The organism is Paraburkholderia eburnea (assembly GCF_002917095.1).
Classification (GTDB): Bacteria; Pseudomonadota; Gammaproteobacteria; order Burkholderiales; family Burkholderiaceae; genus Paraburkholderia; species Paraburkholderia eburnea.
In genome coordinates, this window is record NZ_PQGA01000027.1 from 1 (window position 1) to 56,755 (window position 56,755).

Annotated in this window: 52 protein-coding genes (1 of these 52 cut by a window edge); 36 read left to right on the forward strand and 16 right to left on the reverse strand. The window is 66.3% G+C overall.

The genetic code is table 11. The features are described 5' to 3' along the window. The 5 genes from B0G62_RS28140 to B0G62_RS28160 all read left to right on the forward strand — a co-directional run. Window positions 1-582: radical SAM protein (locus B0G62_RS28140; protein ID WP_146055375.1), on the forward strand; the 582-nt coding region annotated here is incomplete at its 5' end. Next, entirely contained in the window at window positions 579-1,472 is an 894-nt protein-coding gene (hpnK, locus tag B0G62_RS28145; protein ID WP_103707458.1) for a hopanoid biosynthesis-associated protein HpnK, read from the forward strand. The genes B0G62_RS28140 and hpnK, both read left to right, overlap by 4 nt. Continuing rightward, a complete protein-coding gene (locus B0G62_RS28150; protein WP_103707459.1) occupies window positions 1,469-2,560 on the forward strand; it encodes a lysylphosphatidylglycerol synthase domain-containing protein in 1,092 nt (363 codons plus the stop codon). The genes hpnK and B0G62_RS28150 overlap by 4 nt, the downstream gene beginning before the upstream one ends. 120 nt (window positions 2,561-2,680) lie before the next feature. Beyond that, window positions 2,681-3,241, forward strand: coding sequence for a hypothetical protein (locus tag B0G62_RS28155; protein ID WP_103707515.1), 561 nt, complete (start codon window positions 2,681-2,683; stop codon window positions 3,239-3,241). A 60-nt stretch (window positions 3,242-3,301) separates the two neighbouring features. Continuing rightward, on the forward strand, window positions 3,302-4,342 hold the full coding sequence (locus tag B0G62_RS28160; RefSeq protein ID WP_103707516.1) for a patatin-like phospholipase family protein: 1,041 nt from the start codon (window positions 3,302-3,304) through the stop codon (window positions 4,340-4,342). Window positions 4,343-4,345: 3 nt separating this feature from the next. Here B0G62_RS28160 and B0G62_RS28165 read toward each other — a convergent pair whose 3' ends face one another. From B0G62_RS28165 to B0G62_RS28175, 3 genes are all read right to left on the reverse strand, one after another. Beyond that, window positions 4,346-4,684 (reverse strand): type II toxin-antitoxin system PemK/MazF family toxin, encoded by a 339-nt coding sequence (locus B0G62_RS28165; protein ID WP_103707460.1) that lies wholly within the window; start codon window positions 4,682-4,684, stop codon window positions 4,346-4,348. 6 nt (window positions 4,685-4,690) lie between these two features. Next, window positions 4,691-4,993: an AbrB/MazE/SpoVT family DNA-binding domain-containing protein gene (locus B0G62_RS28170; RefSeq protein ID WP_244193407.1), complete on the reverse strand. Its 303-nt coding sequence runs from the start codon at window positions 4,991-4,993 to the stop codon at window positions 4,691-4,693. Window positions 4,994-5,121: 128 nt separating this feature from the next. Continuing rightward, on the reverse strand, window positions 5,122-5,730 hold the full coding sequence (locus B0G62_RS28175; RefSeq protein ID WP_103707461.1) for a histidine phosphatase family protein: 609 nt from the start codon (window positions 5,728-5,730) through the stop codon (window positions 5,122-5,124). Window positions 5,731-6,001: 271 nt separating this feature from the next. Between B0G62_RS28175 and B0G62_RS28180 the strand changes: the two genes are divergently transcribed. The 14 genes from B0G62_RS28180 to B0G62_RS28245 all read left to right on the forward strand — a co-directional run bounded on the left by B0G62_RS28180 (window position 6,002) and on the right by B0G62_RS28245 (window position 21,046). Further along, window positions 6,002-6,223, forward strand: a complete 222-nt coding sequence (locus B0G62_RS28180) for a CbtB domain-containing protein (RefSeq protein WP_103707462.1) — start codon at window positions 6,002-6,004, stop codon at window positions 6,221-6,223. 12 nt (window positions 6,224-6,235) lie between these two features. After that, window positions 6,236-6,979: a CbtA family protein gene (locus B0G62_RS28185; protein ID WP_103707463.1), complete on the forward strand. Its 744-nt coding sequence runs from the start codon at window positions 6,236-6,238 to the stop codon at window positions 6,977-6,979. 350 nt (window positions 6,980-7,329) lie between these two features. Further along, the gene (locus tag B0G62_RS28190) at window positions 7,330-8,019 is read left to right on the forward strand and encodes an ABC transporter permease (RefSeq protein ID WP_103707464.1); all 690 of its coding nucleotides are present in this window, start codon (window positions 7,330-7,332) and stop codon (window positions 8,017-8,019) included. A 24-nt stretch (window positions 8,020-8,043) separates the two neighbouring features. Beyond that, window positions 8,044-8,757, forward strand: coding sequence for an ABC transporter permease (locus B0G62_RS28195; RefSeq protein ID WP_103707465.1), 714 nt, complete (start codon window positions 8,044-8,046; stop codon window positions 8,755-8,757). A gap of 48 nt (window positions 8,758-8,805) precedes the next feature. After that, a complete protein-coding gene (locus tag B0G62_RS28200; protein ID WP_103707466.1) occupies window positions 8,806-9,600 on the forward strand; it encodes an ABC transporter ATP-binding protein in 795 nt (264 codons plus the stop codon). A 235-nt stretch (window positions 9,601-9,835) separates the two neighbouring features. Continuing rightward, the gene (locus B0G62_RS28205; RefSeq protein WP_103707518.1) at window positions 9,836-10,822 is read left to right on the forward strand and encodes a GlxA family transcriptional regulator; all 987 of its coding nucleotides are present in this window, start codon (window positions 9,836-9,838) and stop codon (window positions 10,820-10,822) included. A 207-nt stretch (window positions 10,823-11,029) separates the two neighbouring features. Further along, a complete protein-coding gene (locus B0G62_RS28210) occupies window positions 11,030-12,247 on the forward strand; it encodes an aspartate aminotransferase family protein (RefSeq protein WP_103707467.1) in 1,218 nt (405 codons plus the stop codon). Window positions 12,248-12,281: 34 nt separating this feature from the next. Next, entirely contained in the window at window positions 12,282-13,391 is a 1,110-nt protein-coding gene (gene aruF / locus B0G62_RS28215; RefSeq protein ID WP_103707468.1) for an arginine/ornithine succinyltransferase subunit alpha, read from the forward strand. Further along, window positions 13,388-14,440 carry an arginine N-succinyltransferase gene (gene astA / locus B0G62_RS28220; protein ID WP_103707469.1) on the forward strand — a complete coding sequence of 351 codons (1,053 nt, stop codon included), beginning with the start codon at window positions 13,388-13,390 and terminating at the stop codon, window positions 14,438-14,440. Before aruF ends, astA begins: the two co-directional genes overlap by 4 nt. 31 nt (window positions 14,441-14,471) lie before the next feature. Beyond that, window positions 14,472-15,935 (forward strand): succinylglutamate-semialdehyde dehydrogenase, encoded by a 1,464-nt coding sequence (astD, locus tag B0G62_RS28225; protein ID WP_103707470.1) that lies wholly within the window; start codon window positions 14,472-14,474, stop codon window positions 15,933-15,935. Window positions 15,936-15,944: 9 nt separating this feature from the next. Then, complete coding sequence (gene astB / locus B0G62_RS28230) at window positions 15,945-17,309, forward strand: N-succinylarginine dihydrolase (RefSeq protein WP_103707471.1); 1,365 nt, start codon at window positions 15,945-15,947, stop codon at window positions 17,307-17,309. Further along, window positions 17,293-18,336: a succinylglutamate desuccinylase gene (gene astE / locus B0G62_RS28235; RefSeq protein ID WP_103707472.1), complete on the forward strand. Its 1,044-nt coding sequence runs from the start codon at window positions 17,293-17,295 to the stop codon at window positions 18,334-18,336. The genes astB and astE overlap by 17 nt, the downstream gene beginning before the upstream one ends. 219 nt (window positions 18,337-18,555) lie before the next feature. Further along, window positions 18,556-19,356 carry an ABC transporter substrate-binding protein gene (locus B0G62_RS28240; RefSeq protein WP_103707473.1) on the forward strand — a complete coding sequence of 267 codons (801 nt, stop codon included), beginning with the start codon at window positions 18,556-18,558 and terminating at the stop codon, window positions 19,354-19,356. 382 nt (window positions 19,357-19,738) lie between these two features. Next, window positions 19,739-21,046: an EAL and HDOD domain-containing protein gene (locus tag B0G62_RS28245; RefSeq protein WP_103707474.1), complete on the forward strand. Its 1,308-nt coding sequence runs from the start codon at window positions 19,739-19,741 to the stop codon at window positions 21,044-21,046. A gap of 55 nt (window positions 21,047-21,101) precedes the next feature. Here B0G62_RS28245 and B0G62_RS28250 read toward each other — a convergent pair whose 3' ends face one another. Then, on the reverse strand, window positions 21,102-22,544 hold the full coding sequence (locus B0G62_RS28250; RefSeq protein WP_103707519.1) for an HDOD domain-containing protein: 1,443 nt from the start codon (window positions 22,542-22,544) through the stop codon (window positions 21,102-21,104). Window positions 22,545-22,592: 48 nt separating this feature from the next. Next, window positions 22,593-24,581 (reverse strand): putative bifunctional diguanylate cyclase/phosphodiesterase, encoded by a 1,989-nt coding sequence (locus B0G62_RS28255; protein WP_103707475.1) that lies wholly within the window; start codon window positions 24,579-24,581, stop codon window positions 22,593-22,595. A 443-nt stretch (window positions 24,582-25,024) separates the two neighbouring features. Between B0G62_RS28255 and B0G62_RS28260 the strand changes: the two genes are divergently transcribed. The 5 genes from B0G62_RS28260 (at window position 25,025) to B0G62_RS32765 (ending at window position 28,810) form a co-directional block, all read left to right on the forward strand. Further along, window positions 25,025-26,395, forward strand: coding sequence for an EAL and HDOD domain-containing protein (locus tag B0G62_RS28260; RefSeq protein ID WP_103707476.1), 1,371 nt, complete (start codon window positions 25,025-25,027; stop codon window positions 26,393-26,395). Between the two features lie 130 nt (window positions 26,396-26,525). Then, a complete protein-coding gene (locus B0G62_RS28265) occupies window positions 26,526-27,089 on the forward strand; it encodes a peroxiredoxin (protein ID WP_103707477.1) in 564 nt (187 codons plus the stop codon). Between the two features lie 240 nt (window positions 27,090-27,329). Further along, window positions 27,330-27,797, forward strand: coding sequence for a hypothetical protein (locus B0G62_RS28270; protein WP_103707478.1), 468 nt, complete (start codon window positions 27,330-27,332; stop codon window positions 27,795-27,797). 66 nt (window positions 27,798-27,863) lie between these two features. After that, window positions 27,864-28,403, forward strand: coding sequence for a hypothetical protein (locus B0G62_RS28275; protein ID WP_103707479.1), 540 nt, complete (start codon window positions 27,864-27,866; stop codon window positions 28,401-28,403). Window positions 28,404-28,441: 38 nt separating this feature from the next. Further along, window positions 28,442-28,810 (forward strand): hypothetical protein, encoded by a 369-nt coding sequence (locus B0G62_RS32765; protein ID WP_407671251.1) that lies wholly within the window; start codon window positions 28,442-28,444, stop codon window positions 28,808-28,810. Here B0G62_RS32765 and B0G62_RS28285 read toward each other — a convergent pair. Beyond that, a complete protein-coding gene (locus B0G62_RS28285; protein ID WP_103707480.1) occupies window positions 28,725-29,372 on the reverse strand; it encodes a LysE family translocator in 648 nt (215 codons plus the stop codon). The two genes, B0G62_RS32765 and B0G62_RS28285, sit on opposite strands and share 86 nt — an antisense overlap. A 150-nt stretch (window positions 29,373-29,522) precedes the next feature. Here B0G62_RS28285 and B0G62_RS28290 point away from each other — a divergent pair, with 150 nt between their 5' ends. Continuing rightward, complete coding sequence (locus B0G62_RS28290; RefSeq protein ID WP_103707481.1) at window positions 29,523-29,975, forward strand: Lrp/AsnC family transcriptional regulator; 453 nt, start codon at window positions 29,523-29,525, stop codon at window positions 29,973-29,975. Between the two features lie 78 nt (window positions 29,976-30,053). Here B0G62_RS28290 and B0G62_RS28295 read toward each other — a convergent pair whose 3' ends face one another. The 4 genes from B0G62_RS28295 to B0G62_RS28310 form a co-directional block, all read right to left on the reverse strand. Continuing rightward, complete coding sequence (locus B0G62_RS28295) at window positions 30,054-33,368, reverse strand: efflux RND transporter permease subunit (protein ID WP_103707482.1); 3,315 nt, start codon at window positions 33,366-33,368, stop codon at window positions 30,054-30,056. A 4-nt stretch (window positions 33,369-33,372) separates the two neighbouring features. Beyond that, window positions 33,373-36,534, reverse strand: a complete 3,162-nt coding sequence (locus tag B0G62_RS28300) for an MdtB/MuxB family multidrug efflux RND transporter permease subunit (protein ID WP_244193408.1) — start codon at window positions 36,532-36,534, stop codon at window positions 33,373-33,375. Window positions 36,535-36,539: 5 nt separating this feature from the next. After that, window positions 36,540-37,916, reverse strand: a complete 1,377-nt coding sequence (locus B0G62_RS28305; protein WP_103707483.1) for an MdtA/MuxA family multidrug efflux RND transporter periplasmic adaptor subunit — start codon at window positions 37,914-37,916, stop codon at window positions 36,540-36,542. Between the two features lie 537 nt (window positions 37,917-38,453). Beyond that, window positions 38,454-39,308, reverse strand: coding sequence for an IclR family transcriptional regulator (locus tag B0G62_RS28310; protein WP_103707484.1), 855 nt, complete (start codon window positions 39,306-39,308; stop codon window positions 38,454-38,456). Between the two features lie 733 nt (window positions 39,309-40,041). On the opposite strand from B0G62_RS28310, the gene B0G62_RS28315 reads away from it, so the two are divergent. Then, a complete protein-coding gene (locus B0G62_RS28315) occupies window positions 40,042-40,959 on the forward strand; it encodes a LysR family transcriptional regulator (RefSeq protein ID WP_103707485.1) in 918 nt (305 codons plus the stop codon). Window positions 40,960-41,092: 133 nt separating this feature from the next. After that, entirely contained in the window at window positions 41,093-41,830 is a 738-nt protein-coding gene (locus B0G62_RS28320; RefSeq protein WP_103707486.1) for an SDR family oxidoreductase, read from the forward strand. An 84-nt stretch (window positions 41,831-41,914) separates the two neighbouring features. Here the strand turns inward: B0G62_RS28320 and B0G62_RS28325 are convergent, their stop codons facing one another. After that, on the reverse strand, window positions 41,915-43,117 hold the full coding sequence (locus B0G62_RS28325) for an ammonium transporter (RefSeq protein ID WP_103707487.1): 1,203 nt from the start codon (window positions 43,115-43,117) through the stop codon (window positions 41,915-41,917). A 488-nt stretch (window positions 43,118-43,605) separates the two neighbouring features. On the opposite strand from B0G62_RS28325, the gene B0G62_RS28330 reads away from it, so the two are divergent. After that, window positions 43,606-45,321: a sensor histidine kinase gene (locus tag B0G62_RS28330; RefSeq protein ID WP_103707488.1), complete on the forward strand. Its 1,716-nt coding sequence runs from the start codon at window positions 43,606-43,608 to the stop codon at window positions 45,319-45,321. Window positions 45,322-45,392: 71 nt separating this feature from the next. Here B0G62_RS28330 and B0G62_RS28335 read toward each other — a convergent pair whose 3' ends face one another. Further along, on the reverse strand, window positions 45,393-45,719 hold the full coding sequence (locus B0G62_RS28335) for a hypothetical protein (protein ID WP_103707489.1): 327 nt from the start codon (window positions 45,717-45,719) through the stop codon (window positions 45,393-45,395). A 159-nt stretch (window positions 45,720-45,878) separates the two neighbouring features. Further along, on the reverse strand, window positions 45,879-46,460 hold the full coding sequence (locus tag B0G62_RS28340) for a DJ-1/PfpI family protein (protein ID WP_103707490.1): 582 nt from the start codon (window positions 46,458-46,460) through the stop codon (window positions 45,879-45,881). A gap of 59 nt (window positions 46,461-46,519) precedes the next feature. Between B0G62_RS28340 and B0G62_RS28345 the strand changes: the two genes are divergently transcribed. The 5 genes from B0G62_RS28345 to B0G62_RS28365 all read left to right on the forward strand — a co-directional run bounded on the left by B0G62_RS28345 (window position 46,520) and on the right by B0G62_RS28365 (window position 51,630). After that, entirely contained in the window at window positions 46,520-47,080 is a 561-nt protein-coding gene (locus B0G62_RS28345; protein ID WP_103707491.1) for a GNAT family N-acetyltransferase, read from the forward strand. A gap of 2 nt (window positions 47,081-47,082) precedes the next feature. Then, on the forward strand, window positions 47,083-47,601 hold the full coding sequence (locus tag B0G62_RS28350) for a BCAL1086 family glycoprotein (protein WP_103707492.1): 519 nt from the start codon (window positions 47,083-47,085) through the stop codon (window positions 47,599-47,601). Window positions 47,602-47,710: 109 nt separating this feature from the next. Then, entirely contained in the window at window positions 47,711-48,181 is a 471-nt protein-coding gene (locus B0G62_RS28355) for an Rrf2 family transcriptional regulator (protein WP_103707493.1), read from the forward strand. 83 nt (window positions 48,182-48,264) lie between these two features. Beyond that, entirely contained in the window at window positions 48,265-48,909 is a 645-nt protein-coding gene (locus B0G62_RS28360; RefSeq protein ID WP_103707494.1) for an NAD(P)-dependent oxidoreductase, read from the forward strand. 171 nt (window positions 48,910-49,080) lie between these two features. Then, a complete protein-coding gene (locus B0G62_RS28365) occupies window positions 49,081-51,630 on the forward strand; it encodes a mechanosensitive ion channel family protein (RefSeq protein ID WP_103707495.1) in 2,550 nt (849 codons plus the stop codon). Between the two features lie 40 nt (window positions 51,631-51,670). On the opposite strand, the gene B0G62_RS28370 is transcribed toward B0G62_RS28365, so the two are convergent. After that, the gene (locus B0G62_RS28370) at window positions 51,671-52,216 is read right to left on the reverse strand and encodes a cysteine dioxygenase family protein (RefSeq protein WP_244193409.1); all 546 of its coding nucleotides are present in this window, start codon (window positions 52,214-52,216) and stop codon (window positions 51,671-51,673) included. Between the two features lie 186 nt (window positions 52,217-52,402). Here B0G62_RS28370 and B0G62_RS28375 point away from each other — a divergent pair, with 186 nt between their 5' ends. Both B0G62_RS28375 and B0G62_RS28380 read left to right on the forward strand, forming a co-directional pair. Beyond that, window positions 52,403-52,861, forward strand: coding sequence for an Lrp/AsnC family transcriptional regulator (locus B0G62_RS28375; RefSeq protein ID WP_103707497.1), 459 nt, complete (start codon window positions 52,403-52,405; stop codon window positions 52,859-52,861). Window positions 52,862-52,986: 125 nt separating this feature from the next. Beyond that, window positions 52,987-53,175, forward strand: coding sequence for a hypothetical protein (locus tag B0G62_RS28380; RefSeq protein WP_103707498.1), 189 nt, complete (start codon window positions 52,987-52,989; stop codon window positions 53,173-53,175). A gap of 23 nt (window positions 53,176-53,198) precedes the next feature. Here B0G62_RS28380 and B0G62_RS28385 read toward each other — a convergent pair whose 3' ends face one another. Next, window positions 53,199-55,670, reverse strand: a complete 2,472-nt coding sequence (locus B0G62_RS28385; protein ID WP_103707499.1) for an FUSC family protein — start codon at window positions 55,668-55,670, stop codon at window positions 53,199-53,201. A gap of 144 nt (window positions 55,671-55,814) precedes the next feature. Then, on the reverse strand, window positions 55,815-56,492 hold the full coding sequence (locus B0G62_RS28390; RefSeq protein WP_227473032.1) for a VC0807 family protein: 678 nt from the start codon (window positions 56,490-56,492) through the stop codon (window positions 55,815-55,817). A gap of 240 nt (window positions 56,493-56,732) precedes the next feature. On the opposite strand from B0G62_RS28390, the gene arfB reads away from it, so the two are divergent. After that, window positions 56,733-56,755 carry the start of an alternative ribosome rescue aminoacyl-tRNA hydrolase ArfB gene (arfB, locus tag B0G62_RS28395; RefSeq protein WP_103707500.1) on the forward strand. It continues 382 nt past the right edge of the window, so the window shows 23 of its 405 coding nt (coding positions 1-23); it begins with the start codon at window positions 56,733-56,735; its stop codon lies off the right edge, out of view.

The window sequence follows — 56,755 nt, forward strand, 5'->3', positions numbered from 1 at the left end:
GCGAAGGCCAACGTGCCGTACAGGACGCTCAAGGTGATGAAGGAAAACGGCCTGCGTCTGCTGCTGGTGGGCTTCGAGAGTGGCGACGACCAGATTCTCGTGAACATCAAGAAGGGCGTGCGTACCGATTTCGCCCGCCGCTTCAGCGCGGATTGCAAGAAGCTCGGCATCAAGATTCACGGCACGTTCATTCTGGGTCTGCCGGGCGAGACGCAGGAGACCATCGCGAAGACGATCGAATACGCGAAGGAAATCAATCCGCACACGATTCAGGTGTCGCTGGCGGCGCCGTATCCGGGCACGACGCTGTACAACCAGGCGGTGGAAAACGGCTGGATGGAAGAGAACAAGGTCATCAACCTGGTGAGCAAGGAAGGGGTGCAACTGGCCGCGATCGGCTATCCGCATCTGTCGCGCGAGGAGATCTATCACCACCTCGAACAGTTCTATCGGCAGTTCTATTTCCGACCGTCGAAGATCTGGGAAATCGTGCGCGAAATGCTCACCAGCTGGGACATGATGAAACGCCGTCTGCGCGAAGGCGTGGAGTTCTTCCGCTTCCTGCGCGCGCACGAGGCATGATGCGGCCCGGGTCCGCACGCGCGCTCATCTTCACCGCCGACGATTTCGGTCTGCACGAGCGCGTGAATGCGGCAGTCGAGCGCGCGCATCGAGACGGCGTGCTCAATGCCGCGAGCCTGATGGTGGCCGCGCCCGCCGCCGCCGATGCGGTGGCGCGCGCGCGGCGGCTGCCGACGCTGCGCGTGGGCCTGCATCTGGTCCTCGCCGACGGCGCGGCGATGCTGCCGCGCGCGCGCATTCCCGCGCTCGTCGACGCCGAAGGCCGTTTCGGCGACAGCATGGTGCGCGACGGCTTTCGCTTCTTCTTTTTGCCGCACGTGCGCGCGCAACTCGCACAGGAGATCCGCGCGCAATTCGAGGCGTTTGCGGCAACGGGGCTCGCGCTCGATCACGTGAATACGCACAAGCATTTCCATCTGCATCCCACGGTGCTTGCGCTGATTCTTTCGATTGGCCGCGAGTATGGCCTGCGCGCGATGCGTCTGCCGCTGGAGGCGGGCGCGCCGTTCGCGTTGCGGCCGTGGCTCGCGCTGGTGCGCGCGCGCCTCGCGCGGGCGGGCGTCGCGCATAACGACTACGTGGTCGGCATCGCCGATACCGGCGCGATGGACGAGGCGGTGCTGCTTGAGGCGATCGCGAATCTGCCGGCCCAGGGTGTCGGCGAGATCTACTGCCATCCGGCCCAGGCGCCGATGGAGGGAGAAGGCCCGATCACGGCGTCGATGCAGGCTTACCGCCACGCCGACGAACTCGACGCGCTGCTGTCGCCGCGCGTGGCCGCCGCGCTCGAACGCAGCGGTGTGCGTCACGGCGGCTTCACCGACGTGTTCTTCACGGCGCAGTCGCCCACGCCTGCGCCAGGCGGGCGCGAGGCGCGGGCTTCGTCATGAAGTGGCTTCAATGGCTGGGCCTGCCGGTCGGGGTCGCGATTCTCATCGGCCTGGTCTTGCATGACGGCGCGCATGATGTGATGCGCGTGATCGGCACGGCGGGGCCGGTGCTGCTCTGGCTCGTGCCGTTCCATGCGCTGCCGCTGCTGCTCGATGCCTACGCGTGGCATCTGCTGCTCGACAGGCGCGCGCCGCTGCGCTTTCTCTGGTGGATCGCGACCGTGCGCGAAGCGATCAGCCGCCTGCTGCCCGCCGCGGGCGTGGGCGGCGAGATCGCCGGCGTGCGCCTCGCGCGCTGGAAGGTGCGGGGCCACGGCCACGACAAGGAAAGCGACGCGCGCGCCACGAGCGAGGTGACGGCCTCGGTGATCGTCGAGGTGTTCGTGACCATCGCGGTGCAATACGCGTTCTCGGCGCTCGGCGTCGTGCTGATCGTCGCGGCGACGGGGCAATCGGGCTCCCTGCGCATCATCGTGACGATCGTGCTCGCGCTGTTGCTCACCGCGCCGCTGCCCGTGCTCGCCGTCGTTCTGCTGCGCCGGGGCGGCGTCTTCCAGGCGATCGAGCGCTGGGCCGGGCGACTGCTTGGCGCGGATCATCCTGTCATGCAGGGCATCGACGGCCAGCGGCTCGACGCGGATCTCGACCGCCTGATGTCGCGCACGGGCCTGATGTTCCGCGCGTTCTTCTGGCAACTGGGCGGCTATATGCTCGGCGCGTTCGAGACCTGGTGGGCGCTTTTTCTGCTCGGTCATCCGGTCACGGCGGGCGGCGCGCTCGCCATCGAGGCCATCACCCAGGCCGTGCGGCACGCGGCCTTCATGGTGCCGGGGGGCCTCGGCGTGCAGGAAGTGGCGGTGGTGCTGCTGGCGCAACTCTTCGGCGTGAGTCAGGAGGTTGCGTTCTCGCTGGCGCTCGTCAAGCGCATGCGCGAAGTCGTGTTCGGCGTGCTGGCGCTGCTGTCGTGGCAGGCCGCCGAGATCGTTCGCACGCGCCGTTCGCTGCGCGATGCGCGGCAAGCTCACGCCGCCGGTGGAGCGCCAGGCCGCGTATCGACGCGAGCGGCACGCCACGACCGGACCCTTTGAAGGTACATTGTGGGAAGTAAGCGTACGCTGACCGTTGCGGCTGGCGTGCGCTCCACACACAACCCGACGCGGTAGCCGATCCTTCACGCGATGTCGCCCACGCGCCTTTTCATGCGGTTCATGCGGTCATTGACCGCCGGAATCGCCCTGGCTGGGGTGCTCGCGCTTGCCGGCTGCGACGCCCAGCGGCTCGATTCGATGCTCGATACCCTGCGCCAGGCCTTCAAGGGCTTTTTCGATTCGGTGAAGCCCGACGTCCTGCTGCTCAAGGGCCTGACGCCCGGCGTCTCCACGCTCGAGCAGGTGCGCGCGCAGATGGGCAAGCCCGAAACCGAGCGCGTGTTCGACGACGGCTCGCGCCGCCTCGAATATCCGCGCGGCCCGCAGGGACTCAAGACCTGGATGGTCGATATCGGCCCGAATGGGCGGCTCGTGGCGATCACGCAGGCGCTCACGGCGCAGAACTTTGCGAAGGTGCGCGTCGGCATGAGCCAGGACGAGGTGCGCGCACTGCTGGGCAAGCCCGGCCAGGTGGCCGCCTACCGGCTCAAGCAGGAGACGGTGTGGAGCTGGAAGTGGCTCGAAGGGGGCGTGACGCCCGAAGCGTATTTCAACGTGCATTTCGGCCCGGACGGGCGTGTGTCGACGACGTCGCGCTCGGACGTGATGCGCGGGCATTGAGCACGTCATCGATCACATCGACGACTGGAATATGGACACTGGACGCAGGAGGCGTACATGGTGATGCATCGGCGACGTCCCCCGCGCGTGGGGCTCGTGCTCGGCGGCGGGGCGGCGCGCGGCTGGGCGCATATCGGCGCGATCCGCGCGCTGGAGGAGGCCGGCATCAAGCCGGACGTGGTCTGCGGCACGTCGATCGGCGCGCTGGTGGGCGCGGTCTACGCAAACGGCGATCTCGACTGGCTCGAGGACTGGGTGGGCAAGCTCACCTGGCAGACCGTGGTGCGGCTGCTCGATCTGCGCTTTTCGGGCGGGCTGCTGGGCGGGCGCAAAGTCATCGACGTGTTCGCACAGCAGTTCAACGGACGTGCGATCGACGACCTCAAGATGCCGTTTACGGCGGTCGCCACCGAACTCGATACGGGCCGCGAAGTCTGGTTGCGCGAGGGCGGCGTGGTGGATGCGGTGCGGGCCTCGATTGCGATTCCCGGTATCTTCACGCCGATCTGGCATGACGGCGTCTGGCTTGTCGACGGTGGGCTGAGCAATCCGGTGCCGGTCTCGGCGGCGCGCGCGATGCGTGCGGATACCGTGATCGCCATTGATCTCAATCACGACATTCTGAATGGCCGCGATCTCGGCGGCGCAATCGACACGGTGCCGCGCGAGACGCCCGTGGAAGCGCCGCGTGCCGGTGCGGAGGCGGTCGATCCCGCCGGCCCTGCCGCCGATGCTGCCGGTGCTGTCGGTGGCGTTGCGGCAGACCCCGCGCCGCTGCTGCGCCGCAACGGCAAGCGCTTCCCGAGCTGGCTGCAGCCGTCGGGGGCGGCCACGTCCGGCAGCCCGGACGTGCGCGTGGCGCCGCCGCCCAGCACGCGCGTGCCGTCGCTGCTGAGTTCGATTGCGCAGAGCATCGACATCATGCAGGTGCGTATCACGCGCAGCCGCCTGGCGGGCGAGCCCGCCGACGTGCTGATCCAGCCGCGCCTGGGCGGCATGGGGATCTTCGACTTTCATCGCGCGGGACCGGCTATCGCGGAAGGGCGCGCGGCGGTGCAGTACATGCTGCCGGCGATCAGGGCGCAGTTGGGGCTGGAGTGAGGGCTAGAGGTTGAGGATTCCGGCGACGGCAAACTGCGCCGCGCTGAATTCGTCGGCGGTCGCGGCTTCACCCCGGTAACGCCAGGCCCTGGCCGAGAGCGACAGCGTAGTGATCTGATCGGCCATCGCGACGCAGGACTTCGACAGGCCGCTAATCGGGATTTCGGATTCCCAGCCATGAATGGCGCTGGTGATGGGCAGGCCGATGAAGCGCTTCGTCAGCCTGTTGAATTCCACGTCGGTGAGCACGAGAGCGGGGCGGTAACCGTCCTGCTCATTGCCCGCGCCCGGCCCCACGTCGAGCCATATGATGTCGCCTGCGTCCGGAATGCCGTTTTTCATGCGCCTTTACCATTGGTCAAAACGCGTCGGGTCGTCAGGGCCGCCGATTTCCGAGCCCTTGGGTTCGCCAAAATCAACCAGCGAATGTTGCTCGCGCTGCGGCTCTTGCTGCTGATCGCGCAACTGCTGCAAGTAGCGCTCGCGCGAGAAACGCCGGATGGCGGTGTGAGGCCGTACGGTGAGCGTGCCGTCCTCGACTTCCACTTCGACGTCCTGGCCTTCCGAAAGCGCCAATTTGGCTGCCGCACTCGCGGGGATGCGCACCGCAAGACTGTTTCCCCAACGCTTCAAGGTTTGAACAGGCATCATCGCCGACTCCTCTGGTTAGCAAACCTCATCCAAAAGATGTATCAACACGTCGATACGTTGCCGATGCTAGGTCGGGCGCCGGGCTGTGTCAACACGTCGATACGTGGAGTTTGCGGCAAGCCGGTATTTCAGGGCGTCGCCGCGATCCACATCCAGCCTTGCGCCGACCGCCGCAACGCCGTGACCGAAAGCGGTGCGATTTCAAGCTGGCGGAACGCGGCCGAAGGGGCGCCCAACGCGTGCAGCACCGCCGCGCGGATCACGCTGGCATGGGTGAAGGCAATGAGGGGGTCGTCGGCATCGGGCAGGGCGTCCAGCCATGCACTCACGCGCTTGCGCACGTCGTCGAACGATTCGCCGCCGCCGGGCGGCTGGAACGCCGGATCGCGTGTCCAGGCGGCCAGCGCGTCGGGCACATCCCGCGCGATGTCGGTGAGGCGGCACCCCGCCCACGCGCCATAAGCCGTCTCCGCGAGCGCCGGCTCGATCCGCGATTCGAATCCCGCTGCCGCCGCGCTCGCCTGCGCGATCGGCGCGGGACTCGTCAGCACGCGCGCGGCGGCGCCGCTGCCGACGATGGCCGCGTACCAGCGCGAGCGCCACGTCTGAATGGCCTCGAACGCACGCGCATCAAGCGTCTCGGCAAACCCTTCATCGCCCGCGCCCGATGCCGCGAATATCCCGGCCCGCAAAGCCGCGTTCGCCGCATGACTGACCAGCCAGACCTTCGTTGCCATCGCTTTTCCTTACTCGCCGTTTCATCGCCGACTACCTGCGCGTCGCGCCACGCCACGCAGCGCGTAGAATACAGGCTCCACGTCACGCGGAAGCCGGTGCAAACCCGGCACGGTCGCGCCACTGTGACCGGTTGTTTTTGCCAGATTGTTTTCGCAATCCGAGTCCCGCAACAAGCAAACGGAAGTCAGACCCGCATGACGTGCGCACACTCAAGTTCTCTGAACGATCGATCAACGACTAACGGGGCGCGTAACCCCAGGAGAAGTCACTATGTCCGAAGCCGTCCTGAACACGGCCCACGTGCCGGCCGCCACGCCGGCCCCCATCCCGCTGCGCGAAATCCTGCCCTGGGCGATTTTTGCCGGTCTGATCCTCCTGCTCGCGCTGTACTTCGTTGGCGCGGAAGAAGGCGCGACCTCGCTGATTCCGGGCATGTACGTTCACGAATTCGTTCACGATGGCCGGCACCTGCTCGGCTTCCCGTGCCACTGACCGGGAGCTGACATGGTAGGCAAGCTGTTGGTACGCGGCATGCTCGCAGGCATCGCCGCGGGTCTGCTCACGTTCTCGTTCGCGAAAATCGCGGGCGAGCCGCAGGTTGATCGGGCCATCTCGTTCGAGGCAAAAGCCGACGCCGCCAAGGGCGAGGCGCCCGAGCCGGAAATCGTCAGCCGCGAGGTGCAGGCGAGCTACGGACTTTTCACGGGCGTGATGGTCTATAGCGCGTCGATCGGCGGCCTGTTCGCGCTGGTGTTCGCCTATGTGCGCGGGCGCACCGGCCCGATCTCGGCGCGCTCGCTGTCGGCGTGGCTCGCGCTCGCGGCCTTCGTCGCCATTTACATGGTGCCGAACATCAAATATCCGGCGAATCCGCCCTCGGTCGGCGACCCCGACACGATCGGCTATCGCACCGGCCTGTTCTTCCTGATGATCGCGATCTCCCTCGCCGTGACGGTGTTCTCGCTCAAGCTGCGCGGCGCGCTCGCCGCGAAGTGGGGCGGCTGGAATGCGTCGATTGCGGCGCTGGTGCTGTTCGTCGTCGTGATCGGCGCGATCCAGGCCGCGCTGCCGGCCATCAACGAAGTGCCGGGCGCATTCCCGGCCGTGCTGCTGTGGAAGTTCCGCACCGTGGCGATCGGCATGCAGGCGATCCTGTGGAGCGTGGTTGGCCTCCTGTTCGGCGCGCTGGTCGAGCGGCTGGAGCGCGCCAACGTGCGCGCCGGTTCGCTCGCGGCACGCGGCGTTTGACCGTATTGAAGGCGCGCTTACGGGTAATCCCGTAAGCATGGCGAACGCGCCCGGGCCCGCGCTTCTATCGAAAAAGCGACCCGAAACTTGTCAAAACCCACTCGACGCCCCGCTTGGCCGGGGCGTTGTCTTTTGTGTCTTTTGGGGCTTTCAATTTCATCGCGCCCCTGACAGAGCGGGCGCAATGCCTGGCCCACCACGCCCGGCGCCCGGCGCGGCCTCCATGTTGCAACGCAACATACCGACAGCGCCGGTTTGAGCAATTTTTTTGGCACTGCGACGATCCGCGCCAATCCCCCAGGCGCTGTGCATGACCGCCGGGGTCGAACAACGACTTTCCGGAGACGCGCGTGATCCTCTATGGCTTTGGCCCGGTGCTGCTGGCCGGCACGATCCAGACGATCGAACTTTCGCTGCTCTCGCTCGGCGTGGCCGTGCTGCTCGGTCTCGCGGGCGCGGCGGCCAAGCTCTCGTTCAACCGGCCGCTCGCGGCCATCGCAACGGCCTACACGACGCTGATCCGCTCGGTGCCCGATCTCGTGCTGATGCTGCTGCTGTTCTACAGCATCCAGATCGGCGTCAACGAAGCCACCGACGCGCTCGGCATGGCGCAGATCGACATCGATCCGTTCGTCGCGGGCGTGCTCACGCTCGGCTTCATCTACGGCGCGTATTTCACGGAGACTTTCCGCGGCGCGTTTCTCTCGGTGCCGCGCGGCCAGCTCGAAGCGGGTCACGCCTACGGCATGAGCGGCGCGCGCGTGTTCGCGCGCATCCTGTTTCCGCAGATGATGCGTTTCGCGCTGCCGGGCATCGGCAACAACTGGCAGGTGCTGGTGAAGGCGACGGCGCTGGTGTCGATCATCGGTCTCGCCGATGTCGTGAAGGCCGCCCAGGACGCGGGACGCAGCACCTTCAACCTGTTCTTCTTCCTCGTGATTGCCGCGGCGATTTATCTGGCGATCACGACCGTCTCGAACTTCGCGCTGATCTGGCTCGAACGCCGCTATTCGGCGGGCGTGCGCCACGCGCAACTCTGAGCGCCGCCCAAGGAGCCTCAAGCGATGAACGAAATCCTCCAGCAATTCGGCCGCGCTTTCCTCTACTGGGACGGCGAGCACGTGTCCGGCCTCGCGATGACGCTCTGGCTGCTCGTGATCTCCGTGGCGTTCGGCTTTGTCTGCGCGGTGCCGCTGGCCGTGGCGCGCGTCTCGCGCCGCCGCTGGGTGTCGCTGCCGGTGCGCTTCTATACCTACGTGTTTCGCGGCACGCCGCTCTACGTGCAGTTGCTGCTGATCTATACCGGCGTGTACAGTCTCGCCTTCGTGCGCAGCGAGCCGCTGCTCGACGCGTTTTTCCGCAGCGGCCTGAATTGCGCGATTCTCGCGTTCGCGCTCAACACCTGCGCCTATACGACCGAGATTTTCGCGGGCGCGATCCGCGCGACCTCGCACGGCGAAGTGGAAGCGGCGCGCGCCTACGGCATGAGCCCGTTCACGATGTACTGGCGCATCATCCTGCCTTCGGCGCTGCGCCGCGCGCTGCCGCTGTACAGTAACGAAGTGATCCTGATGCTGCATGCCACCACGGTGGCTTTCACGGCGACGGTGCCCGACATCCTCAAGGTCGCGCGCGACGCCAACTCGGCCACGTATCGTTCGTTCGAATCGTTCGGCCTCGCGGCGCTGATCTACTGCGGCGTATCGTTCGTGCTGGTGGCCGCGTTCCGCCGCGCGGAAAAGCGCTGGCTCGGCTATCTCGCCGTGCGCACGCGCTGATCAGATCGTTTGAATCAAGCTGAATCAAGCTAATTTCTGGAGACCATCTTGCCTCAGACGACGACCCACGACGCGCAGAGCAAACTCATCGCGCGCGACATCCACAAGCGCTACGGCGACAACGAAGTGCTCAAGGGCGTCTCGCTCGATGCGAAGAAGGGCGACGTGATCAGCATCATCGGCGCGAGCGGCTCGGGCAAGAGCACGTTCCTGCGCTGCATCAATTTCCTTGAAAAGCCCAACGCCGGCGAAATCGTCGTGGACGGCGAAGCCGTGCGCACGAAAGCGGGCCGCAACGGCGACCTGGAAGTGGCCGATCACAAGCAGTTGCAGCGCATCCGCACCAAGCTTGCGATGGTGTTCCAGCACTTCAACCTCTGGTCGCACATGAACGTGATCGAGAACGTGATGGAAGCGCCGCTGCATGTGCTGGGCGTGCCGCGCAAGGAAGCCGAGGAACGCGCGCGCGAGTACCTGGAGAAAGTGGGTCTCGCGCCGCGCGTGGAGAAACAGTATCCCTCGCATCTGTCGGGCGGCCAGCAGCAGCGCGTGGCGATTGCGCGGGCGCTCGCGATGCATCCGGACGTGATGCTGTTCGACGAGCCGACTTCGGCGCTCGACCCCGAACTCGTGGGCGAAGTGCTCAAGGTCATGCAAAAGCTCGCCGAGGAGGGCCGCACCATGATCGTCGTGACCCACGAAATGGGCTTCGCGCGCAACGTCTCGAATCATGTGATGTTCCTGCACCAGGGCCGCACCGAAGAGCAGGGCGCACCCGCCGACGTGCTCGGCGCGCCGAAGAGCGAGCGCCTGCGCCAGTTCCTTTCGGGCAGTCTCAAGTAAGCTGCCGGCTTTCGAGGATGTGTTGTTCCCGCCGATGATTCGCCCTGCAGCTTCCGCCCCGGTGACGGGCGCCACGCCTTCCGCGAGTGCCGCGTCGTTCGCGTCGTTCGCGTCGTCCGCATCGTCGGCATCTTCCACGACGTCCGCGCCGGGCGCATCGGGCGCGTCGGGCACCCCCGCCGCGCGCGCGGCGCGCACCACCCAGGTCGCGATCGTCGCGCTGCCGCCCGTGTCGATGTCGGGCGTCGGGCCCATCGTCGATGCGCTCAATCTCGCGAACGAGATCGACGGCCGCGCGCTCTACCGCTGGCAGATGGTGTCGTGGAACGGCCGGCCCGTGCCGCTCTCGGGCGGCGCACAATGGCCCGCCGACGCGGCGTTCGGCGATGGCCTCGCCTGCGACTGGCTCATCGTCGTGACCGAGCGCTACCAGCAGTTCGCCGACTATCGCCTGTTTCTCGCGAGCCTCGCGCGCGTGGGCCAGCGCACGCCGCTTGTCACTGGCATCCATCACGGCGTCTGGTGGCTCGCGATGGCGGGGCAGTTGCAGGGCTATCGCGTGGCGGTGAACTGGGAGACGTATCAGCAGTTCGCCGAGCAGTTCGAGCGCACCATCGTCACCCAGCACCTCTACGAGATCGACCGCGACCGGGCGACCTGCGCGGGCGGTCAGGCAACGCTCGATTTCATGCTGGCGATGATAGGCCGCGAGCACGGCCCCGAACTGGTCGACCGTATCGCCGACGCGATGGGCGCGAGCACCTTGCGCAGCGGCGACGAGCGCCAGCGCATTCCCTTCGTGACCGCGCCGGGCGAGCGTCATCCGCGCCTGAACGACGCGCTCATGCTGATGGAGGCGAATATCGAAGACCCGCTCACGACCGATGAAATCGCCGGTCACGTGGGCGTGTCGCGCCGTCAGTTGGAGCGCCTGTTCCGGCAATATCTGAACGCGATGCCGTCGAAGTACTACCTGGGCCTGCGCCTTGCGAAAGCGCGCTCGCAGTTGCAGCGCACGAGCAAATCGGTGGTGCAGATCAGTCTGGCGTGCGGGTTTTCGTCGGCGGCGCATTTTTCCAACGCCTATCGCGAGCGCTTTGGCGTAACGCCGCGCGAGGACCGGCGCAACTGGATCGAGCGCCAGCACGGCGGCACGCCCGGCGTGGTGCAGGAGCCGCGCGCGGGCGCGCTCGTCGAGCCGCCGGAGCGCGACCCGGCGTGATGACGCTCAAGTAGACGGCAAACGTGTGAAAAACGCGGCATCCGACGAAAGAACGCGTCGCCCATGCGCAAGACGTTTGCCGCGCGGTTGCCTACACTGCAAGCCATACGTATTTCATCCGCGCGCACGCTTTTTTGCCGCGCTGCGCGCCGTGTACCACCCCATTCGCGCCGTTTTCGAACCAGTTCGAGCCAAAGAGGATTCGCCATGAACGACCAGACTGTGAGCCGCCAGACTTTCGACGAAGTGATGGTGCCGTGCTTCTCGCCCGCGCCGTTCGTCCCCGATCGCGGCGAAGGCTCGCGCGTGTGGGACACAGAGGGCCGCGACTATATCGACTTCGCCTGCGGTATCGCCGTGACGTCGCTCGGCCACGCGCATCCGGAACTGCTCAAGGTGCTGCACGAGCAGGGCGGCAAGCTCTGGCACATCGGCAACGGCTACACCAACGAGCCGGTGCTGCGTCTCGCGAAGAAGCTCGAATCGCTGACCTTCGCCGATCGCGCGTTCTTCGCCAATTCGGGCGCGGAAGCCAACGAAGCCGCGCTCAAGCTCGCGCGCCGCGTCGCCTTCGACCGTCACGGCGAGCAAAAGGCCGAAATCGTTTCCTTCACGCAATCGTTTCATGGCCGCACCTTCTTCACCGTGAGCGTGGGCGGCCAGCCCAAGTACTCCGAAGGTTTCGGCCCGATTCCGCAAGGCATCGTCCATCTGCCGTACAACGACATCGAAGCCGCGAAGCGCGCGATCGGCCCGCAAACCTGCGCCGTGATCGTCGAGCCGGTGCAAGGCGAGGGCGGCGTGATCCCCGCCGATCCGGCCTTCCTGAAAGCCTTGCGCGAAGCCTGCGACGCGCACGGCGCGCTGCTGATTTTCGACGAAGTGCAAACCGGCGTGGGCCGCACCGGCACCTTCTACGCCTATGAAGACACGGGCGTGACGCCCGACATCCTCACCACGGCGAAGGCGCTCGGCAACGGCTTTCCGATCGGCGCGATGCTCACGACCGAGGCGATCGCGGCGCACTTCAAGGTGGGCGTGCACGGCACGACCTACGGCGGCAATCCGCTGGGCGCGGCGATCGCGCATAAGGTGGTCGAACTCATCAGCGATCCGGCGGTGCTCGCGGGCGTGCGTGCGCGTGGCGAAGCGATCCGCGCGAAGCTCGCAGCGCTGAACGCGCGCTTCGACGTGTTCCGCGAGGTGCGCGGCAAGGGGCTTTTGATCGGCGCGGAACTGCACGCGCGCTACGCGGGCCGCGCGAAGGACTTCAACTCGGCGGCGGCCAACCGCGGCGTGATGATGCTGATCGCCGGTCCCGACGTGCTGCGTTTCGCGCCGTCGCTCATCATGCCCGAAGCCGACCTGAACGAGGGCTTCGCGCGCCTCGAACTGGCCTTCGAAGACGTGCTCGGCAAGCGCTGAAGCGCGACGCCATTCAAACGATCCAGGACCGACGATGCTATTCGTTCGCCCCGCAAGGCTTTCCGATCTCGATGAGATCGCTCATATGGCGCGTACCGCGCAGCCCGTGCTGCACTCGCTGCCGCACGACCGCGCGGCGCTGGAGGCGCGCATCGCGCTGTCCGAAGACTCGTTTCGCGCCGATGTCGATTTTCCGGGCGAGGAGTTCTATCTCTTCGTGCTCGAAGATTCGGCGACGGGCCGCCTCGTCGGCACGTCCAGCATCGTCGCGGCGGCCGGTTACGCGGAGCCGTTCTACGCGTTTCGCAACGACGCGCTGATCCACGCCTCGCGCGAGCTGCACGTGAACCGCAAGATTCACGCGCTCACCATGTCGCACGAACTCACGGGCAAGAGCCGTCTCGCGGGCTTCTATATCGATCCCGCGCTGCGCGGCGATGCGGCGGCGCACCTGATGTCGCGCGCCCGCATGATGTACGTCGCGATGAACCGCCGCCGCTTCACCCCCGAGGTGTTTTCGCTACTGCTCGGCGTGACCGACGATGCGGGCGTTTCGCCGTTCTGGGAGGCGGTCGGGCGCAAGTTCTTCGGGCGCGATTTCAAGGACATCGAAATGGCTTCGGGCGGCAGAAGCCGCACTTTTATCGCCGAGGTGATGCCCGCCTATCCGGTCTATGTGCCGCTGTTGCCCGAAGCCGCACAGCGCGTGCTGGGCGAGCCGGACCCGAGCACCTTGCTCGCTTACGAGATCCATCTGGAAGAAGGCTTCGAGCCGGACCGCTACGTCGATATCTTCGATGCGGGCCCGGTGCTCACGGCGCAGGTCGATCGCACGGCCTCGGTGGCGGGCAATCAGACGCGCACGGTGCGGGAGAGCGCGGGCGTGTCTCACGGCAGCGACGCGACGGCATGGCTGGTCGCGAGCCAGCAGGGCGGCGAATTCCGCTGCGCACTGGCGACGTTGCCGGCGACGCCGGTAAGCGCGGCCCATCGCGGCGCACATGCGGTTCAGGGCGATGCGCCGCTGGACGCGGCCACGCGTGCGGCGCTGGGTGTTCAGGATGGCGAAACAGTGCGCTGCGCGCCGCTTTATCGTCAAGACGACGAACAGGACAACGAGGACGAGATGGGAGAGACGCAATGATCGTAGTACGCGTCGTGCAGACGGGCGATGTGGATGCGCTCGTCGCGCTGGCCCAGGAAACCGGCCCCGGTCTCACGACCTTCAAGCCCGACCGCGACGCGCTCGCCGCGCGCATCGAGCGCACGCGCCGCACGCTGGCGGGCGAGGCACCGGCCGCCGAAGCGGGCTATTTCTTCGTGATGGAAGACACCGCGACCGGCGACGTCGCGGGCGTATGCGGGATCGAGACGGCGGTGGGCCTCACGCAGCCGTTCTACAACTACCGCGTGAGCACGGTCGTGCACGCGAGCCAGGATCTCGGCATCTGGACGCGTATGCGCGCACTCAACATCTCGCACGATCTCACGGGCTACGCGGAAGTGTGCTCGCTGTTTCTCTCGCCGCGCTATCGCACGGGCGGCATGGGCGGACTGCTCTCGCGCTCGCGCTTCATGTTTATCGCGCAGTTCCGCGAGCGTTTTCCGGAGCGCATCTGCGCCGAATTGCGCGGCCATTTCGACGCGGAAGGTACTTCGCCGTTCTGGCGCGCGGTCGGTTCGCACTTCTATCAAATCGACTTCAACGCCGCCGACTATCTGAGCGCGCACGGCCGCAAGTCCTTTCTCGCCGAGCTGATGCCGCGCTATCCCGTCTACGTCGAGCTGTTGCCCGACGAGGCGCAGGCGTGCGTGGGCCTCACGCACGCGGATACGGTGCCCGCGCGGCGTATGCTCGAAGGCGAAGGGCTGCGTTACGAGAATCACGTCGATATCTTCGATGCGGGTCCGGTGCTCGAATGCCATATCGCCGATCTGCGCACGGTGCGCGAGAGCGTGGTCGTGCCGGTGCGTATCGGCCAGACCGCAGAGCACGGCACCGTGCGCTCGCTGGTGTCGAATACCTCGCTCACGGATTTCCGCGTGGGTTTCGCGCCGGGCGTCGTGGAGGACGGCGCGTTCACGCTGAGCGCGCAGGAAGCGGCGGCGCTGAACGTCAAGGAAGGCGAACCGGTGCGCGTGCTGGGCGCGACGCACACGACGCGAGAAGTGGCGCGAGAAGGTGTGCGATAAGCCGCGCGCCAGGCAGACAACAAGGATGACCATGAACGAGCTTTTCATCGATGGGCAATGGTGCGCGGCAAGCGGTCCCGCGTTCGCGTCGCGCAACCCCGGCACCGACGCAACCGTGTGGAGCGGTAACGCCGCGAGCGCCGAGGATGTGGACCGCGCCGTGAGCGCCGCGCGCCGTGCGTTTCCCGTGTGGGCGCAGACGCCGTTCGAGACGCGCTGCGAGATCGTCAAGCGCTTCGCGGCGCTCGTGAACGAACGCAAGGAAGACCTCGCGCGCGCGATCGGCCGCGAGACCGGCAAGCCGCTCTGGGAAGCCCGCACCGAAGCCGCGTCGATGGCCGCCAAGGTCGCGATCTCGATCACGGCCTACGGCGAGCGCACTGGCGAAAAGCGCAGCGAGATGGCCGACGGCGTGGCCGTGCTGCGCCACCGTCCGCACGGCGTGGTGGCGGTGTTCGGCCCGTACAACTTCCCGGGTCACTTGCCCAACGGTCATATCGTGCCCGCGCTGATCGCGGGCAATGCGGTCGTGTTCAAGCCGTCCGAACTCGCGCCGGATGTTGCGCGCGCAACGGTCGAGATCTGGCAGGAAGCGGGCTTGCCCGCAGGCGTGCTCAATCTCGTGCAGGGCGAGCGCGACACGGGCATTGCGCTCGCGAACCATCGCCAGATCGACGGGCTGTTCTTCACCGGCAGCTCGGACACCGGCACGCTGCTGCATCGCCAGTTCGGCGGGCGTCCCGAGATCGTGCTGGCGCTGGAGATGGGCGGCAACAATCCGCTCGTGGTCGCGCCGGTCGAGGATATCGACGCCGCCGTGCATCACGCGATCCAGTCGGCGTTTCTTTCGGCGGGGCAGCGCTGCACCTGCGCGCGCCGCATCCTGGTGCCGTCGGGCGCGTTTGGCGATCGCTTCATCGAGCGCTTTGTCGAGGTGTCCTCACGAATTGCCGTGGGCGAATACAACGCCGAGCCGCAACCCTTCATGGGTGCGGTGATCTCCGCGCGCGCCGCGGCGAAGCTGATCGACGCGCAAACGCTGCTGCTCGCGCGCGGCGCGAAGGCGCTGTTGCCGATGCAGCAGCGCGACCCGGCGCTCGGCTTCGTCACGCCCGGCATTCTCGACGTGACGGGCGTGGCCGATCTGCCCGACGAGGAGCACTTCGGTCCGCTCGCGCAGATCATCCGCTATGCCGGTTTCGACGACGCCATTGCCCAGGCGAACAACACGGCCTATGGCCTCTCGGCGGGCCTGCTCGCCGACGATGCCGCGCTCTGGCAGCGCTTCTCGCGCGAGATCCGCGCGGGCATCGTCAACTGGAACCGGCCGACCAACGGCGCGTCGAGCGGCGCGCCGTTCGGCGGGCCGGGCCGTTCGGGCAATCACCGCCCCAGCGCCTTCTACGCCGCCGACTACTGCGCGTGGCCGATGGCCTCGGTGGAAAGCGCACAACTGCAGATGCCCGCGAGCGTTTCGCCGGGCCTTCAATTCTGAGGATCGACGATGAGCAATACCGCCAAACTGGCCGCCACGGCGCTCGAAGCCAATTTCGACGGCCTCGTCGGCCCCACGCACAACTACGCCGGGCTGTCGTTCGGCAACGTCGCCTCGCAGAACAACGAGAAGTCGGTCGCCAACCCGCGCGCCGCCGCGCAGCAGGGCTTGCGCAAGATGAAGCGGCTGGCGGATCTGGGCTTCGCGCAGGGCGTGCTGCCGCCGCAGGAGCGGCCTTCGATTCGCCTCCTGCGCGAACTCGGTTTCAGCGGCAAGGACGGCGAGGCCATCGCGCGCGCCGCGAAGGACGCGCCCGAACTGCTCGCGGCGGCCAGCTCCGCCTCGGCGATGTGGACCGCCAATGCAGCGACCGTGAGCCCCTCGGCGGACACGCCCGAGCGCCGCGTGCACTTCACGCCCGCCAATCTGTGCAGCAAGCTGCACCGTGCGATCGAGCACGAGTACACGCGCCGCACGCTGGGCGCGATTTTCGCGGACCCGTCGCATTTCGTGGTGCACGACGCGCTGCCGGGCACGCCCGCGCTCGGCGACGAAGGCGCGGCCAATCACACGCGCTTTTGCGCGGAGTACGGCACGCGCGGCGTGGAGTTCTTCGTCTATGGCCGCAGCGAATACCGTCGCGGGCCGGAGCCGAAGCGCTTCCCGGCGCGCCAGACTTTCGAGGCGAGCCGCGCGGTGGCGCAGCGCCACGGCCTCGCCGAGGCCGATGTGGTGTTCGCGCAGCAAAGCCCGGATGTGATCGACGCGGGCGTGTTCCATAACGACGTGATCGCCGTCGGCAACCGCACCACGCTCTTTTGCCACGAGCGCGCGTTTGTCGATCAGCAGAAGGTCTACGAGGAACTGCGCGGCAAGCTGGGTGCGCACGGCACGCCGTTCAACGTGATCGAGGTGCCGGACGCCCAGGTGAGCGTGGCGAACGCCGTCTCCTCGTATCTGTTCAACAGTCAGTTGCTCAGCCGCGCGGACGGCAAGCAGGTGCTGGTCGTGCCGCAGGAATGCCGCGAGAACCCGCACGTGGCGATGTATCTCGACGATCTCACCGCGAAGAGCGGCCCGATCGACGAGGTGCTCGTGTTCGATCTGCGCGAGAGCATGAAGAACGGTGGCGGCCCCGCCTGCCTGCGCCTGCGCGTGGTGCTCGACGAAGCCGAGCGCGCGGCCGTGGCGCCTGGCGCGTGGATGAACGACACGCTGTTCGCGCGCCTCGACGCGTGGATCGAAAAGCACTATCGCGACCGCCTGGCGCCGCAGGATCTCACCGATCCGGCGCTGCTGGTGGAGTCGCGCACCGCGCTTGACGAGCTGACGCAGATTCTCGGCCTGGGTTCGCTCTATGACTTCCAGCGCTGAAGTCATGCTGGACGATTTTCTGGGCGCGACGCTCGCGGGCACGCGAGCGGCTGGCGAGCACGGTCTTGGCGCGCGCGGCACGGTGCGCTGGCAGTGGCTCGACGAAGGCGTGCTGCTGCTGGAGCCGGCACAAGTCAGCGAGGCGACGCGCAGCGTTTTGCTTTCCGCCGGCGTGCATGGCGACGAGACCGCGCCGATCGAACTGCTCTCGAAGATCGTCGCCGATATCGCGGCGGGGCGGCTCGCGCTGGCTTGCCGCGTGCTTGTCGTGCTGGGCAACGTGGCCGCGATGCGCGCGGCCACGCGCTATCAGGACGACGATCTCAATCGCCTCTTCGGCGGGCGTCACGCGCGCGTGCCGCAAAGCCGCGAAGCGCCGCGCGCCGTCGCGCTCGAAGCCGCGGCGCAGCGCTTTTTCGCTGGAGCGTCCACCGCGCCGGGCGCGCGCTGGCACCTCGACATGCATACCGCGATCCGGGCTTCGGCGTTCGAGCAGTTCGCGCTGTTGCCTTATATCGACAATGCGACCGGCGCCGCGCCCGCGCGCGCGATGTTCGAATGGCTCGCCGATGCGCGCATCGCCGCCGTGCTGATCCACACGGAGAAGGGCGCGACGTACTCGTCGTTTACCGCCGATCATTGTGGCGCGATGGCTTGCACGCTGGAACTCGGCAAGGTGCGTCCGTTCGGCGAGAACGATCTCGCGCGCTTCGCCCATGCCGATGCCGCCGTGCGCAGGCTGGTTGCGGGCACAACGAAGGAGCCCGCGCCGATGCCGCGCGTCTTCACCGTGATCGGCCAGATCACAAAACAGAGCGACGCGTTTGCGCTGCACGTGGCCGCCGATGTGCCGAACTTCACGCCGTTCGCGCGCGGCACCGTGCTTGCCGAGGACGGCGCGTATCGCTACGTCGTCGCGCACGACGAAGAGCGCATCGTGTTCCCGAATCCCACCGTGAAGCCGGGCCTGCGCGCGGGCCTGCTCGTGGTCGAGACCACGGACGCCACGCTCGCCGCGCTGGTTTGAGCCGCCGCGCACTTGCGCATCCACGACACCCAATTGCAACTTCGCACCAGGCCCATTTGCCGGCCTGGCGTGCCGCGCGCGGTACAATCGCGCCCCTGCGGTTGCTGCGGCGCATCAGAAAGGGTGCGATCGTTTGAGCCGCATTTTTGGCGCAGCGATCCTGTGCCGCGCCCCGCATATCGACGGAGCGCACCGTATTTCGACTGGATAGAGACACTGATGAATATGAACTGGAACAAGCTGGCCACTTTCGCGCTCTGCACGGCCGTTACCTTCGGCGCGGGCGCCACGCTGGCGCAAGCCGCCGACCTCAAGGAAGTCCGCTTCGGCGTCGAGGCGTCGTATGCGCCGTTCGAATCGAAATCGCCGAGCGGCGAGCTGCAAGGCTTCGATATCGACGTGGGCAACGCCGTCTGCGCCAAGCTCAAGGTGAAGTGCGTGTGGGTGGAAAACTCGTTTGACGGCCTGATTCCGGCACTGGAGGCGCGCAAGTTCAACGCCATCAATTCGGACATGACCATCACGGATCAGCGCCGCCAGGCGATCGACTTCACCGATCCGATCTACGCGATCCCCAACCAGATGATCGCGAAGAAGGGCAGCCCGCTACTGCCGACGGCGCAATCGCTCAAGGGCAAGCACGTGGGCGTGCTCCAGGGCACGATCCAGGAAACCTATGCGAAGGCCAAGTGGGCGCCGGCCGGCGTCGATGTCGTGCCTTACCAGACCCAGGACCAGATCTACGCGGATCTCGTGTCGGGCCGTCTGGACGCCGCGTTCCAGGACGCCGAAGCCGCCTCGAAGGGCTTCCTGAACAAGCCGCAGGGCGCGGGCTTCGCGTTCGCGGGCCCGCAGGTCGTCGACACGAAGCTGCTCGGCGAAGGCGTGGGCTATGGCGTGCGCAAGAACGACGCGGCGCTGAAGGCCGCGCTCAACGGCGCGCTCAAGGACCTGAAGGCCGACGGCACGATCGACAGGATCGCCGCGAAGTACTTCGACGTGAAGGTCGTGCTGAAGTAAGCGCGCGACGCTGACGAAGCGACACGGCGTATCCCATACCGGCCAGGCTTTGCTGGCCGGTATTTTTTACTGGATGAATGGTTCGGTATCCTTAGTAACGATGCTAAATGTCTGTAACGATGGAATTTTTAGCGCGCGGCCAATGAAGAATTTCGTGGAATTGAGTGTTTGCTTCATATGCCGAACGTACCTGCCAGGATAGAATTGGCAAAATAGAAAGAGGCTGCCGCCAGCCTGTTTTCCTGCAAAAAGCGAAGCCGAAAACGCGCGTGCGGCGGGCCAGAACGAGTCAGGCAAGAGACACCAAACGACCTTGGCGCCGCTTCAGGCACGGCGCTTCGCGGGGGACCCCATGAGCTTCAGTGCCGCAGACCGACCAGGCATGTCGGACGTCGAAGGCGAACAGCCGTCCAGCAGCCAGTTGGCCGATCCCTACCAGGTTTATTTCGCGCGTCAGCCCATGCTTGATCGCGACGGCATGTTGTGCGCGTACGAAACGCTGCCGCGCGTCGTGCTGGGTGAGGTCGAAGGAGAGGTGGACCCGCGCGCGAGCGCCGGGGCCGCGCTGCTCAAGGCTTTCGCCACGCCGACTCTGCGTGCCGCGCTGAGCGGCCATCCCGCCTGGCTCGACATGACGCGCGAAGCGCTCTTCGACGACGCGCTGCTGCGTTTGCCGGCCGACAGGGTGGTCTTCGAATTGCCGGTCGGCATCGGCGCCGATCCGGAACTGATCGCGCGCCTCGTCACGCTGCATGGCAAACGTTATCGTTTCGCGCTCGACAACGTCACGAAGGCCGACGAATCGTTTGCGAAACTGCTGCCCTACGTGGACGCGATCAAGATCGATACCCAGGACATCGCGCCCGCGCTGCTGCCGAAGTTCGCGAGCGTGCTCAAGTCGGCGGGCAAGCTTCTGGTCGCGCTCAAGGTGGAAACGGCGCAGGCACACGACCACGCGCATGCGCTGGGCTTCGACCGCTTCCAGGGGTATTACTTCGCGAAGCATCAGGGTGGTTTGCGCCGCGCGAGCGCGCCGCGTCAGGCGCTGCTGAACCTGCTGCAACTGCTCGCCGCGGAGCCCACGGTGATGCAGCTCGAAGCGGAGCTCAAGCTCAATCCCGTGCTCGTGATGCATTTGATGCGCCTCGCCAATTCGGGCAGCTATGCGCTGGGCCGCAAGGTCACGACGCTGCGCGAGGCCATCAACGCGACCGGCACCAACCGCATCGCGCGCTGGACGCAACTGCTGCTGTACGCCGATGGCCGCAAGGTCAAGCTCGAAGACGACCCGCTGCTGCAACTGGCCGCCACGCGCGCGCGCTTCATGGAACTGGCCACGGCGATCCTGCCGGAGGCGGGCCCGAGCGAAGAGGACGCCGCGTTTCTGGTGGGCGTGTTCTCGTTCGTCGATGCGGTGTTCGGCGGCTCGCTCGATGAGGCGCTCGAAGTGCTGCGCCTGCCCAAGCCGATCCGCGCGGCCATTTCGCGCCGCGAAGGCGTGCTGGGCCGTCTGCTCGACGTGATCGAGGCGCTGGAGCGCGGCGACTGGGCTGCGGTCGATATGGCCAGTGCGGCGCTTGCTCCGCTCGACGCGGGCGCGATCGCGGCGCTTGCGCTCACGGCTGCGGAGTGGGCCGGCATGGCCGACAGCAGCGCGGAAGCGCAAGGGCTCGAACGTATCGAGGATTGAGCGGGCGCGGCGTAAGTGCCGCCACCCGCTGCGGATGGCTGAAGCCTTGCTTGATTCAGGCCTTGACCGGATGCGCCGCGAAGAAGCGCGACAGCTCGTGCGCAAGCCCGTTGAGCGCGCTCATTTCCTTCTGCGAAATGCGGCGCGGTTCCTGGCTCATCAGCCAGTCGCCATAGACCAGCGCCACCGGCGCGTCGCCCGTGACCGCCACCGGCAGCAGCACGAAGGCGCGCGTATCGTCGAAGCGCGCACGGTACCAGCCCGGCAGACGCGTGAGCATTTTCGGGTCGCGCGCATTTTCGATGAAGATGCCCACCGAGTTCGCGATCGCCAGATGGAACACATCGGGCTGGAACGCCGCGCTGAACGACAGCTTTTCCAGACCTTCTTCCACCTGCGGGCCGAAGCCGCGCTGCGCCTCGAACATGTTCGCGCCGCGCCGCACGAACACCACCGTGCGCGCGAAGCCGAGTCCCGCGAGCACGGTTTCCGTGGCGAGCGTCAGCGCCGTGCTGAGCGAGCTGTCCGGCGGCAGCGAGCGCAGATCTTCCACGCCTGCGGCGATGCGCGCTTCGGGATCGAGCGCTTCGCGTGCGATTGCATCGGCGTTGGCGCGCAGCTCGACGATCTCGCGCATCACGCCGTCGTCGGCTTCCTCGCGCGCGAGCGCCAGACTCATCTGCACGAGCGTTTCCGGATCGGTCGAGAGCGCGCGGCCGTAGAAGTGGGCGAGGTCGCTGATGTGCTCTTCGCGCGTCTCTTCGGTGAGGCCGGGCGTCGTCAGCACGCGCGCCACTTCGGTCGAATAGTTGGTGATGGCGCGCAGCCACTGCACCTGGCGCGGCTCGGTGCCCGCCGGGTCGAATTCGCCCATGCCTTCGCGGATGGCTTCCGGCAGACGCCAGCGCGAAGCCGCGTCCTGACCGATCTCGGCAAAGGTCACGCCGAGCACGTCGATGCAGGCATCGTCTTCGTCCACGCCGTTATCGCATTCGCGGCGGATCTGATCCCATTCGGGTTCGAGATAGAACACCACCAGCAGCTTGCCGACCTGACGCATCAGCGTGCAGACCACGGCCTCTTCGCCGGCGCGCAGATCGCCGCGTTCGGTGAGCTTGCGCGCGACGAACCCCGACAGCATGGTGCGGTTGAGTTCGAGCTTGGCGTCGATGCGGCGCGGCGCGCTGTGATGGAAGTGATCGACGATCTTCAGCCCCACCACGAGATGGCCGACCGCGTCCATGCCGAGCACCATCAAGGCGCGCGTGACGGTGGTGATATTGCCGCCGAACGCCAGGTACATCGCCGAGTTGGCGAGACGCAGGACCTTCTGCGTGAGCGCGAAGTCCGACAGCACCACCTTCACGAGCGCGCTGAAGTCGTAGTCGTCGTTCGTCATGGCGGCGACCGTGGTGCGCAGCGATTGCGACAGCATCGGGAAGTCCCCGCGCTCGTTCATGCGAGCCCAGAGCCGGTCGAGCAGGACAGCCTTTACCATCTGAACCATGTCAATTTCGCTAATGCCCTGCGTGTATCGGTGTCGGCATCAGTGCACGCGATGCACGTGCAGGGTGCGCGACTCGAAACGCTGCGAGAGCTCCTCGGAGGGCAACGCCTTGCAGACGAGCCATCCCTGGATATGGTCGCAGCCCATCTTCGTGAGCAGCTCGCGCTGGGCCTCGGTCTCGACGCCTTCGGCGACGAGTTCGAGTTCCAGCGTGCGCGCAAGGCCCACAACGGCGTTGACGATCGCCTGATCGTTACGCGATGTGAGCAGATTCTCGACGAAGCTGCGGTCGATCTTCAGTTTCGAAAGCGGAAAGCGCTGCAGATACGCAAGACTCGAATAGCCGGTGCCGAAGTCATCCACGGCAAAGCGGATGCCCAGGCCCGTGAGCTCTTCAAGCAGTTTCACTGCATGCTGCGGGTCTTGCATCAGCAGGCTTTCGGTGATTTCGAAGACAAGCCGACGCGGATCGAGCCCGGTGAGCTGGATCGCCTCCTGTACGCTGTCCTTGAAACGCGGATTGCGGAACTGCTGCGGCGATACGTTGACCGCGATGTACTGCAAGGCGATGCCTTGCTCGTCCCATTGTGTCAATTGCATGCAGGCCGCTTTCAAAACCCAGTTGCCGAGATAATTAATCAGGCCGACGGATTCCGCAAGCGGAATAAACGTTGAAGGCGGCACGAGACCGTGCAATGGATGTTGCCAGCGGATCAGCGCTTCCACCCCCACCACGCCGCGCGTCGCGCTGCTGGTGATGGGCTGGAAGTGCAGCGAGAACTCGCCGTTGCGCACGCCGTCGTAGAGATCGGACTCGAGCTTGAGCAGCAGCGCGTCGGTCGGATCGTTGTCGGGTACATGCAACATAAACGTGTTGCCGCCGGCGGCCTTGGCCGTTTGCAACGCCTGGTCGGCGCGACGGATCAGCGGCGTCGTGTCCGGATGACCGTCTGCGGGCGCCTCGGTGGATGCGGTTTCGGCGATGGAAGACGCGATCGCCTGGACACGCTGATCCGGATGAAACGCAATGCCGATGCTCGCCGACAGATGCACGGGCTGGTCGCGGAACGTGTAGGGCTGCAGCACCGAAGTGAGCAGACGGCGCGCGAGCGCTTCGGCGGCCACGCGGATGTCGCCCGGTTCGCCGCGCAGTTGTGGCGTGATCAGAATCGCGAACTCGTCGCTGCCGATGCGCGCGATCAGCTCGCCTTGCAGCGCGAGGTGGCTCAGGCGGCGCGCGGTCTCGCGCAGCAGTTCGTCGCCGGCGTCGTAGCCGAGCGCGCGGTTCACGCGTTGATAGTCGTCGAGGTCGAGCAGCAGCAGGGCGACCGGCACGCCATGCGCGTCCGCTTCGGCCTGGGCGCGTTCGAGCGCGGGGGCGAGCGCGGCCTGATTCGGCAGCCCCGTGAGCGGATCGTGATGCAGCGCATGCGTCAGGCGCGCCTGCGCGCCTTGCCAGGCCGACACGTCGAAGCCCGCAATCGCGAAGCCGTCCATGCCGGCGTAGGAGGCGCGCTGCACGCGCAGCTCCACGGCCATCGGATAGGTGAGGGCCTTGATGAGGTCGACCGTGGCTTTCTCGACGCCGCCGCTTTCCAGCGCACTCACGAAGAGGGCGTCGAGGCGCGCGATATGTTCGGGCGCGACGAGGTCGTGCAGCGTGGTGCCGAGCAGGAACTCGCGGTGATAGCCGGCAAAGCGCAGGCTCGCGTCGGAGACGTAGAGGAAGCGCAGATTGCGGTCCACGTGCACGAGAAAGTCCACCGCGGCGGCGGTCTGCTCGAACGAGCGCGACACGGCGTCGGCGTGCGGGACCGGCAGGTTCCGCGTGGGCGCGGCGGCGCCCGTATCGGCCGCATTGCCATATGCGGCGGTGGCGAGGTCGGAGGCGGCGGGGACGAGCGGCGCGCCGTTCACCGCTGCAACCGGGACGCCGGGTGCGCCGCCACGGCCGGTGCGTGCCCGCAGGCGGTCTATGACCGTGCGCAGCCAGCCCGGGCGGGGCGCGGTGATCCTGTTCGCTTCCATGTGTATCGCTGGCAACCTATGTACTAGTCGGCGTGTATGCGTCGTTCGTGTCAGTCGCGCGGCGTGCGGCCATCGGCATGACACGCCCCATCAGACCAGGATATCGACCTCGGGAGCAAAATCTTTAGCGGCTGTGCAGAAAAAACGGCCAGATGGCGAACTCCCCGCGAGGTACGATGCCAGCACGCCCAGATTCGGTTAAAGTGGCGCCGGTCGGACGTCCCCGGCGATGCAGAATGCATGTTCAGCGCCCCGCGCGCAAGAGTTTGGGTTAGTCTTTTGGTTCAGCCTCGTGCGAACCGGGACGCCGGACCGGCCATTTTCCAGTACGTCAATTTTTGACCGGTTATTGTCCGATCAGGTCCGCGGGACCGGAACCCATCAGCGGGGGCCGCGCGCACCGGGTCTTCGAGACCGAATTTATTCGCCCGAGTCTTTTCGCCATGTCCGATTCATCGTCAGCGTCCGCACGACCGGAGTTCCCGGCCGAGCCAGGCGATCGTGACTCCGGCGCTCCGCAGTCCAGTGTGCCCGCGCAGTCCGCTATCCAGCCCGCCGTGCATCCTGCGGCGCACCCCTTCGTTTATCTCGGCCGCCAACCGATCCTCGATCGCAACGGCGCGCTCAGCGCCTACGAGCTGCTGTTCCGCGGTGGCCCCCAGAACCGCGCCGACGTCTTCGACGACGCGCTCGCCACCGCCCAGGTGATGACGCGCACGATGGGTCAGCTTGGCGTGCCCGCCGTGCTGGGACGCCACCACGGCTACGTCAACATGAGCCGTGAGCTGCTGTTCGACGACATCGTCCATCTGCTGCCACCGGAGCGCTTCGTGCTCGAAGTGCTGGAACACGTGGGCTTCGATACGGCAGTGCTCGAACGTCTCGCCCAGTTGCGCCGCGCCGGTTACCGCATCGCCTTCGACGACGTGAACGCCCTGACCGACGGCCTGCGCCGCGCGCTGCCCTACGCGGACATCGTCAAGGTCGATCTGATGCAGACCGGGCGCGAGGCGCTGCCCGCGCTCGCCGCCGCCATCGCCGCCGAGGGCAAGACGCTGATCGCCGAAAAGGTCGAGACGCGCGAGGACTTCGAATACACGCGCGAGCTGGGTTTCGACCTGTTCCAGGGGTACTTCTTCGCGCGCCCGCAGGTGCTGCGCGCGCCGAAGGTGCGTGCCTCGCGCCTCGCGCTCGTGCGCCTGCTGGCGCTGGTGGCGGGCGACGTCGGCATCGCCGAGCTTGAGCACGAGTTGCGCAGCCATCCGGGCGTGGTGGTGCAACTGCTGCGTCTCGTCAATTCGAGCGCTTATGCGCCGGGCCGGCCGATCTCGTCGCTGCGCGAAGCCGTGCTCGCGGCGGGCACGCGCCAGATCGCGCGCTGGGCGCAACTGCTGCTTTACGCGAGCGGGCGCGACCTGCCGTGGAGTTCCGATCCGCTCGTGCAGCTCGCGGGCACGCGCTCGCACTTCATGGAACTGGCCGCACGCAGCCTCGCGCCGAACGACGCCGATTTCGCCGATGCCGCCTTCATGACCGGCATCTTCTCGCTCGTGCACGTGCTGGTGGGCTCGACGCCCGCGCATACGCTGGAGCGCCTCGGGCTTTCGCGCGAGATCAGCGAGGCCGTCGATGGCCAGCGCGGCGAACTCGGTATGCTGCTGCGCGTGGCCGAAGCCGCCGAGCAGGGCGACGACCAGCTCGCGCAATCGCTCGTCGCCCAGGCGGGCGGGCGCTTCGAGGCGCTCACGCCGCCGTTGCTCGGCGAGCTGAACCTGTGGGCGAGCGCGTGGTTCTCCGCCTATGCCGATGGTTGAAAGTCGCGTGTAAGTCTTGTCCGGCCCCGCGCGCGCCACGTTCTGCGCGCGCGGGCCGAGTGTGGTCCAATAGGGGCGAGCGCCGCGGTGTAAGGCGGCGATCCGTTCAAGGACCACGAGGACATCCGACATGAAACCGAGGTATTTCGCGGCCACCGCCGCGGCGCTCGTGTGCGCAGGACTTTCGCTGTTCGCGCTGAGCGCGCAGGCCACGCTCAAGCCGGGCGATCCGGCGCCCGACTTCACGACCCAGGCGTCGCTGGGCGGCAAGACCTACACCTATTCGCTCGCCTCCGAGCTCAAGAAAGGCCCGGTGGTGGTGTACTTCTATCCGGCCGCCTTCACGAAAGGCTGCACGATCGAGGCGCATGAGTTCGCCGAAGCCGTCGACGAGTACAAGAAGTACGGCGCAACCGTGATCGGCGTGTCGCACGACAACATCGACACGCTCACGAAATTCTCGGTGAGCGAGTGCCGCAGCAAGTTCCCCGTGGCCGCCGACGAGGACTCGAAGATCATCAAGTCCTACGACGCGTCGATGCCGCTGCATGCGTCGATGGCCAACCGCGTTTCCTACGTGATCGCACCGGACGGCAAGGTCATCTACGAATACACGAGCCTCTCGCCCGACCAGCACGTCGAAAACACCCTGCGCGCGGTGAAGGAGTGGACCGCGCAGCATCCGCAGCAGTAATCGCGCAGCAATCCGGCGCGATATCAACACGATACCGGCGGCGCGGTCCCTCGCGTGTGACGGCCTTGCGATGAGACAAGCTTGCGATGAGACAAGCTTTAGGCGCAGGGCCGATGTATCCCGATGTATCCGATATGCGCGGGCCTCCGCGCGCTGGTATCGTGCGGGTTTCCCGTTCTGACTTCCGCCCTGGCGCCCGGTTGGCGCGCGCCGTAGCGCGTTCGCGCAATCCGTTTCCGTATGCCCATCTTCGTCCTGCTCTTCGTATTCGCCGCGCTCGTGTATGGCGTGGTGTGGTCGTATCACGCCATCGCCGCGCAATTCGGCAGTGCAGTTGCGATTGGCGCCGCCGTGGTGGCTGCGGCCATCGTCATCGCGTTCGTTGCGCACTGGCTGCGCCGCCGCCGCGACGTCGCGCGCAACCTGCATGGCGAGGGCGACTGGACTCATCGCGTCGCGGGAGCGTGGGGCGAAGCGAGGCTCGCCGCCGACAAGCGCCTTTGCGAAATCACGCAAGGCGAGCAGCACGGCGCCTACATCTTCGCTGACCTGCAAGGCGCGCTGCCGCAGCGCCACGCGAACGGCTGGCACGTCGCGCTGCGCGTGGCCGACGCGCGCAAGCCGCTCTGGCAATTGCCGATGCCCAGCGAGCGCGAGGCGAAGCGCTGGGCGCGCGTTTTCACGCTCGCGATCGCGCAGAAGCTCTGAACGCCACCGTTTTGTAACTGACTGATTCTTATGCTTGATTTCTCACTGTCCGTGCATAGATTGCCCATGTTGCGTACCTGTTGCCTCGGCCTCGCGCTCGCCGCGAGCGCGACGCTCTTCAGCGCCTGCGACCAGCAGAAAGTCGCCGACGCCGTCAACGCGATCAAGCCGGACTCGATGGCGTTCGGCGGCCTGAAGATCGGCGTGTCGAGCGTCGAGGACGTGCGCCGCCAGGCGGGCAAGCCCGAGATCGTCTGGCAGAACGACGACGGCACCGAACGGCTCGAATATCCGCGCGGCCCGAATGGCCTGAACACGTGGATGCTCGATTTCGACGCGGACGGCAAGCTTGTCGCGATGACCCAGGCGCTGACGGCGCAGAACATTGCCCAGGTGGTGCCCGGCATGGCGCAGGACGATGTGCGCCGCCTGCTCGGCAAGCCGGCCGAAGTCGCGAAATACGCGCTGAGCCACGAGGAAGTGTGGAGCTGGCACTGGGCCGAAGGCGGCGTGACCGGCGATGGCATGTTCAATGCGCATTTTTCGCCGGACGGGCTGGTAGTGCGGACCTCGCGCTCGGATGCGCCGGGACATGGGACGCATTGAGGCGGAAGAAAGCGCTTGATTGCGCGCAGGAGTGAGAGATGAAGCGTCTGGCGTTGCTGTGGAGAATCGTGAAGGGCGATGCGCGCGTGCTGTGGTTCGCGCTGCGTCAGCCCGGCCGGCCGGTGTGGCTGCTGCCGGCGACGGCGCTGCTCGCGCTCTATGCGCTCGACCCGTTCAATATCGCGCTGCCGGTGGCGGGCGTGATCGACGACGGCATCATCGTGCCGCTCGTGCTGCATCTGCTGGTGCGGTGCCTGCCGATGGAAATGAGGCGGGCGGGTCTGAGGGCGGCTGACGCCCTCAGACGTGCCGCGCGAGCGCTCAAGTGTGGCGCGCAAACGCAAAAACCTGCTCGGCGAACAGCAGCACCGCCACCACGATCATCGCCGCGCCGGAGAGCTGGCTGACGATCCGCGCGGCCTTGGGCCGCGTGCTCAGCACAGCCTTCGAACCCAGCCCGACCACCGAATAGACCGACGCGCAGTTGAGCATATGCAGCGCGCCGAGCACCACGATCTGCACCGATACCGACCATCCCGCGCCGGGCCGCGTGAATTGCGGCAGCAGCGCGACGAACAGCAGGATCGCCTTGGGATTGAGCCCACTGATCGCAAAACCGCGCAGCGCCCAGCCTTGCCTGCTGTTTTGGCCCGCCGCCTGACCCGGCCCGTCGTCCGCCGAAAGTTGCGAAGCCGGCCGCATCAAGGTTTTCACGCCCAGCCAGAGCAGATACGCGCCGCCCGCCACGGTCAGCACCGACAACACCGCCGGCACGCTCGTGACCAGCGTGCCCACGCCCGCGGCGACCACCAGCGTGATCGCCAGATAGCCGAGCAGCATGCCGCCCACTGCCGGCGCGACCACGCGTCCGCGCAGCCCCGCCGAAATCGCATAGGCCCAGTCCGCTCCCGGAACCATGACGAGGGAGAACGAGACGATCCAGAACGCGGTCAACAAACTTGCTTGCACTGCTGTACTTCCCTTTTTGTTTCCGGTGATGCGCCGCTCCGACGAGCCATGCCTGCACGAGCGCCAAGGCCGCAAATATTAGGGTTTTCGAGCAGGGAAGTGCTCCCTGTTTCTTGTCAGCAGGCGCTAAAGGGCGCTAATATTTCGCGCATGGATGCCATTGACCGCAAGATTCTTGCTGAGATCCAGCAGGATGGACGACTTTCACTCACCGAACTGAGCGAGCGCGTGGGCTTGAGCCTCTCGCCCTGCCAGCGGCGCCTGCGCGCGCTGGAGAGCACGCAGATCATCAGCGGGTATCGCGCGACGATCGAGCCGTCAGCGGTCGGACTGAATTTTTCGGCGATCGTATTCGCGACGCTGCGCGAGGGCAGCAGCGAAAACGTGCAGGATTTCGAGGACGCGCTCATCGACATTCCCGAGATCACGCGCGCCGAGCGCCTCTTCGGCGAGCCAGATTACATGCTGCACGTCGTCACGCGCGATCTGAAGGCGTTCCAGACGCTCTATGACCGCCGCCTGTTGCCGCTGCCTTCCGTGTTGCGCCTCACGTCCACGCTCGTCATGAAGAGCATTTTTCAGGACCGGCCGCTGCCGCTTTAAACAAGATGCACGCCATCAAGTAAAAAGGCGGCTGAAGCTTTCGCTCCAGCCGCCCGGACTCTCTGCGGAACCGACCGCTTATTCCGCCGCTCGCGGCGGCGGTGCGATCTTGCCTCGCCTGGTGTCCCACCAGACGCGCAGCCGGTCCATATACAGGTACACCACCGGCGTCGTATAGAGCGTGAGCACCTGGCTCACGATCAGGCCGCCGACGATGGAAATCCCCAGCGGCGCGCGCAGCTCCGCCCCTTCGCCGCGCCCGAACGCGAGCGGCAGTGCGCCCAGCAGCGCCGCCATCGTCGTCATCATGATCGGCCTGAAGCGCAGCATGCACGCCTGGAAGATCGCATCGCGCGAATTCAGGCCCTGGCGCGACGCCTCGATGGCGAAGTCGACCATCATGATCGCGTTCTTCTTGACGATGCCGATCAGCAGAATCACGCCGATCAACGCGATGATGCTGAACTCCGTCTTGAAGAGCAGCAGGGCGAGCAGGGCACCCACGCCCGCTGACGGCAGCGTCGAGATAATCGTGAGCGGATGGATATAGCTCTCGTACAGAATCCCCAGCACGATATACACGGCCAGCAGCGCCGCGAGGATCAGGATCGGCTGGTTGTCGAGCGACTGCTGGAACGCCTGCGCCGTGCCCTGGAAGCTGCCGTGGATGGTCTGCGGCATGCCGATCTCGGCCATCGTGTCATAGATGGCCTCGGTCGCGTCGGAGAGCGATTTGCCCGGTGGCAGGTTGAACGAGATCGTCGACGCCACGAACTGGCTCTGGTGGTTCACCGACAGCGGCGTCGTGCCTGGGCCGAACGAGGCGATCGCCGAAAGCGGGATCATCGTTTCCTTCGCCGTGGACACCGCCGCGCCCGAGGACGCGCTCGACTTGCCGCTCGCCGCGAGCGAGTTGGTCGCGAGGTTGCGCGCGGAATTCGCGGCCAGCGCCGCGGCGCTCGAGCTGGTGGTGCCGCTCGTGCCGCCGGTCGATGCGCTCGATGTCATGGCCGTGGGGCCGCTGACCGTGCCCGCCGTCGCATTGGTGCTTTGCGCGCCGCTCGCCGTGCCGCCCGAGGTGCTGACCCAGATCTGGTCGAGCATCTCCGGGCTTTGCCAGTATTGCGGCGCGACTTCCATCACGACGTGGTACTGGTTGAGCGGGTTGTAGATGGTCGAGACCTGGCGCTGGCCGAACGCGTCGTACAGCGTGTTGTCGATCTGCGAGGGCGTGATGTTCAGGCGCGCCGCGCTCTGGCGGTCGATCGTCACCATCGATTCCAGCCCGCCTTGCTGCTGGTCCGAATTCACGTCCGCGAGTTCGGGGCGCGCCTGCAGGGCTTCGGTGAGCTTCGGCCCCCACTTGTAGAGATCGGTGGTGTTGTCGGCGAGCAGCGTGAACTGGTACTGCGCGTTCGACTGGCGGCCGCCCACGCGGATGTCCTGTACGGACTGCAGGAAGGTGCGCGCGCCCGCCACGTTCGAGAGCGGCCCGCGCAGTTGCGCGATCACTTCGTCGGCGGAAAGCTTGCGCTCGCTCTTGGGCTTGAGCGAGACGAACATGAAGCCCGCGTTGGTCGCGCGGCCGCCCGTGAAGCCCGCAACCGAATCGACGGCCGGGTTCGCCTGGACGATGCGCTGCATCTCGGCGAATTTCACCTTCATCGCCTGGAACGAGGTGGACTGGTCGGCCTGGATGCCGCCGGTCAAGCGCCCCGTGTCCTGCTGCGGAAAGAAGCCCTTGGGCACGATCACGTAGAGCACGACATTCAGCGCGATGGTGGCGAGCAGCACCATCAGGATCAGCAGCGGATGCCCGAGCGCCCAGCCGAGCGTGCGTTCATAGCCGTGTTGCAGGCGCAGGAAATGGCGTTCGAGCCATTGCGCGAAGCGGCCTTCTTCCTTCTTCTCGTGCGCTTCTTCGAGCAGGCGCGAGCACATCATCGGCGTGAGCGTGAGCGAGACGGCCAGCGACACCGCGATGGCCAGCGAGAGCGTCAGCGCGAATTCGCGAAAGAGCCGCCCGACGATGCCGCCCATCAGCAGGATCGGCAGGAACACGGCCACCAGCGAGACGGAGATCGACAGCACCGTGAAGCCCACTTCGCGCGCGCCGAGCAATGCGGCCCTCATGCGCGGCACGCCGCTTTCGATGTGCCGCGAGATGTTTTCCAGCACCACGATGGCGTCGTCGACGACGAAGCCCGTCGCGATGGTCAGCGCCATCAGCGACAGGTTGTCGAGCGAAAAGCCCATCAGGTACATGGCCGCGAAGGTGCCGATGATCGAGATCGGCACGGCGACGCTCGGGATCAGCGTCGCGCGCCAGTTGCGCAGGAACAGGAACACCACCATCACGACCAGCGCCACGGCGATGATGAGCGTGCGCTCGGTGTCCTTGAGCGAGGCGCGGATCGTCACCGACCGGTCGGAGGTGGGGATCACCTCGACGTTGGCGGGCAGCGAGGCCTTCAGTTGCGGCAGCATCGCGATCACGCGGTCCACGGTCTCGATGATGTTCGCGCCCGGCTGGCGGTAGAGGATCACGAGCACCGAATGCTTGCCGTTGGTCAGGCCCAGATTGCGCAGGTCCTCCACCGAATCGACGACTTCGCCCACGTCCGAGAGCTTCACGCCCGCGTTGTTGCGATAGGCGATCACGAGGTCTTTGTACTGGCTGGCCTTGCTCGCCTGGTCGTTGGTGTAGAGCTGGAAGCGCTGCGGGCCGAATTCGATGTCGCCTTTCGGGCTGTTGGCATTGGCCGACGCAAGCGCGGCGCGCACGTCTTCCAGGCCGATGCCGTAATGGAACAGCGCGTGCGGCTCCAGTTCGATGCGCACCGCAGGGTTGGCCGAGCCGTTCACGTCCACTTCGCCGATGCCGTCGACCTGGGAGAGCGACTGCTGCAAGACGGTGGCCGCCGAGTCGTAGAGCTGACCCGCCGTGAGCGTGGGCGAGGTGAGCGCGAGGATCAGGATCGGCGCGTCGGCGGGATTGACCTTGTGGTAGGTCGGGTTCGAACGCAGGCTCGTGGGCAGGTCGGCGCGCGCGGCGTTGATGGCGGCCTGCACGTCGCGCGCGGCGCCGTCGATGTCGCGGTTCAGGCCGAATTGCAGCGTGATGCGCGTGCTGCCCACCGAGCTTTGCGAGGTCATCTCGGTGACGTCCGCGATCGAGCCGAGGTGCCGCTCCAGTGGGCTCGCCACGCTGGTCGCCACGGTTTCCGGGCTGGCGCCCGGCAGCGTCGCCTGGACCGAGATGGTCGGGAAGTCCACCTGCGGCAGCGGCGCCACCGGCAGCTTCGTGAACGCGAACAGACCGGCGAGCGCGATGCCCAGCGCAAGCAGCGTGGTCGCGACGGGGCGCGAAATGAAGGGGCGCGAGAGATTCATCGCGTCAATGCTCCGCGCTGGACGAAGGTGCCGGCGGCGTGGGCGGCGTGGGCGGGTTTGGCGGGTTTGGATTAGACCCGCCGCCGCCAAAGCGCCTGCGCATGCGCGCCGCGAGCGCGTCGAACGCCAGATAGATCACCGGCGTCGTGAACAGCGTGAGCGCCTGCGACACGATCAGACCACCCGCGATCGCGATACCCAGCGGCCGCCGCAATTCGGAACCCGCACCGGTGCCGAGCATGAGCGGCAGCGCGCCGAGCAGCGCCGCCATCGTCGTCATCATGATCGGGCGAAAACGCAGCAGACACGCCTGATAGATCGCCTCGCGCGGCGGCTTGCCTTCGTTGCGTTCGGCGTCGAGCGCGAAGTCGATCATCATGATCGCGTTCTTCTTGACGATGCCGATCAGCAGCACGATGCCGATGATGCCGATGATGTCGAGGTCGTGCCCGGTCATCATCAGCGCGAGCAGCGCGCCGATCCCGGCCGAGGGCAGCGTCGAAAGTATCGTGATCGGGTGCACGAAGCTCTCGTAGAGCACGCCCAGCACGATGTACATCGTCACGATGGCCGCGAGGATCAGGAACAGCTCGTTCGAGAGCGATGCCTGGAATGCCAGCGCTGCGCCCTGGAAGCGCGTCTGGAACGAGCCTGGCAGGCCGATGTCCTGCTCCGCCTGCTGGATCGCCTTGACCGCGGCGCCCAGCGAGGCGCCCGGCGCCAGGTTGAACGAGACGGTGGTGGCCGGGAACTGCGAGAGGTGCGAGACCAGCAGCGGCGCGGGACGCTCGTGGAACTTCGCGATGGCCGAGAGCGGCACCTGGCCCGTCGTTGACGTCGAGGAGGGCAGGTAGATCGAGTTCAGCGAATCGGTGTAGTGCTGCATCACCGGATCGGCTTCGAGGATCACGCGGTACTGGTTCGACTGCGTGAAGATCGTCGAGATGATGCGCTGGCCGTAGGCGTCGTAGAGTGCGTTGTCGACGGTGGCGGGCGTGATGCCGTAGCGCGCCGCGCTCGCGCGGTCGATCTCGATGAACACCGACGAGCCCTGATCCTGCAGATCGGTTGCGACATCGGCGAGTTCGGGCACCTGCTGCAGGCGGCGCACGAGCTTGGGCACCCAGGTCGTGAAGTCCTGGATGTTGGGCGTCGTCAGCATGAACTGGTACTGCGTCGGGCTGACGGTCGAGTCGATCGTCAGATCCTGCACCGGCTGCATGAAGAGCGTGGCGCCCGGCACATGCGCCGTCGATTGCTGCAGATCGCGGATGATCTCGCTGGCTGTTTCACTGCGGTCGTCGCGCGGCTTCAGGTTGATGAGCATGCGCCCGCTATTGAGCGTGATGTTCGAGCCGTCCACGCCGATGAACGACGTGAGGCTTTCCACGTTGTCGTTCTTGAGGATGTCGCGCGCGAGCGTTTGCTGGCGCTCGGCCATCGACGCATACGACACCGACTGCGGCGCCTGCGTGATCGCCTGGATCACGCCCGTGTCCTGCACCGGGAAGAAGCCCTTGGGCACCACCACGTAGAGAAAGCCCGTGAGCACCAGCGTGATCACGAACACCAGCATGGTGAGGCGCTGGCGCTCCAGCACCCATTCGAGCGCGATGCCATAACGGCCGATGACGTAGTCGAAGAACGCATGCACACGCGTCTCGAAGCGGCGGCTTTCGGTGGGTGGCGTGTGGCGCAGCATCTTCGCGCACATCATCGGCACGAGCGTGAGCGAGACGACGGCCGAAATCACGATGGTCACGGCGAGCGTGATCGCGAATTCGTGGAACAGGCGGCCGACCACGTCGCCCATGAACAGCAGCGGAATCAGCACGGCGATCAGCGAGACCGTCAGCGAGATGATGGTGAAGCCGATCTGCTTCGAGCCCTTGAGCGCCGCTTCGAGCGGCGTCTCGCCATCCTCCACGTAGCGCGCGATGTTCTCGATCATGACGATGGCGTCGTCCACCACGAAGCCGGTCGCGATGGTCAGCGCCATCAGCGACAGGTTGTCGAGCGAGAAGCCGCACAGATACATCACCGCGAGCGTGCCGATCAGCGAGAGCGGCACGGACAGGCTCGGAATGATGGTCGCGTAGATGTTGGCGAGGAACAGATACATCACCAGCACGACCAGCACGACCGACATCAGCAGCTCGAACTGCACGTCGCGCACCGAGGCGCGGATCGTGGTGGTGCGGTCGGTGACGATCTGCACGTCGAGCGACTGCGGCAGCGACTCCTGCAACTGCGGCAGCAGCGCCTTGATGTTGTCGACCACCTGGATCACGTTCGCGCCGGGCTGGCGCTGCACGTTCAGGATGATCGCGGGCGTGTCGTCCACCCACGCGCCGAGCTTGGTGTTTTCGGCGCCCTGGATGATGTTGGCGACATCGGTGAGCATCACGGGACGGCCGTTGCGATAGGCGATCACGGCGTCCTTGTAGGCGTCGGCGTCGGTGAGCTGGTCGTTCGCGTTGATCGTGTAGGCGCGCGTCGGGCCGTCGAAGTTGCCCTTCGGCGTGTTGACGTTGAGGTTCGAGATGCTGGTGCGCAGGTCGTCCAGATTCAGGCCGTAGGCCGCGAGCGCGCGCGGGTTCGCCTGGATACGCACGGCCGGGCGCTGGCCGCCCGACAGGCTCACGAGACCGACGCCCGCCACCTGCGAGATCTTTTGCGCCAGGCGCGTGTCGGCGAGATCCTGGATCTGCGTGAGCGGCAGCGTCTTCGAGGTGATCGCGAGCGTAAGGATCGGCGCGTCGGCCGGGTTGACCTTGGCGTAGATCGGCGGCGCGGGCAGGTCCGAGGGCAGCAGGTTGCCGGCCGCGTTGATGGCGGCCTGGACTTCCTGTTCGGCGATGTCGAGCGGCAGGTCGAGGCTGAACTGCAGCGTGATGACCGATGCGCCCGCCGAGCTTTGCGACGACATCTGGTTGAGCGACGGCATCTGCCCGAACTGGCGTTCGAGCGGCGCGGTCACGGACGACGTCATCACGTCGGGGCTTGCGCCCGGATAGAAGGTCTGGACCTGGATGGTCGGGTAATCGACTTCGGGCAGCGCGGACAGCGGCAGGAAGCGCAGGGCGACGAGGCCGACCAGCATGATCGCCGCCATGAGCAGCGCCGTGCCGACCGGCCGCAGGATAAAAGCGCGGGACGGATTCATGCGGCTTACTGGCCCGAAGTCTCAGAGGCGTGGCGGCGATGGTGGTGCGCACCCGATGCGCCCGATGCCGCGCCGGCCCACGAAGCGCCGGATGCGCCTCTCGCGCCCGAAGCGTGCCTCGGATGTTCGGCCGGAATGGTGATCTTCGCGCCTTCGCGCAGACGGTCCGAACCGTCGATCACGACGCGCTCGCCCACCGCGAGACCCGAGGCGATGCTGGTGCGCTCGGCGTCGACCGGGCCGACCTTCACGACGCGCACCGTCACGGTGTTGTCGGGCTTCACGACGTACACATACTGACCCTGCGAGCCGTTGAGCACGGCCGAGGTCGGCACGATCACGGCATTGTGGATCGTATCGACCAGCAAGCGCGCATTGACGAACTGGTTCGGGAACAGCGACTGGTCGTTGTTGGCGAAGCTCGCGCGCAGCTTGACGGTGCCCGTCGTGGTGTCGATCTGGTTGTCGATGGTCTGCACGAAGCCGTTTTCGAGCAGCGTGGTGTTGCTGCGGTCGTAAGCGGCGACGGACATCTTCGTGCCCGCGTGCAGTTGCTTCATGATCGACGGCAGATTGTCTTCCGAGGTCGTGAAGATCACGCTGATCGGCTGCAACTGCGTGAGCACGACGAGGCCGTTGGTGTCGCCGGGCGTCACATAGTTGCCCGGATCGACCTGGCGCAGGCCGACGCGGCCCGACACCGGCGCCGTCACGCGCGCGTAGGTGAGATCGAGCTTGTAGGTGTCGATGTTGGCCTGATCGGACTTGACCGTGCCTTCGTACTGCTTGACGAGCGAGGCTTGCGTATCGACCTGCTGGCTCGCGATCGAGTCCTGCGCGAGCAGCGTCTGATAGCGCTTGAGGTCGAGGCGGGCGGTGGCGAGCAGCGCCTGGTCGCGCGCGAGTTGGCCTTCGGCGTTGGCAAGCGAGATCTGATAGGGGCGCGGATCGATCTGGGCGAGCACGTCGCCCTTGTTGACCATCTGGCCTTCCTGGAAATTGACGCTTTGCAGCGTGCCCGACAGTTGTGTGCGCACCGTGATGTCGGCCAGCGGCGTGACCGTGCCGAGCGCGGTGATGACGATGGGCATGTCGCCCGCCGTGGCCGTGGCCACGCTCACCGGCTGCGGCATGTTGGCGAATGCACTGGCGCCGCTGCGCCCCATGTGGCGGCCGCCGCCGCTCGCGGCGTTGGGGGCGCCCGCGCCGTTCGCGTTGCGGTTCCATGGCTGCCAGCGCAGCAGCACGATGGCGGCAACGATCAACACGACTGCAATCGCAATCAGCTTGCCGCGGCTCTTGCGCGGCGCCGCAGCGCCCGTGGCGGGCGAGGGCGGCGTGTCTCGACGAGGGGAATCCGGGCGCTTTTCTTGTTGATCCATCGGTCAGGTCGGTTGCGAGTAACGGTGACAGTGACGTGCGTAAGGACGTGCTTGTCGGTTGAGCGGTTTGGCGCGCGCGGGCACGAAGCAACGGCCGCGGATGCGGGCACGGTTGCCGATGCTACGCGAGATGCGCGCAAGCTTGATGTCAGGTGGCGGCTGGCGGCCCTGATGCGGCTGGCTGGCCTGATAAGGCGGGCTGGCTGATGGCGATGGACGGCAAGGCCTCGCCTGACGGACGCGCTGGCGAGGGACGCGCGGGTCCGATGCCGTTATCGCCTTGCCGCTTGTGTCGAATGGCCCGCGATGTTGCCCGCGATGTTGCCGGATGGCGCCACGCAAGCGCAGCGCCCGCGGCAGCGTACCGTACTAATGACTGACCGACGCCTTACCAGTAGCTCACGCCACCTGAAAAGCATGATGCTACGTTGCGTCGTTTGTTACCGTCCAGTGCTGTTTCTTTCGAGGCGTTACGGAGGTTACAGGTCGTATCCGTGTTGTGTAAGAAACGGGGCGTTCTGGTGTAGGCAGCCAGGCTCAGCGCGAATGCGGCGCGGGCCGCACGCACGCAGGCAGGCGAGGCGTGCCGCCGATTTCCTCCGCAATGCGCTCGACGCATTCGCGCAGCAGCGGAACCGCGTGCCCCACGAGCCAGTCGCGCGGGCACTGCTGGGCGGCGCCTCCGCAATTGATGCCATAAAGCTCGCCGTTCGGGCCGGCAAAGGCGCCCGCGATGGCGTTCAGGCCTTCGTGCCATTCGCCGATCGCGATGCCGTAACCCTGCGCGGCCGTCTCGGCCAGCGCGGCGTCGAGGCGGCTGCCGACAAAGCCCCAGTCGTTGCCGGCGGCTGCCTGCAGAGCCGCGGTCAGCTCGGCGCGCGAGGCCGTGTCGAGCGCCACCATATAGGCGCGGCCCATGGCCGTGCGGCTCATGTCGATACGCGAGCCGACTTCCAGGCGCGATACGAGCACGGCGGATCGCGGCCGGATCGCGTCGATCACCACCATGTCCAGCCGGTCGCGCACGGCGAGGTGCACCGAGAGGGCGGTGCGCTCGGCGAGGCGGGTCAGAAAGGGGCGGGCGCGCTCGCGCAGGTCGGCGTTGCGCAGGAATCCGCTCGACAGTTCCAGCACCGACGAGGTCAGCACGAAGCGCTCGCTGTCGGGCAGGCGGGCCAGAAAACCGGTCGAGACGAGCGTGCCGGTCAGGCGCGAGAGTGTTGCTTTGGGAATGCCGGTAAGTTCTGTCAATTCTCGATTGCCGAGCGGCGTTTCAGCGGCGGCGATGGCGCGCAGGACCGTAAGACCGCGTGCCAGTGCAGTGACTTCGTCGGCGCCGCTGTCTTTGGGGTCCCGCGCCGCGTCGTGGCGGGAGGGGGAGTGGGAGGTCATCGGCAAAGCTCTCAGGTGTGATTGTTGGTTTGGCGTATTGTTTTGGGTGTTTTCTGGAACGCCATTTCAATTTTTATTGCATGGAATGCTAATTCGACGCGTGCAAGGGAGCGGTCTTAAATCCGGCGCGCGGACCCATCCATCCGACGAAAGCCAGGCGGCGCGGGGAAAGGCGGGGCGCATCGATATCTGGAAAACATAATCCGCTATGTTTGATAGTTCGCGTAATCTGGCGAGATTTTGCTTGACTTAGTCAGCATATGGGTAAAAAATGGAATCCTATTTCGACAGGATCTGAAATCCTGACAACCATCAACAGGTTTGCACCAAGGTTGCGCGTTGTTACGATTTCGGCGGTCATGGCGCAGTCGTATGGCAAGGGTTTGAATCCAGATGTCGGTTTGAAGCATCGGCCTGAACCCCGAACCTCGCGATTCTTGCGAGGTTTTTAAGTGTCGCGGGTTATGCATAACGCATAAATAACGCTTCCCCTCCACGATTGGCGGCCGGCCCCATCCAGCGGTCGATTACCGGCTCTCAGGTTCTAGCACGGCCCTCGGAATGGCTAGAACTTTTCAAAGCGTCACGTTCACACGTGGCGCTTTTTTTTCGCTGTGCGCTGACGCACACCGCCTGCATTTCCGCAGGCGATCCTGCTTGTCGTGCTCACTGCGTGAACCGTTCGGCGAGCTTTGCCGTACCATCGCCGCAGACCCGTTCGATGGAGCGGCATATGTTATCCGAAGACGAACTGGCCCTGCTTGAAGCGATACGCGAAAGTGGCAGTCTGTCGCGTGCCGCCGCGCGCCTGAACAAGGCGCCTTCGACGGTGTCCCATGCCGCGCGGCAACTCGAAACCCGCTTCGACGCGCTGCTGTTCGACCGGCGCAACTACCGCCTGCAACTGACGCCCGCCGGCCAGTTGCTCGCCGATGAAGCGGGGCGGCTGATGCAGGACGTCGCGCGCATGACGCAGCGCGTGCGCCAGGTCGCGAACGGCTGGGAAGACCGCCTCTGGATCGTCACGGACGAGATCCTCGAATTCGAATTGCTGATGCCGGTCGTGCGCGACTTCGACGCGCTCGGATCGGGCGTCCGGCTGCGCTTCACGCACGAGGTGCTGGCGGGCACCTGGGAGGCGCTGCGCGACGGCCGCGCCGACCTGATCGTGGGCGCGACCAACGAACCGCCCGCGATCGCCGGTCTGCACTGGTTCGAGCTGGGCGTGATGGAGTGGGTGTTCGCGGTGGCGTCGCGCCACCCGCTTGCCGGCGCAACTGGACCGCTCACGCGCGAGCGCATCCTGGCCGAGCGCGGCGTGGCCGTCGCCGATTCGTCGCGGCATACGCCCGGGCGTGCTTACGGGCTCCTCGGCGGGCAGGACGTGCTGGCGGTGCCGTCGATGCGCGCCAAGATCCTCGCGCAGCGCGATGGCCTGGGCGTCGGCTGGGTGCCGCGCGAGCGCGCCGCGAAACTGCTGGCGAACGGCGAACTCATCGAGAAAGACACGGCCAGCCCGCGCGAGCCGAACGTGCTCTACGTGGCGTGGCGCGCCGAACGGCCGGGCCGCGCGCTGCAATGGTGGATCGACCGATTGCGCGAGCCGCGTCTTGCCAGCCGTCTTGTAAAAGGAATCGAAGTCAGCGCCTGAGGCTGCTTTGACTCGACATGTTCGAAGATTTCGAACGTGTTCACCGCGCGGGTCGTACGGCAACGCCCGCCGCACCCGGCACCATGACGTTACGGTCCAGCACGGACCCCTCTTCCCAAACCGGAGAAACGTCATGAATCGCTTTGCCAACAAAACTGTCCTCGTCACCGGCGGCACCAGCGGCATCGGTTTTGCCACCGCTCAGGCTTATGCCGCCGAAGGCGCGCGCGTGATCGTCACGGGCCGCGACGAAGCCGCGCTCGACGCCGCTCGCAAGATCCTGGGCGCAGGCGCGCTGGCGTATCGCAACGACGCCGCCTCGCCCGCCGCCTCGCGTGAGCTGGCCGCCGCGCTCAAAGAAGAAGGCGTGCGGCTCGACGCCGTGTTCATCAACGCCGGCGTCGCGAAGTTCGCGCCGTTCGATCAGGTCGACGAAGCGCTCTGGGACCAGAGCTTCGACACCAACGTGAAGGGCGCGTACTTCCAGATCCAGGCGCTGCTGCCGCTGCTGAACGTGGGCGCGTCGATCGTCCTCAACGGCTCGATCAACGCGCGTATCGGCATGCCGTCGTCGTCGGTCTATGCGGCGAGCAAGGCGGCGCTGGTCTCGTTCGCGAAGACGCTGTCGGCGGAACTGCTGCCGCGCGGCGTGCGCGTGAATGTCGTCAGCCCCGGCCCCGTGACCACGCCGCTGCACGGCAAGATCGGCATGGACGAGGCCACGAAGGAGGCGCTCGCGGGCCAGATCCCGCTGGGCCGCTTCGGCACGGCTGCCGAACTCGCCTCGACGGTGCTGCATTTGAGCGCGGCGGAGTCGGCGTTCATCGTCGGCACGGAGATCATCGTCGATGGCGGGATGAGCCAGCTTTGATCGCCGGGCGCTGACAATGAAAAAGGCGCGGGCGGTGAAAAACCGCTCGCGCCTTGTGCATGACGGCAACGCCAATTCCGACGCTCAGGACACCGATTCGCGCTCCGGCGTCGCCGTGATCTTGTGGATCGAGAGATCGGCGCCGTTGTACTCGTCTTCCTGATCGATGCGCAGGCCCACGGTGGCGCGCAGCGCGCCGTAGACCACGAAGCCGCCGGCCGAGGCCATCACGATGCCGGCCAGCGTGCCGACGATCTGCGCGCCCAGCGACACGCCGCCGATTCCGCCCAGCCAGCGCGCGCCGAAAATGCCCGCCGCGATGCCGCCCCAGGCGCCGCACAGACCATGCAGCGGCCACACGCCGAGCACGTCGTCGATGCGCCAGCGGTTCTGCACGCAGGTGAACATATAGACGAACAGCACGCCCGCGACGGCACCCGTCGCCAGCGCGCCGAGCGGATGCATGATGTCCGAGCCCGCGCACACGGCCACCAGCCCCGCGAGCGGCCCGTTGTAGGTGAAGCCCGGGTCGTTGCGGCCCGCGAGCCACGCCGAGAGCGTGCCGCCCACCATCGCCATCAGCGAATTGACGGCGACGAGGCCGCTGATCTTGTCGATCGTCTGCGCGCTCATCACGTTGAAGCCGAACCAGCCCACCGCGAGCACCCACGCGCCGAGCGCGAGAAACGGAATGCTCGAAGGCGGATGCGCGGAGATGCGGCCATCGCGCGAATAGCGGCCGTGGCGCGCGCCGAGCAGCAGGACGGCCGGCAGCGCGACCCAGCCGCCGAACGCATGCACGACGACCGAGCCGGCGAAGTCGTGGAACGGCACGCCGAATACGTGGGTGATCGCGTCTTCGAAGCCGAGGCGATTGTTCCAGACCATGCCTTCGAAGAACGGGTAGATAAAGCCCGTGATCACGAAGGTGGCGAACAGCTGCGGATTGAACTTCGAGCGCTCCGCGATGCCGCCCGAGACGATCGCCGGAATGGCCGCCGCGAAAGTCAGCAGGAAGAAGAAGCGCACCAGTTGATAGCCGTTGTGCTCGGCGAGCAGCGTCGCCGGCGAGAAGAACTGCACGCCATAGGCGATCGTGTAGCCGATGAAGAAATAGGCGATGGTCGAGACCGAGAAGTCCACGAGGATCTTCACGAGCGCGTTGACCTGATTCTTCTTGCGCACGGTGCCGAGTTCGAGAAACGCGAAGCCCGCATGCATCGCCAGCACCATGGCGGCGCCCAGCAGCAGAAACAGCGTATCGGTGCCGGTTTTGAGATTGTCCATCCTTGCGTCCTGCGTATGCCCTAAAGGAGCGCGTTATGAGCAAGAAGCGGGCCAGCGATGCGCCAGCATGGTGAGCGCGGCCTCTGGACGAGGCATTCTGACAGTGCGTGCGTGCACCGGCGCGGCCCCTGTGGAGCGTCGTCGTGCGCCGGCATCGCGCATGGGTTCCATGCTGGTGCGCGCCGCTTGCGGTCCGCCTCGGCACAATTGCAGTGCTTGCGCGCAAAGCTGGTGAAGCGACGCGCCAGATTGGGGCGATTTATTCGTTTTGCCTTTCTTTTTCGATGAATTGTCGGCAGTTAGAAATAATCGGGAGGGCGAAACGGACGGCGCGTTTCAGCCGGCCTGCACCGGCCGAAAACGCGCTGCAAATCGCCGGGGATCGACGTTACGCCGGCTCCCTCCATACAGGCCGCACACGGGGCACAAACGCCGACATAATGGCGAATCGACACTTCCGCCGTCCGGACGCTCCGAACCGCCACTCAATGCGCCTCACCACCAAAGGGCTCTTGCTGATCGCGATCCCCGCCGTTTTCGAGTTGACCTTGCTGTCGGCCATCGTCAAGGCCGAGGCCGACGCGGAAGCCGCCGAGCGCATGGGGCAGCACAGTCAGGAAGTGCTGGCGCAGGCGGGCCGCGTGCTGGAACCGGTGCTGGTCGAATCGGTCAGGCTGCGCGGGGCGGTGGCCGCAAGCGACAGGCGTTTTTCGACGCCGGTGGGGACCTGGATGGACGTGGACCGCCGCATCGACCGGCTCGTCGATCTCGTCTCCGACAACCCCTCGCAGGTCGCGCGCGCCGTGCAGATCCGCCAGGCGGTGCAAAGCTACCGGCAGTGGTCGGATCGCGTCCAGGATCTGCTGCATTCGGGGCGCCGCGCCGATCTCGTCGAGCGCTTTCGCACCTTCACCGACTTCGACGTGCTCGATCGCGTACGCACCCAGGTCAGTGCGTTCCAGACCGAGGAGCGGCGCCTGGACGTGATGCGCGTCGCGTCCGCCGAACAGGCGCGCGCGCAGCAGCAGACGCTCGTGATGACCGCCGTGATCGGCTCGATCGTACTGGTGGCGCTGGCGGTCTGGCTGTTCACGCGCGGCGTGCGCGGGCGGCTCGACGCGCTTTCGGACAACGCCGGCCGGCTTGCCGGCAACGAGCCGCTTGCGCCGCTCACGAGTGGTAACGACGAAATCGCCCAGCTCGATCTCACGCTGCATCAGATCAGCTTGCGCCTCGTGGAGGCGGAACGTCTGCGACTGGGTTTTCAGGCCGATCTGGCCCGCCGCGCAGAGCAACTGGTCTCGATCAACGAGCATCTGCGCCAGCAGACCCAGGAAAACGAAATGTTCATCCATAGCGTGTCGCATGACCTGCGCGCGCCGCTCGTGAACCTGCAGGGCTTCTCGCGCGAACTCACGCACGCCTGCGACGATCTGCGCGAACAGGTGGCGCGCTCGTCGCTTTCGCGCGAGGCACGCGAGCGTGTCGAGCGCGTCATCAACGAGGATATCGCCGAGGCGTTGCGCTATCTGCAGACAGCGGTGCTGCGCGCCTCGCACATCATCGACGCGCTGCTGCGGCTCGCGCGCGTGGGGCGGGTGGAGTACCGGCGTCAGCGCGTGAACGTGCAGGAACTGGTGCAGCGCGTGGTCGATGCGATGCATGCCTCCGTGCGCGCCCGCCAGGCGCAGGTCAGCGTGCGTATGCTGCCGCCGGTGTGGGGCGACCCGACCGCGCTCGAACAGATCTTCGCCAATCTGATTGGCAACGCGCTCAATTATCTCGATCCGTCTCGCGAGGGGCGCGTTGAAATCGGCACGGCCAATGCGCCGCCGGGCGTGGAGTCGTTGCAGATTTTCTATGTGCGCGACAACGGGCTGGGGATTCCCGAGGTGGCGTTGCCACGCCTCTTTCAGGCGTTTCAGCGCATGCACGGCAATGTCGCGCCAGGCGAGGGCATCGGTCTTGCGCTGGTGCGGCGGATGGTCGAGCGGCACGGCGGCCGCGTCTGGGTGGAATCCGTAGAGGGCGAGGGCACGACGTTTTATCTCTCGCTGCCCGATGCCCTGGCGGTGGTGCCGCCGGCACCTGGCGAAGCCGCTGCGCTGATGGCCGCGCACGAGCGCGAATTGCGAGGCGGCGATGCCAGCGAGCGCGCGGAGCTTACGGTGCTGGGCGCGGCGGCGCCTCCGGCGGCGCCCTGAATGAAGCCAACAATAAAGCCGAGAGTGATGTCAACTGCGGGCGCGTTGCCCGCGTTTTCGCGCTAACCGACTCAGCAGGCAAAGAGCCGGCGTTGCTTGATCAGTTGATGTCCGCGCACGGACCACAGGCAGCCCATCGCCGCGAGCGCGAACACAATGGCCAGCTCACCGCGCGGACTCAGCCAGGTCGCGACCGGCATGTCGCCTGGCGCGGCGAAGGTGCGCTGCAGCATGAGCAGCGCGGCCCACAGCGCCACGGCCGCCTGGATCAGCAGACGCCTGCCGCGCACGTGACGCGCACGTTCGGCCGACGTGCTGCGGCGGCTCGAATGTCGGCAGAAGAAGGCGATGGCCATCAAGGCAATCGCAAGAAGAACAACCCAGTCCGTGAGCGCCATCGCTACACACTCCAGCAATTTGACAATACGTAAAGAAGCCATTGTCGGGAGTGCAGATCGATACCGGCATCAGATGCGTCTTAATTTCTCGCCCGCTCACGTTAAAGATTGTCATGGGCGCGCGCTTGCGATGTCAAAAGCGCGCGCTCGTTGCAGGCTTTACGGTTCGATGCGCGTGCCGAGCAGTACGAGGAACTGACGCAGCCATTCGGGATGGGCGGGCCAGGCCGGAGCGGTGACGAAGGGCGCGTCGGTCACGGCGCTGTCAATGGCGATGTCGGCATATTCGCCGCCCGCGAGACGCACTTCGGGCGCGCAGGCCGGATAGGCCGAAATGCGCTTGCCGCGAATCACCTCGGCGGCGGCGAGCAGCTGGGCCGCGTGGCAGATGGCCGCGATCGGCTTGTTCGCGCCCGCGAAATATTGAACGATCTCGATGACTTTCGGATTCAGGCGCAGATACTCGGGCGCGCGGCCGCCGGCGATGGCGAGCGCGTCGTAGCTCTTGGCGTCGATCTCGTCGAAGCTCGCGTTCAGGGCGAACTGGTGGCCCGGTTTTTCGGTATAGGTCTGGTCGCCTTCGAAGTCGTGGATCGCGGTCTTGATGCGCTCGCCGGCCTTCTTGCCGGGACATACCGCATCCACCTTATGGCCGACGGCCTGGAGTGCCTGAAACGGCACCATCGTTTCGTAGTCTTCGGCGAAGTCGCCCGTGAGGAAGAGAATCTTCTTGACTGCCATCGCTTGACTCCTGGTTGAGATGGTGGAACGGTTATTGTCCTTTCGGAGTCTACTCCAGCATGATTGACGATTTCACGAACCCGCCCGCCGAATTCGACCCGCCCGCCGAGGGACAGGCCAATACGCGCGACGCGCTCGCCTGGCGCACCTACGAACCAGGCCGCGATGCCCAGCCGTTGGCCGCGCTGTTTCGCTCGTCCATCCTGACGCTTGCTGCATCGCACTACGATGCGGCCCAGTGTGCGGCGTGGGCTGCGGGCGCGGACGACCTCGCCGGGTTCGATGCGCGCCTCGCGCGCGGGGTGACGCTCGTGGCGCTGAGCGCGGATGAGTACGCCGCGTTTGGGCAGCTCTTTCCGTGCGATCACGTGGAAATGCTTTATGTCGCGCCCGCATGGACGCGGCGCGGGCTGGCGTCGGCGCTCATTGCCCGGCTTGAGGCGCTCGCGCGCGACGCGCAGGCCATCACGCTCGACACCGACGCCAGCGCGCTTGCGCGGCCTGTGTTCGAGCGCGCGGGATTTTGTCTGGTGGCGCAGGAATCGGTGCGGCGCGGCAGCGTATCATTGCCGCGTTTTCATCTTTGCAAGCCGCTGAATGCGGTGTCTTTTTCAGGATGACCATGTCTTTGAAGTTATCGAATCGTTGGGCAGGCGTGCCGGTGCTGGTGTGTGCGGCGCTCGCCGTAGCAGGCTGCGACAAGCAGAACGCGTCGGCGCCCGATCTCGGCAAGCAATCGGCCGATGCCGTGCAGCAGGCGGCCCAGAGCGCGGCGAGCCAGGCCGCTGCGCAGGCGGCGCAGACACTCGACAAGGCGGCCAGCTTTGTGAACCAGCAGATCGGCGCAGCGCAGCAGAAACTCGACGAAACCGCTTCGCAAGCCCAGGCGCAGATCCAGTCGAAAAGCGATAGCGCGAGCGCCACGATCGCCAGCGGCGCTGACAGCGCGAATGCCTCCAGCGACGAATTGGCTTCGCAGGCGCGCGGCCAGTGGCGCGATGCGGCGAGCGCCGCCCATGCGTTGCTCGGCAATGCCGCGGCGGCGACGGGCACCGGCCTGTCGCTGGCGGGGCGTTCCTTGCAGCGCTGGGCCGCAAGCGGTTCCGCGGCGGCCAGTGCGCCTTCGGGGGCGAGCGAGTAAGCGAGCCGCGTGGTTGGCGCGCGATCGGCCCCGTCCACTTGACGAACAAAATTAATGTATCTATGATGGTTACACTTTATTCCGCCGCGCAGTTCGCGGCCGATGCGTCGTGAATACGAGCAGCCGTTTCGCCTTTGCCGTCCATGTGCTCGCGCTGCTGGCGCTGCAGGAAGGCGCGCCGCTGTCTTCGGAGATGATCGCGGGCAGCGTGAACACGAATCCCGCGCTGATCCGGCGGCTTCTGACGATGCTCGCCAACGCGGGCCTCACGTCGTCGCAACTGGGCGCGGGCGGCGGGGCGCTGCTGGCGCGCGAGCCGCAGGCGATCACGCTGCTGGACGTCTACCGTGCGGTGGACGATGCACAGCTTTTCGCGATGCATCGCGAGGAGCCGAATCCAGCCTGTATGGTGGGGCGGCACATCCAGGTCTCGTTGCGCGGCATCATCGACGATGCGCAGCGCGCGATGGAAGCGTCGCTTGCCGCTCGCACGCTCGATCAGGTCGTCGACGAGATGGGGCGCCGCGAGCGCAAGCTCGAACGCGGCAAAAATGCACGCGGCGTGACAGCCGCACGCTGAAACCAACGGGGCGACGCCCCGTTTTTTGGACCCTTAAATGTAACTGTTGTGGTTACGTAAATTCTTCGACCAGGAGTCAGGAAATGAGCAAGTCGCTGAAAATCGCCCTGTTTGGTGCAACCGGTATGGTCGGTTCGCGGATTGCCGCCGAAGCGGCGCGTCGCGGCCATCAGGTGAGCGCATTCGTGCGCCAGCCCGAGCGCGTCGCGGCGGGCCCGAACGTACAGGCCGCGAAGGCCGATCTGCTCGATGCCGCCCAGGTGGCGTTGGCGGCGCGCGGTCATGATGTGGTCGCGAGCGCCTATGCACCGCCGACGAGCCAGCTCGACGATCTGCAGACCGCGACGCGCGCGCTGATCGACGGCACGCGCGCTGCGGGCGTCACGCGCCTCGTGGTGGTGGGCGGAGCGGGGTCGCTCGAAGTGGCGCCGGGCAAGCAGCTCGTCGATACCGAAGGTTTTCCCGATGCGTACAAGCCGATCGCACTCGCGCACCGCATCGCGCTGGATCAATACCGTCCGCTCACGGATCTCGACTGGACCTTCTTCGCCCCCGCCGCGCTGATCGCCCCGGGCGAGCGCACCGGCACGTTCCGCACCGGCGCGAACGCGCTGATCGCCGATGCGAAAGGCGAGAGCCGCATTTCCGCCGAGGACTACGCCGTCGCCTTCGTCGACGAACTGGAGCAGGGCCGCTTCATCCGTCAGATCGCCACGGTCGCGTACTGATCGGAATAACAGCGCGGCGGCACGAAAACGCGAATGCCTGAGCGGCCTTAAGCGCGTCTCAAGCACGCTTCAAGCGCGCTTGCATTCGCTTGCAATTTCTTCAGACCTGCGCGTGACGTGCCCTGTGCGTCTGCGGCTACACTGGAACGTCCTGATTTCGCCCCTACGTCCATGAAGCCATGTCTCGGACGGGACGAAGCGGGCGCGCAGGCGTCCGCTGTGCGTTCCGGGCCACTCGCGCGCGCGTTGAACCACGCGTTTAACCACACGGCAAGTCGCGCCCGGCGCCTGTTCCATCGCCTGGTTGTGCTGGGCATGTGGCTCGCGCTGGGCTGCGGCGCGTGCGTCTGCGCCGCGGCGCCGGCGGCGGGGCCAGGCGCCGCTGCCGTGCCGGTCCTGCCCGCGCTGCAAAGCCTCATCACCGGCGCACCCGCGAGCGCGTCGGGCGCCTCGGCGGCGGACGCGGCCTCCGCGCCGTCGCCCGCCAGTCAGGCCGAATTCAACCGCTCGCTCGACAGCGTGATCTCCACGCTCGATAACGAGCGTCAGCGCAACGCGCTCGTCTCCCAGCTCAAGAAGTTACGCAACGTCTCGGAGAACGTCGCGCCTGCCCCGGCTTCGGGGGTGGCGGCGGTCACGTCGGGTCTGCTGGGCGCGATTGCCTCGGGCCTGGCTTCGGTCGAAAGCGACGCGCGCCACGGCAGCAGCCCGCTGCATTACTGGGGCGGGCGCTTTAGCGCCGCCGGCGTGGAGATCTACGCGCTCGCCTCGGGCGGCGAGGGCGAAAGCCCCGGGCACATCGTCTTCGACATGGTCACGATGCTGGCGGGCTGGGGCGCCTGCGCGGCCATCCTGCGCTGGCTGGAGCGGCGCATGCTCCGGCGCTTTGACGTGAATACGGGGCTGCGCCCCAATCCCACCACGATCGAGCTGCTCATGTTCGCGCTGCACCGGGTCGCGCCATGGATCGTCGCGTTTGTCGGCGCACTCGTGGTCGAGCGCGCGTTGCCGCAGGCGCTCGGGCGCACGCTCGGCGTCGTGATAGCCTATGCGATCGTCGCGGGGGCGGTGTTCTCGGCGATCTGTCTCATCATGTTTTCGCTGTTCGGCTCGGGGCATCGGCGCGTTGCCGTGCGCGTCCTGATCCGCGACGCGCGGCGCCTGCTATGGGCGATCGGCGTGTGCGCGGCGCTGGGCGACGCGGCCACGAACTATGAGGTCGCGCATCAGCTCGGCGTGAATCTGTCGGCGCTGGTGTCGACCGTTGCGAACATGACGGCCGCCGTGCTCACGGCGGCGTTTGCGATCGGCTTCCGGCGTCCGGTCGCGCATCTGATCCGCAACCGCAGCTATCAGTTGCGCCAGGATCACAAGGCGCTCACCGAAGTCTTCGACGTGCTCGCGTCGCTGTGGCAATTGCCGATGCTGCTGCTCGCGGCGGCATCGATCACGGCGACGCTCGGCGGCCTGAGCAGCAACGAGAACGTGCTGCAGATTTCGGTCGTCACGGCGCTTCTGCTGGTGCTCGCGTTTTTTCTGTCGGCGGTGGTGCTGCGCATCACGCGGCCCGACCCCACGCGCGTGCGCCGGCGCTCGCCGTATCTGCGGCGGATGTTGCGCTTTGCCGGGACGCTGCTCGTGCTGTTCATCTGGCTCGCGTATTTCGAATCGTGCGCGCGGCTCTGGGACATATCGCTCGCGCGCATCATCGAGGCCAGCGTCGCCGCGCGCGGCATTGCCCATGCGATCTTCGCGATCGTGGCGACGGTGTTCCTCGCGTGGCTCGTATGGATTGTGATCGACACGGCGATTCTCGAAGCGCTCAATCCGAGCGGCCCGCGCACCAAGGGCCGCGCGCCCAGCACGCGCGCGCGCACCATGCTGCCGCTCGTGCGCAACGCGCTGCTCGTGTCGATACTGACGATCGCGGGCATCGTCACGGCGGCCAATCTCGGCATCAACGTGACGCCGCTGCTGGCGGGCGCGGGCGTGATCGGCCTGGCGATCGGCTTTGGCGCGCAGTCGCTCGTGACCGACCTCATTACCGGCCTCTTCATCATCATCGAGGAAACCATTTCGGTGGGCGACTGGATCGATCTCGACAACGGCCACGCGGGCACCGTCGAGCATCTGTCGATCCGCACGGTGCGGCTGCGCGACGGCCAGGGCGCGATCCATTCGATTCCGTTCTCGCAGATCAAGATCGTGAAGAATCTCTCGCGCGATTTTGCGTTCGCGGTGTTCGAAGTGCGCGTGCCGTTCGCTGTCGATCTGGATACGGTCACGCGCATGATCCGCGAAACGGGCGCGGAACTGGTCGCCGATTTCCGCTACCGGCGCGAGATTCTGGGTCCCGTGGAAGTCTGGGGCCTCGATCGCTTCGATCCGAACTGGATGGTCGTGAAAGGGCAGATCAAGACCCGCCCGCTGCAGCAGTGGAGCGTGGCGCGTGCCTTCAATGCGCGTTTGAAGCGGCATATGGACGAGGCGGGCATCGAGATGCCGGTGCCGCAGATGCAGGTGCATATGTCGTCGCGCAGCGGCGACGAGGCGCAGCGCGAAATGTCCGGCGATGGGCCTGACGAAGAGGCGAGCGCGGCGCAGGCGCATCCGGAAGACGCCGTAGTACGTGACGCCTCACACGAACCGCGTCCGGCGCCGCCGCCGACCGGCGGCCCGGAAGGCGCGCCGCCGCAGATTCCCACGGCCGGACACAACTGAGTTCGCCGGGCGACGATCCGGACTGCGAAGCAGTCTGGAGTCAGGCGGCGTGCAGCGTCACGAGCGGCACGATGTCGTTGACGTCAGTAGCGATTTTCTCGGCGCAGACGCCGTACACATGCAGCGAAACGCACGGGCCGGCCGCATCGCCCACGGCACGCGAGAGCCGATGGATGCCCGCGCGCCCGCGTGCGCCGAAGGCGAGCGCACCGGCCGCGCGCGCCTGCGAGCGCAGCACCGTGGCGCCGTCGCGCGCCGTGTCCCATCGATAGAGCGTCTCGGTCAACGTGCCTTCGAGTACCGCGTAGCCGCACCAGGTATGGTGCGCGTGGATCGGGCTGGCCTGTCCCGGCAGCCAGACCAGCGCGGCGACCGCATAGCGCCCCTGCCCACAGGCCGCGATCGGATGCCGACGATAGCGCGTGGCGCAGCCTTCGCGCTGCGCGGGTGTGACCAGTGCGGGATCGGCCAGAGCGAGCGCGAGCGCCGCGCGAATATCGCGCGCAAAGGCCGCGCACTGCGATGGGTCGTCCGGCGTGCTACAGGCGTCGAAAGCCGCGTCGAGCGCGGCGCATAGCCGTGCCACGGCGGCATCGTGATCCGAGGCGGCGGCCAGCAGCCGGGCGGGATGGGTAGGGGCCGTTCATGGCTTTTCTCGTTGCGTTCGTCTACACAGAGAGTTATAGCGGCTCGCCTCCAGAAAGAGTTTCCATTCTTTTTTATGATTGCGGCGTAAGATAGAAGAAATTTCTACGTTACGGGGTAGTGGGGAATGGATATCATCGACAGAAAGCTCATCGAGCTGTTGCAGCAGGATGCAACCATGCCCGTCGCGGAACTGGCGCAGCGCGTCAATCTCTCGCAGACGCCGTGCTGGAAACGCGTGCAGCGGCTCAAGGAAACCGGCGTGATTCGCGCGCAGGTGGCGCTGTGCGATCCGAAGAAGCTGGGCGTGGGCACGACGGTGTTCGTCAACGTGCGTACCAATCAGCACACCGAGGCATGGGCGCAGACCTTCACGCGCGCGGTGCAGGACATCCCCGAGATCGTCGAGTGCTATCGGATGAGCGGCGAGACCGACTATCTGCTGCGCGTGGTGGTTTCGGACATCGACGACTTCGACCGCGTCTACAAGCAACTGATCCGCTCGGTGCCGCTGTTCGACGTGAGTTCGAGTTTCGCGATGGAGCAGATCAAGTATTCGACGGCGATGCCGGTGCGCGGCGGCTGACGCTACGGAGACGCTGCGTAGCCCCTGCGTCGTGATGCCCGCTATTACCCGAACCGCAAGCCGTCTGCAAGGCGTCGCGGCGTAGAATGCCCGTTCTTTCTCCACTGCCGGGCAGGCCACGATCCATGAACGATACGCGCAAGAAGAACCCCACCGTTGGCGTTGGCGTGATGATCGTGGTGGTGGTGCTCATCGTCATCGGCACCGTGCTGTTCAATGCGCTGCGCAGCAAGCGCGAGTACGACGCAACGGTTGGCGCGCAGGGTTCGAGCGCCGCCGCAAGCGCGCCGCAGGCGAGCGGCGCGGCGCAATAAGGCGGGCGCGGTGCGCCCCGCGTTCATTCCTCCGGCAGCCGGATCAGGCTCGCGTCCTTGCGAATCAGCCACGATGCCGCAAGCATCTGCTTGCACTGGTGCGCGAGCATCTTCAGATCTTGCGCAAGCTCGCTCGTGGTGCCGAGTGCACGCTCCGTCTCCACCACCAGGGTGTCGAGTTCGCGCGTCATGCGTCGCGTGATCTCGATCTGATCCTCGGGCACGGGCGTGCCCGCTTCGGCGGCGACGAGGTTCTCGCGCACGCAGTTCAACGCCTGCTCCAGCGCGTCGAGCTTCACGGCGGGCGTGAGTTGATCGGCATTGGCGGCACTGCGCAACAGCGGCGCCACTGCCGTGATCTGCGAGGCCAGCACATGGCTGCGCACCAGCAGATCGTTGAGTTCGGGCACGAACTTCTGCGCTGATTTCGGTTCGAGCATCATGCGCTGGAACGCCTGGCCGAGGTTCGCGAAGGCGACGTGCACGTTCTTGCGCGCCAGGCGGTAGCGGAAGTCGCGCGCGAGCGTAGGCACGGCGGATCCGGCTGTCGTGGTTTGCGCGCCGGCTTGTGTCCCCTGCTGTGCACCAGGCTGCGCATTGGCCTGCGCCGAGACCTTCGCGCCGACGGCGGCAACCGGTCCGGGCGGCGCAGTCGTTCCGGCCGCCCCTTCGAGCACGAGCGCTTTCTGTTCCTGCGCTGCCTGCGTCGCCTGCGCCGGCACGCGCGCCGACGCCTCCGTCAGCATCGGCCCGGCGAAGGCCGGCTGCGCGTTGCCCGCGCGGCCGCTCCACCACCAGCTTGCCTCCAGATAGCTGCGCGTCGCGGCGATCATGTCGTGCACGAGCTTGCCCATCAGCCGGTACTCCCAGTACGGGAACAGATGGCTCGCGCCGATCGCGATCATGCAGCCCACCACGGTGTCGATCGCGCGCTCGCCAATGATACGCATGCTGCCTGGCGCGAGCAGATGGAACATCAGCAGCACATATGCCGAGGTGAACACGACGCTCGCCGTGTAGTTGAAGAGCAGCAGGCTGTAGCTCATCACCATCGCCGCGAACATCGACACCAGCAGCACGAGCGGCTGCTTCACGAGCAGGATCAGCGCGATGCTGGCCACGCAGCCGATCAGCGTGCCGACGATACGCTGCGCGTTGCGCTGGCGTGTGAGCGAATAGCCGGGCTTCAGGATGATGATGGTCGTCATCACGATCCAGTAGGCGTTGGTGAGCGGCAAAAGGCGTCCGAGCCAGAAGCCCGCAGCCACGGCGATCGTCACGCGCAGCGCGTGGCGAAAGCTCGGCGAGGCCATCGTGAGATTGGAGAAAATCTGCAGCCAGGAGACGCGCCGGTTGGTCACGAAGCGCGCGAGGGCTTCGTCGATGCGCAGCTCGGTTTCGGTGGTCGGCACTTCGCTCGCGAGGCTGCGGCGCATGCGGTCGATCAGGCGCGTCGCGCTCCAGATGCGCCGGAACGAGGCCGAGATCGCGGCGTAGGCCTCGGGGTCTTTGGCCGGCAGGTCGCGCCGCTTGAGCATTTCGAGTTCGAACTCGATCGCGCGCAGTTCCGCCTTCACGTTGACGTTCGCGCGCGGCGCCTCGTTCTGCAGCACGGCGAGGCCGATGTCTTCGAGATCCGCCGCCGCCTTGCGGATCAGATCGCGATAGAACACCAGCAGATCGGAGCCGCCGAAGGTATTGCGCACGAGCGGGTAGTCGGTGTGCGCGCCCACGAACAGCTCGTGCAGATCGACCGTGTTGATGAACAGGTTGAAGTGCATCGCGCGGCGCGCATCGACGCGTCCGCTCCTGAGCTTGGGCAGATTGCGCAGCACGATGTCGCGCGCGGCGTCCTGGCGTTCGACCGCCGCAATCTGCCTGGCGACGAGGTTGCGGTAACACTCGTCCAGATCGTTGTCGAGATCGAAAAACTGCGCGCGCGCGAGCAGATAATCGGCGCAGGCGAACACGCTTTCCGCGAGCGCCTGCTGTTCGATGCGATCGAGCATCAGACGGCTCACGAGCGTGGACCAGCCCGTGTACCAGAGCCCGCCCAGCAGAATCCACGCGGCGTTGACGAGCGCCTGGTGCGGCGTGAAATGCTCTTCGAGCGTCATCACCATCATGAACAGCGTGGCGAAGCTGATCTGCGGCCAGCGGTTGCCGTAGACGACGATCAGCGAGAGCACGAAGGTGAGCGGCACGACCGTGGCCCAGAGCGCGATCGGACTGAAGGTGGCCAGGCCCGTGGCGTAGGCGGAGAGAAAGCCGATCACGCTGCACGCCAGCATCTCGTTGCGCTTGTACTTGAGCGGGCCGGGCATGTCGACCACGCAGGCGCCGAGCGCGCCCGTCGAGATGGTGAAGCCCAGATCGCTCTTGTCCAGGACAAACAGGCACAGGATGGCCGGAAGCGAGATGCCGACCGCGATGCGCAGACCGCCGTAGAAGTACTGGCTATAAAGGAATTTCCTGATTTCTACGGAGTAGCGCATCGACTGCCATGGGATTCGGATGCGGCGATAAGCGCCGCGGACTGTGGCGCTGAGTTTAAATGATTTCGGGCGCGATCCGTCCGTCTCTGTATCCGTGGTTTCCCCTGCGCGCCGGTGCCCGCGCCTGCGCCTGCGCGCGCGTTCTCAACCCGCGGCGCCGCCTGACGGATCGGTCGAGCCGAGCGTCGATGCACCGCCCAGCAGTCCGTGCGTGCCGCGAATGCGGCGCATGCGCGTGCGATACCAGAAAGTCCACGCAAGCAGGGCGCCGAACATGCAGTAACCGAGGATCGGCGAGACGACCAGAAAGCGCTCGATCGGCCAGGTGGCGGCCAGATACGTGCGCAGCGAGGCGTCGGCGATCAGGCCCGCGCCCCACACGAATGTGAGCAGGCGCATGGCCGCGACGAAGCTGGGGTTCTCGCTCCAGAGCTGTTCGAGCCGTCCGGCGCCTTCGCTCGTTTCGCGCGCGATCGTGGCGCGCGTGAGATAGAACACAATCGGGCGTCGCGCCAGCAGGGAAAGCAGGAACGTCACGCCGATCGCGCCCGTGGAGAAGCTCTCGCGCATCAGCAGCGCGCGCGTGCCGCCGCCGAAAGCCATCGCGACCAGCGACAGGACGATGCCGAGCAGAATCACCGCCGAGAGCGCATCGACGCGCCGGAACCGCACCAGTTCGACGATGGTCCACGCCAGCGGCGGAACCGCCGAGGCAATCAGGCCGCCAGGTTCGCCCCAATACGGTTGGGCCAGCCGGTACGCGACCCAGGGCAGCAGCAGATTGACCGCCAGTTCGGCGACGAATGCTGGACGCACTTTCATGGGATGCGCTCTCCATAAAAAAGATGAACAAAGTATGGTTCAAGCGCCGTGACTCGGCAAACGGGCCTTGCCGGGGCGCCCGGAACGCGCGCGGAACAAATCGTCTGCGCTGATGCATCTGGCGTGCCTGGGCAAGGCTGCGGCTTGTCAGGGCGCATATCGCGGCATGGCGCTTCATGCGACACTGCGAGGCTTCCGGACCTGATGCCACAGGCCGTATCCAGTCATTCCCCAGCCGCCATGTCCGACCGCCTGTCCATCCT

Bases quoted from the DNA above. Each gene is read 5' to 3' on its own strand.
- hpnK (WP_103707458.1), top strand. From the start codon at position 579: ATGATGCGGCCCGGGTCCGCACGCGCGCTCATCTTCACCGCCGACGAT.
- B0G62_RS28150 (WP_103707459.1), top strand. From the start codon at position 1,469: ATGAAGTGGCTTCAATGGCTGGGCCTGCCGGTCGGGGTCGCGATTCTC.
- B0G62_RS28155 (WP_103707515.1), top strand. From the start codon at position 2,681: ATGCGGTCATTGACCGCCGGAATCGCCCTGGCTGGGGTGCTCGCGCTT.
- B0G62_RS28165 (WP_103707460.1), bottom strand. From the start codon at position 4,684: ATGAAAAACGGCATTCCGGACGCAGGCGACATCATATGGCTCGACGTG.
- B0G62_RS28170 (WP_244193407.1), bottom strand. From the start codon at position 4,993: ATGATGCCTGTTCAAACCTTGAAGCGTTGGGGAAACAGTCTTGCGGTG.
- B0G62_RS28175 (WP_103707461.1), bottom strand. From the start codon at position 5,730: ATGGCAACGAAGGTCTGGCTGGTCAGTCATGCGGCGAACGCGGCTTTG.
- B0G62_RS28180 (WP_103707462.1), top strand. From the start codon at position 6,002: ATGTCCGAAGCCGTCCTGAACACGGCCCACGTGCCGGCCGCCACGCCG.
- B0G62_RS28185 (WP_103707463.1), top strand. From the start codon at position 6,236: ATGGTAGGCAAGCTGTTGGTACGCGGCATGCTCGCAGGCATCGCCGCG.
- B0G62_RS28195 (WP_103707465.1), top strand. From the start codon at position 8,044: ATGAACGAAATCCTCCAGCAATTCGGCCGCGCTTTCCTCTACTGGGAC.
- B0G62_RS28205 (WP_103707518.1), top strand. From the start codon at position 9,836: ATGTCGGGCGTCGGGCCCATCGTCGATGCGCTCAATCTCGCGAACGAG.
- B0G62_RS28210 (WP_103707467.1), top strand. From the start codon at position 11,030: ATGAACGACCAGACTGTGAGCCGCCAGACTTTCGACGAAGTGATGGTG.
- aruF (WP_103707468.1), top strand. From the start codon at position 12,282: ATGCTATTCGTTCGCCCCGCAAGGCTTTCCGATCTCGATGAGATCGCT.
- astA (WP_103707469.1), top strand. From the start codon at position 13,388: ATGATCGTAGTACGCGTCGTGCAGACGGGCGATGTGGATGCGCTCGTC.
- astD (WP_103707470.1), top strand. From the start codon at position 14,472: ATGAACGAGCTTTTCATCGATGGGCAATGGTGCGCGGCAAGCGGTCCC.
- astB (WP_103707471.1), top strand. From the start codon at position 15,945: ATGAGCAATACCGCCAAACTGGCCGCCACGGCGCTCGAAGCCAATTTC.
- astE (WP_103707472.1), top strand. From the start codon at position 17,293: ATGACTTCCAGCGCTGAAGTCATGCTGGACGATTTTCTGGGCGCGACG.
- B0G62_RS28240 (WP_103707473.1), top strand. From the start codon at position 18,556: ATGAATATGAACTGGAACAAGCTGGCCACTTTCGCGCTCTGCACGGCC.
- B0G62_RS28245 (WP_103707474.1), top strand. From the start codon at position 19,739: ATGTCGGACGTCGAAGGCGAACAGCCGTCCAGCAGCCAGTTGGCCGAT.
- B0G62_RS28250 (WP_103707519.1), bottom strand. From the start codon at position 22,544: ATGGTAAAGGCTGTCCTGCTCGACCGGCTCTGGGCTCGCATGAACGAG.
- B0G62_RS28255 (WP_103707475.1), bottom strand. From the start codon at position 24,581: ATGGAAGCGAACAGGATCACCGCGCCCCGCCCGGGCTGGCTGCGCACG.
- B0G62_RS28260 (WP_103707476.1), top strand. From the start codon at position 25,025: ATGTCCGATTCATCGTCAGCGTCCGCACGACCGGAGTTCCCGGCCGAG.
- B0G62_RS28265 (WP_103707477.1), top strand. From the start codon at position 26,526: ATGAAACCGAGGTATTTCGCGGCCACCGCCGCGGCGCTCGTGTGCGCA.
- B0G62_RS28270 (WP_103707478.1), top strand. From the start codon at position 27,330: ATGCCCATCTTCGTCCTGCTCTTCGTATTCGCCGCGCTCGTGTATGGC.
- B0G62_RS28275 (WP_103707479.1), top strand. From the start codon at position 27,864: ATGTTGCGTACCTGTTGCCTCGGCCTCGCGCTCGCCGCGAGCGCGACG.
- B0G62_RS32765 (WP_407671251.1), top strand. From the start codon at position 28,442: ATGAAGCGTCTGGCGTTGCTGTGGAGAATCGTGAAGGGCGATGCGCGC.
- B0G62_RS28290 (WP_103707481.1), top strand. From the start codon at position 29,523: ATGGATGCCATTGACCGCAAGATTCTTGCTGAGATCCAGCAGGATGGA.
- B0G62_RS28295 (WP_103707482.1), bottom strand. From the start codon at position 33,368: ATGAATCTCTCGCGCCCCTTCATTTCGCGCCCCGTCGCGACCACGCTG.
- B0G62_RS28300 (WP_244193408.1), bottom strand. From the start codon at position 36,534: ATGAATCCGTCCCGCGCTTTTATCCTGCGGCCGGTCGGCACGGCGCTG.
- B0G62_RS28305 (WP_103707483.1), bottom strand. From the start codon at position 37,916: ATGGATCAACAAGAAAAGCGCCCGGATTCCCCTCGTCGAGACACGCCG.
- B0G62_RS28310 (WP_103707484.1), bottom strand. From the start codon at position 39,308: ATGACCTCCCACTCCCCCTCCCGCCACGACGCGGCGCGGGACCCCAAA.
- B0G62_RS28315 (WP_103707485.1), top strand. From the start codon at position 40,042: ATGTTATCCGAAGACGAACTGGCCCTGCTTGAAGCGATACGCGAAAGT.
- B0G62_RS28320 (WP_103707486.1), top strand. From the start codon at position 41,093: ATGAATCGCTTTGCCAACAAAACTGTCCTCGTCACCGGCGGCACCAGC.
- B0G62_RS28325 (WP_103707487.1), bottom strand. From the start codon at position 43,117: ATGGACAATCTCAAAACCGGCACCGATACGCTGTTTCTGCTGCTGGGC.
- B0G62_RS28330 (WP_103707488.1), top strand. From the start codon at position 43,606: ATGCGCCTCACCACCAAAGGGCTCTTGCTGATCGCGATCCCCGCCGTT.
- B0G62_RS28335 (WP_103707489.1), bottom strand. From the start codon at position 45,719: ATGGCGCTCACGGACTGGGTTGTTCTTCTTGCGATTGCCTTGATGGCC.
- B0G62_RS28340 (WP_103707490.1), bottom strand. From the start codon at position 46,460: ATGGCAGTCAAGAAGATTCTCTTCCTCACGGGCGACTTCGCCGAAGAC.
- B0G62_RS28345 (WP_103707491.1), top strand. From the start codon at position 46,520: ATGATTGACGATTTCACGAACCCGCCCGCCGAATTCGACCCGCCCGCC.
- B0G62_RS28350 (WP_103707492.1), top strand. From the start codon at position 47,083: ATGTCTTTGAAGTTATCGAATCGTTGGGCAGGCGTGCCGGTGCTGGTG.
- B0G62_RS28360 (WP_103707494.1), top strand. From the start codon at position 48,265: ATGAGCAAGTCGCTGAAAATCGCCCTGTTTGGTGCAACCGGTATGGTC.
- B0G62_RS28365 (WP_103707495.1), top strand. From the start codon at position 49,081: ATGAAGCCATGTCTCGGACGGGACGAAGCGGGCGCGCAGGCGTCCGCT.
- B0G62_RS28375 (WP_103707497.1), top strand. From the start codon at position 52,403: ATGGATATCATCGACAGAAAGCTCATCGAGCTGTTGCAGCAGGATGCA.
- B0G62_RS28380 (WP_103707498.1), top strand. From the start codon at position 52,987: ATGAACGATACGCGCAAGAAGAACCCCACCGTTGGCGTTGGCGTGATG.
- B0G62_RS28385 (WP_103707499.1), bottom strand. From the start codon at position 55,670: ATGCGCTACTCCGTAGAAATCAGGAAATTCCTTTATAGCCAGTACTTC.
- B0G62_RS28390 (WP_227473032.1), bottom strand. From the start codon at position 56,492: ATGAAAGTGCGTCCAGCATTCGTCGCCGAACTGGCGGTCAATCTGCTG.